This is a genomic window from Pseudomonas sp. 3A(2025), assembly GCF_054589175.1.
Genome location: NZ_BAAILM010000021.1, coordinates 1 through 53736, shown reverse-complemented (window position 1 = coordinate 53736; position 53736 = coordinate 1). Strand labels below are relative to the sequence as shown.

The 53736-nt window shown below is 60.6% G+C and carries 50 protein-coding genes; 25 read left to right on the top strand and 25 right to left on the bottom strand.

Going from position 1 to position 53736, the window contains the following annotated elements; translation table 11 throughout:
• Window positions 1–231: 231 nt before the first annotated feature.
• The 4 genes from ACYP2A_RS08340 to ACYP2A_RS08325 all read right to left on the bottom strand — a co-directional run bounded on the left by ACYP2A_RS08340 (window position 232) and on the right by ACYP2A_RS08325 (window position 4256).
• Window positions 232–1248 (bottom strand): transketolase family protein, encoded by a 1017-nt coding sequence (locus tag ACYP2A_RS08340; protein WP_459744330.1) that lies wholly within the window; start codon window positions 1246–1248, stop codon window positions 232–234.
• Window positions 1245–2093, bottom strand: a complete 849-nt coding sequence (locus tag ACYP2A_RS08335; RefSeq protein ID WP_459744329.1) for a transketolase — start codon at window positions 2091–2093, stop codon at window positions 1245–1247. Before ACYP2A_RS08335 ends, ACYP2A_RS08340 begins: the two co-directional genes overlap by 4 nt.
• Window positions 2094–2111: 18 nt before the next feature.
• Complete coding sequence (locus tag ACYP2A_RS08330; protein ID WP_459744327.1) at window positions 2112–3410, bottom strand: MFS transporter; 1299 nt, start codon at window positions 3408–3410, stop codon at window positions 2112–2114.
• Between the two features lie 96 nt (window positions 3411–3506).
• Window positions 3507–4256: an SDR family NAD(P)-dependent oxidoreductase gene (locus ACYP2A_RS08325; RefSeq protein ID WP_459744325.1), complete on the bottom strand. Its 750-nt coding sequence runs from the start codon at window positions 4254–4256 to the stop codon at window positions 3507–3509.
• A gap of 158 nt (window positions 4257–4414) precedes the next feature.
• Here ACYP2A_RS08325 and ACYP2A_RS08320 point away from each other — a divergent pair, with 158 nt between their 5' ends.
• A complete protein-coding gene (locus tag ACYP2A_RS08320; RefSeq protein ID WP_459744324.1) occupies window positions 4415–5332 on the top strand; it encodes a LysR substrate-binding domain-containing protein in 918 nt (305 codons plus the stop codon).
• Here ACYP2A_RS08320 and ACYP2A_RS08315 read toward each other — a convergent pair.
• Window positions 5322–6056: a phosphatase PAP2 family protein gene (locus ACYP2A_RS08315; RefSeq protein WP_459744323.1), complete on the bottom strand. Its 735-nt coding sequence runs from the start codon at window positions 6054–6056 to the stop codon at window positions 5322–5324. The two genes, ACYP2A_RS08320 and ACYP2A_RS08315, sit on opposite strands and share 11 nt — an antisense overlap.
• 241 nt (window positions 6057–6297) lie before the next feature.
• Between ACYP2A_RS08315 and ACYP2A_RS08310 the strand changes: the two genes are divergently transcribed.
• The gene (locus tag ACYP2A_RS08310) at window positions 6298–6972 is read left to right on the top strand and encodes a response regulator transcription factor (protein WP_459744322.1); all 675 of its coding nucleotides are present in this window, start codon (window positions 6298–6300) and stop codon (window positions 6970–6972) included.
• Between the two features lie 137 nt (window positions 6973–7109).
• Window positions 7110–8729 carry a phosphoethanolamine transferase gene (locus ACYP2A_RS08305; protein WP_459744320.1) on the top strand — a complete coding sequence of 540 codons (1620 nt, stop codon included), beginning with the start codon at window positions 7110–7112 and terminating at the stop codon, window positions 8727–8729.
• Here the strand turns inward: ACYP2A_RS08305 and ACYP2A_RS08300 are convergent.
• Together ACYP2A_RS08300 and pmrG are read right to left on the bottom strand one after the other, a co-directional pair.
• A complete protein-coding gene (locus tag ACYP2A_RS08300) occupies window positions 8674–9498 on the bottom strand; it encodes a phosphatase PAP2 family protein (protein ID WP_459744318.1) in 825 nt (274 codons plus the stop codon). The two genes, ACYP2A_RS08305 and ACYP2A_RS08300, sit on opposite strands and share 56 nt — an antisense overlap.
• Complete coding sequence (pmrG, locus tag ACYP2A_RS08295) at window positions 9498–10106, bottom strand: lipopolysaccharide core heptose(II)-phosphate phosphatase PmrG (protein ID WP_459744335.1); 609 nt, start codon at window positions 10104–10106, stop codon at window positions 9498–9500. The genes ACYP2A_RS08300 and pmrG overlap by 1 nt, the downstream gene beginning before the upstream one ends.
• Window positions 10107–10361: 255 nt before the next feature.
• Here pmrG and ACYP2A_RS08290 point away from each other — a divergent pair, with 255 nt between their 5' ends.
• Window positions 10362–11981, top strand: coding sequence for a phosphoethanolamine transferase (locus ACYP2A_RS08290; RefSeq protein WP_459744316.1), 1620 nt, complete (start codon window positions 10362–10364; stop codon window positions 11979–11981).
• On the opposite strand, the gene catA is transcribed toward ACYP2A_RS08290, so the two are convergent.
• The 3 genes from catA to ACYP2A_RS08275 are packed head-to-tail and all read right to left on the bottom strand — an operon-like array spanning window position 11978 to window position 14406.
• Window positions 11978–12907, bottom strand: coding sequence for a catechol 1,2-dioxygenase (catA, locus tag ACYP2A_RS08285; protein WP_459744315.1), 930 nt, complete (start codon window positions 12905–12907; stop codon window positions 11978–11980). The two genes, ACYP2A_RS08290 and catA, sit on opposite strands and share 4 nt — an antisense overlap.
• Window positions 12908–12964: 57 nt before the next feature.
• A complete protein-coding gene (gene catC / locus ACYP2A_RS08280) occupies window positions 12965–13255 on the bottom strand; it encodes a muconolactone Delta-isomerase (RefSeq protein ID WP_459744313.1) in 291 nt (96 codons plus the stop codon).
• A gap of 26 nt (window positions 13256–13281) precedes the next feature.
• Entirely contained in the window at window positions 13282–14406 is a 1125-nt protein-coding gene (locus ACYP2A_RS08275) for a muconate cycloisomerase family protein (protein WP_459744311.1), read from the bottom strand.
• Window positions 14407–14508: 102 nt separating this feature from the next.
• On the opposite strand from ACYP2A_RS08275, the gene ACYP2A_RS08270 reads away from it, so the two are divergent.
• The 7 genes from ACYP2A_RS08270 (at window position 14509) to ACYP2A_RS08240 (ending at window position 24400) form a co-directional block, all read left to right on the top strand.
• Complete coding sequence (locus ACYP2A_RS08270) at window positions 14509–15375, top strand: LysR family transcriptional regulator (RefSeq protein WP_459744310.1); 867 nt, start codon at window positions 14509–14511, stop codon at window positions 15373–15375.
• Window positions 15376–16253: 878 nt separating this feature from the next.
• Window positions 16254–18734, top strand: a complete 2481-nt coding sequence (locus ACYP2A_RS08265) for a TonB-dependent receptor plug domain-containing protein (protein ID WP_459744333.1) — start codon at window positions 16254–16256, stop codon at window positions 18732–18734.
• Window positions 18735–18745: 11 nt separating this feature from the next.
• Window positions 18746–20392 (top strand): ABC transporter substrate-binding protein, encoded by a 1647-nt coding sequence (locus ACYP2A_RS08260; RefSeq protein ID WP_459744309.1) that lies wholly within the window; start codon window positions 18746–18748, stop codon window positions 20390–20392.
• Window positions 20389–21339: an ABC transporter permease gene (locus ACYP2A_RS08255; protein WP_459744307.1), complete on the top strand. Its 951-nt coding sequence runs from the start codon at window positions 20389–20391 to the stop codon at window positions 21337–21339. The genes ACYP2A_RS08260 and ACYP2A_RS08255 overlap by 4 nt, the downstream gene beginning before the upstream one ends.
• A 2-nt stretch (window positions 21340–21341) precedes the next feature.
• A complete protein-coding gene (locus ACYP2A_RS08250; protein WP_459744306.1) occupies window positions 21342–22241 on the top strand; it encodes an ABC transporter permease in 900 nt (299 codons plus the stop codon).
• Window positions 22238–23869, top strand: a complete 1632-nt coding sequence (locus tag ACYP2A_RS08245) for a dipeptide ABC transporter ATP-binding protein (protein WP_459744305.1) — start codon at window positions 22238–22240, stop codon at window positions 23867–23869. The genes ACYP2A_RS08250 and ACYP2A_RS08245 overlap by 4 nt, the downstream gene beginning before the upstream one ends.
• A 75-nt stretch (window positions 23870–23944) precedes the next feature.
• Entirely contained in the window at window positions 23945–24400 is a 456-nt protein-coding gene (locus tag ACYP2A_RS08240; protein WP_459744304.1) for a GNAT family N-acetyltransferase, read from the top strand.
• A gap of 21 nt (window positions 24401–24421) precedes the next feature.
• Here ACYP2A_RS08240 and ACYP2A_RS08235 read toward each other — a convergent pair whose 3' ends face one another.
• Complete coding sequence (locus ACYP2A_RS08235; RefSeq protein WP_459744302.1) at window positions 24422–25279, bottom strand: LysR family transcriptional regulator; 858 nt, start codon at window positions 25277–25279, stop codon at window positions 24422–24424.
• 115 nt (window positions 25280–25394) lie between these two features.
• On the opposite strand from ACYP2A_RS08235, the gene ACYP2A_RS08230 reads away from it, so the two are divergent.
• From ACYP2A_RS08230 to ACYP2A_RS08205, 6 genes are all read left to right on the top strand, one after another.
• Window positions 25395–26003, top strand: coding sequence for a LysE family translocator (locus ACYP2A_RS08230; protein ID WP_459744300.1), 609 nt, complete (start codon window positions 25395–25397; stop codon window positions 26001–26003).
• An 11-nt stretch (window positions 26004–26014) separates the two neighbouring features.
• Window positions 26015–26827 carry a hypothetical protein gene (locus tag ACYP2A_RS08225; RefSeq protein ID WP_459744299.1) on the top strand — a complete coding sequence of 271 codons (813 nt, stop codon included), beginning with the start codon at window positions 26015–26017 and terminating at the stop codon, window positions 26825–26827.
• Between the two features lie 67 nt (window positions 26828–26894).
• Window positions 26895–27791, top strand: coding sequence for a LysR family transcriptional regulator (locus ACYP2A_RS08220; protein ID WP_459744297.1), 897 nt, complete (start codon window positions 26895–26897; stop codon window positions 27789–27791).
• Window positions 27792–27794: 3 nt separating this feature from the next.
• A complete protein-coding gene (locus ACYP2A_RS08215) occupies window positions 27795–28715 on the top strand; it encodes a LysR family transcriptional regulator (protein WP_459744295.1) in 921 nt (306 codons plus the stop codon).
• A 27-nt stretch (window positions 28716–28742) separates the two neighbouring features.
• Window positions 28743–29207, top strand: coding sequence for a hypothetical protein (locus ACYP2A_RS08210; RefSeq protein WP_459744294.1), 465 nt, complete (start codon window positions 28743–28745; stop codon window positions 29205–29207).
• A 28-nt stretch (window positions 29208–29235) separates the two neighbouring features.
• Window positions 29236–29778, top strand: coding sequence for a 3-demethoxyubiquinol 3-hydroxylase (locus ACYP2A_RS08205; RefSeq protein ID WP_459744293.1), 543 nt, complete (start codon window positions 29236–29238; stop codon window positions 29776–29778).
• 880 nt (window positions 29779–30658) lie between these two features.
• On the opposite strand, the gene ACYP2A_RS08200 is transcribed toward ACYP2A_RS08205, so the two are convergent.
• The 6 genes from ACYP2A_RS08200 to ACYP2A_RS08175 form a co-directional block, all read right to left on the bottom strand.
• Window positions 30659–31006 (bottom strand): hypothetical protein, encoded by a 348-nt coding sequence (locus ACYP2A_RS08200; RefSeq protein WP_459744292.1) that lies wholly within the window; start codon window positions 31004–31006, stop codon window positions 30659–30661.
• Between the two features lie 59 nt (window positions 31007–31065).
• Entirely contained in the window at window positions 31066–31470 is a 405-nt protein-coding gene (locus tag ACYP2A_RS08195) for a hypothetical protein (RefSeq protein WP_459744290.1), read from the bottom strand.
• Between the two features lie 103 nt (window positions 31471–31573).
• Window positions 31574–31909: a hypothetical protein gene (locus tag ACYP2A_RS08190; protein ID WP_459744289.1), complete on the bottom strand. Its 336-nt coding sequence runs from the start codon at window positions 31907–31909 to the stop codon at window positions 31574–31576.
• 134 nt (window positions 31910–32043) lie between these two features.
• On the bottom strand, window positions 32044–32688 hold the full coding sequence (locus tag ACYP2A_RS08185; protein ID WP_459744288.1) for a hypothetical protein: 645 nt from the start codon (window positions 32686–32688) through the stop codon (window positions 32044–32046).
• Between the two features lie 14 nt (window positions 32689–32702).
• Window positions 32703–33014 carry a hypothetical protein gene (locus tag ACYP2A_RS08180; protein WP_459744286.1) on the bottom strand — a complete coding sequence of 104 codons (312 nt, stop codon included), beginning with the start codon at window positions 33012–33014 and terminating at the stop codon, window positions 32703–32705.
• 109 nt (window positions 33015–33123) lie between these two features.
• A complete protein-coding gene (locus ACYP2A_RS08175) occupies window positions 33124–34818 on the bottom strand; it encodes an MOSC domain-containing protein (protein WP_459744285.1) in 1695 nt (564 codons plus the stop codon).
• Between the two features lie 269 nt (window positions 34819–35087).
• On the opposite strand from ACYP2A_RS08175, the gene ACYP2A_RS08170 reads away from it, so the two are divergent.
• Window positions 35088–35717 (top strand): glutathione S-transferase family protein, encoded by a 630-nt coding sequence (locus ACYP2A_RS08170; RefSeq protein WP_459744284.1) that lies wholly within the window; start codon window positions 35088–35090, stop codon window positions 35715–35717.
• A gap of 30 nt (window positions 35718–35747) precedes the next feature.
• On the top strand, window positions 35748–37799 hold the full coding sequence (locus ACYP2A_RS08165) for a pyridoxamine 5'-phosphate oxidase family protein (protein WP_459744282.1): 2052 nt from the start codon (window positions 35748–35750) through the stop codon (window positions 37797–37799).
• Window positions 37800–37808: 9 nt separating this feature from the next.
• Here the strand turns inward: ACYP2A_RS08165 and bdcA are convergent, their stop codons facing one another.
• Window positions 37809–38522: an SDR family oxidoreductase gene (bdcA, locus tag ACYP2A_RS08160; RefSeq protein ID WP_459744281.1), complete on the bottom strand. Its 714-nt coding sequence runs from the start codon at window positions 38520–38522 to the stop codon at window positions 37809–37811.
• Window positions 38523–38725: 203 nt separating this feature from the next.
• On the opposite strand from bdcA, the gene ACYP2A_RS08155 reads away from it, so the two are divergent.
• A complete protein-coding gene (locus tag ACYP2A_RS08155; RefSeq protein ID WP_459744279.1) occupies window positions 38726–38944 on the top strand; it encodes a hypothetical protein in 219 nt (72 codons plus the stop codon).
• On the opposite strand, the gene ACYP2A_RS08150 is transcribed toward ACYP2A_RS08155, so the two are convergent.
• From ACYP2A_RS08150 to ACYP2A_RS08125, 6 genes are all read right to left on the bottom strand, one after another.
• Window positions 38941–39738: an acyl-CoA thioesterase gene (locus ACYP2A_RS08150; RefSeq protein ID WP_459744278.1), complete on the bottom strand. Its 798-nt coding sequence runs from the start codon at window positions 39736–39738 to the stop codon at window positions 38941–38943. The two genes, ACYP2A_RS08155 and ACYP2A_RS08150, sit on opposite strands and share 4 nt — an antisense overlap.
• 99 nt (window positions 39739–39837) lie before the next feature.
• Window positions 39838–40596 (bottom strand): CHAD domain-containing protein, encoded by a 759-nt coding sequence (locus tag ACYP2A_RS08145; protein WP_459744332.1) that lies wholly within the window; start codon window positions 40594–40596, stop codon window positions 39838–39840.
• Between the two features lie 25 nt (window positions 40597–40621).
• The gene (locus ACYP2A_RS08140; protein WP_459744276.1) at window positions 40622–42661 is read right to left on the bottom strand and encodes a transglutaminase TgpA family protein; all 2040 of its coding nucleotides are present in this window, start codon (window positions 42659–42661) and stop codon (window positions 40622–40624) included.
• Window positions 42622–43578, bottom strand: coding sequence for a DUF58 domain-containing protein (locus tag ACYP2A_RS08135; protein ID WP_459744274.1), 957 nt, complete (start codon window positions 43576–43578; stop codon window positions 42622–42624). The genes ACYP2A_RS08140 and ACYP2A_RS08135 overlap by 40 nt, the downstream gene beginning before the upstream one ends.
• Entirely contained in the window at window positions 43575–44492 is a 918-nt protein-coding gene (locus tag ACYP2A_RS08130) for an AAA family ATPase (RefSeq protein WP_459744273.1), read from the bottom strand. The genes ACYP2A_RS08135 and ACYP2A_RS08130 overlap by 4 nt, the downstream gene beginning before the upstream one ends.
• Window positions 44493–44591: 99 nt before the next feature.
• A complete protein-coding gene (locus ACYP2A_RS08125; protein ID WP_459744271.1) occupies window positions 44592–44870 on the bottom strand; it encodes a hypothetical protein in 279 nt (92 codons plus the stop codon).
• 146 nt (window positions 44871–45016) lie between these two features.
• Here ACYP2A_RS08125 and ACYP2A_RS08120 point away from each other — a divergent pair, with 146 nt between their 5' ends.
• Window positions 45017–46027, top strand: a complete 1011-nt coding sequence (locus ACYP2A_RS08120) for a patatin-like phospholipase family protein (RefSeq protein WP_459744269.1) — start codon at window positions 45017–45019, stop codon at window positions 46025–46027.
• Between the two features lie 2 nt (window positions 46028–46029).
• On the opposite strand, the gene ACYP2A_RS08115 is transcribed toward ACYP2A_RS08120, so the two are convergent.
• Window positions 46030–46722, bottom strand: a complete 693-nt coding sequence (locus tag ACYP2A_RS08115; RefSeq protein ID WP_459744268.1) for a GntR family transcriptional regulator — start codon at window positions 46720–46722, stop codon at window positions 46030–46032.
• 228 nt (window positions 46723–46950) lie between these two features.
• Here ACYP2A_RS08115 and ACYP2A_RS08110 point away from each other — a divergent pair, with 228 nt between their 5' ends.
• Genes ACYP2A_RS08110 through ACYP2A_RS08095 form a run of 4 tightly spaced genes read left to right on the top strand, consistent with a single transcriptional unit; the run spans window position 46951 to window position 53065 of the window.
• Window positions 46951–49200, top strand: a complete 2250-nt coding sequence (locus ACYP2A_RS08110) for an ATP-binding protein (protein WP_459744266.1) — start codon at window positions 46951–46953, stop codon at window positions 49198–49200.
• 15 nt (window positions 49201–49215) lie between these two features.
• Window positions 49216–49677, top strand: a complete 462-nt coding sequence (locus ACYP2A_RS08105) for a response regulator (RefSeq protein WP_056837765.1) — start codon at window positions 49216–49218, stop codon at window positions 49675–49677.
• 13 nt (window positions 49678–49690) lie between these two features.
• Window positions 49691–52078 carry a response regulator gene (locus tag ACYP2A_RS08100; protein WP_459744263.1) on the top strand — a complete coding sequence of 796 codons (2388 nt, stop codon included), beginning with the start codon at window positions 49691–49693 and terminating at the stop codon, window positions 52076–52078.
• A gap of 42 nt (window positions 52079–52120) precedes the next feature.
• Entirely contained in the window at window positions 52121–53065 is a 945-nt protein-coding gene (locus tag ACYP2A_RS08095) for a hypothetical protein (protein WP_459744261.1), read from the top strand.
• Window positions 53066–53736 lie beyond the last annotated feature (671 nt).

The window sequence follows — 53736 nt, the reverse complement described above, 5'->3', positions numbered from 1 at the left end:
CAGGTGCGCGCCTTGCTAAGCAAGGCGCGCAAGCTGGGGATAGAGGTTGTATTGGTGGCTTGAATTGATATTGCAGTGAGGCAGTAGTGATGAATTTTTAATTCAATAAAATCAATAACTTATTTTATGTCTGATGAGAGTGAGACGGATGGCCATCCGCATCATTCCTACGTACTCCGTGCCAGACGAAGTTTCGACGAAAATCGTCTTAACTGATCGGCATCAGGGTTGTTACAACCAGGCCTTGATCTGCCGGCTCACCGCTTCGGTCGAAATCCCGTAGCGATCATGCAGGGTCGGCAGCGCACCGGCATCCAGAAACGCGTCGGGCAAGGCGATCTGGCGGAAGGTCGGGGTCACGCCGTTACGCAGCAACACGCTGGCCACCGCCTCCCCAAGGCCGCCGATGATCGAGTGGTTCTCTGCCGTGACGACAAGACGCCCCGGCTTGCGTGCTTCGGCGAGGAGGGTCTGTTCGTCCAGCGGCTTGATGGTCGGCACGTGCAGCACCGCCACATCCACGCCATCGGCACGCAAGGCCTCGGCGGCCTCAAGCGCACGCATGGTCATCAGGCCGGTGGAGATCACCAGTACGTCGTTACCGGGACGAATCACCTGGGCCTTGCCGATCTGGAATGTATAGTCGTAACGGTCCAGCACCAGCGGCACGTTGCCGCGCAGCAGACGCATGTACACCGGGCCCTGGTGGGCGGCGATGGCCGGCACGGCCTGTTCAATTTCCAGTGCATCGCACGGGTCGACGATCATCAGGTTGGGCATGGCGCGAAAGATCGCCAGGTCGTCGGTGGCCTGGTGGCTGGGGCCGTAGCCGGTGGTCAGGCCCGGCAGGCCGCAGACGATCTTGACGTTGAGGTTCTCTTCGGCAATCGCCATACAGATAAAGTCATAGGCACGGCGTGAAGCAAACACCGCGTAGGTGGTCGCGAACGGCACGAAACCTTCGCGGGCCATGCCGGCGGCGGTGCTCATCAGCAACTGCTCGGCCATGCCCATCTGGTAAAAACGCTCCGGGAAGGCCTTGGCAAAGATGTGCAGGTCGGTGTACTTGGACAAATCCGCCGACAGGCCGACGATCTCCGGGCGTTGCTCGGCCAGTGCGGTCAGCGCGTGGCCGAACGGTGCCGAACGGGTCGCCTGTCCTTCGGAGGCTATCGAGGCGATCATCGCCGAGGTGGTCAGGCGTTTTTTGCCGGGCTCAGTGGCGGCGGTGGTTTTGACAATGCTCATACGGTTCTCCCAGCCTCAAGATTCTGCAATGCGATATCCCATTCGTGCTCATCGACGCGAATGAAGTGGGTCTTTTCGCGGCTTTCCAGAAACGGCACGCCACGGCCCATGCGCGTGTCGCAAATGATCACCCGCGGTTGCGCGCCGGCGTGTTCGCGGGCGGCGTCGAAGGCCTTGACCAATGCATCGAGGTCGTTGCCGTCGACCCGCTGGGTAAACCAGCCAAAGGCCTGCCAGCGGTCGACGATCGGCTCGAAGGCCAGCACTTCGCTGGAGTGGCCGTCGGCTTGCTGGTTGTTCACATCGACGATGGCGATCAGGTTGTCGAGCTTCCAGTGCGAAGCGGACATTACCGCTTCCCAGGTCGAGCCTTCGTTCAATTCGCCGTCGGACAGCAGGTTGTAGACGAACGACTCGCTGGCCTTGCGCTTCAGGCCCAGGCAGGCACCGACCGCAATGCCCAGGCCTTGCCCCAGCGACCCGCCGGTGATTTCCATGCCCGGCGTATAGGCGGCCATGCCCGACATCGGCAGGCGGCTGTCGTCGGCGCCGTAGGTTTCGAGCTCATCCAGCGGGATGATTTGTGCTTCGATCAAGGCCGCGTACAACGCAATGGCGTAGTGACCGATGGACAGGTAGAAACGGTCGCGGCCTTCCCATTCTGGATCCTGCGGGCGCAGCTTCATGGCATGGAAGTACGCCACCGCCAGCAGGTCGGCAGCGCCCAGCGCCTGGCCGACATAGCCCTGACCTTGCACCTGGCCCATCAGCAAGGCATGACGGCGAATGTTGTGGGCGCGTTCGCCCAGGCTTACAGCGGTGTTGATTGAGATTTCAGCGCTCATTGCAATGAACTCCTTGAATTAGCGATTGACCAGGGCAGCCGGGACCCGCAGCACCAGCGTGGCGCCGAAGATCAACACCCCGGTGATCAGGTACATGCCGATGGCACTGGAGCCGGTCTGGGTGGTGATCCAGCCGATCAGGTAGGGCGAGCAGAATCCCGCCAGGTTGGCAAAGCTGTTGACGGCGGCGATACCGGCAGCGGCCGAGACACCGCCAAGCAAGGTGGTCGGCAGCATCCAGAACAGCGAGGACGCCGAGAGAATGCCGGCTGCGGCCAGGCACAGGCTCATGATCGACAGCAGCAGGTTGCCGCCCAGCACGGCCGCCAGGCTCAGGCCCGCCGCCCCGAGGATCATCGGAATCACCAGGTGCCAGCGGCGCTCTTGATGTTTGTCGCCACTGCGCCCGGCCAGCAGCATGGCGACGATGGCGCACATGTACGGCAGGCTGGTGAGCATGCCGATTTTCAGCGGGTCGGAGACCCCGGCATTGCGCACCAGCGTCGGCAGCCAGAAGGTGATGGCGTACTGGCCCATGACCACGCAGAAGTAGATGCCCGCCAGCAGCCACAGGCGCCGGTCGCGGATGAACTCACCCACCGAGGCATGCGTCACCTTCTGACGGTTGTCGTCTTCCAGTTCTTTCTGCACCAGGGCCTTTTCTTCGGCGGTCAGCCAGGTTGCCTGATGCACGCCGTCTTTGAGATACCCCAGCACTGCCAGGCCGACCACCACGGTGGGAATCGCCTCGATGACAAACATCCACTGCCAGCCAGCCCAGCCATGCACGCCGGCAAAGGCATTCATGATCCAGCCCGACAGCGGCCCGCCAACCATGCCCGACAGTGGAATGGCGACGAACCACAGCACGGTCATCTTGGCGCGGCGATAGGACGGGAACCAGTAAGTGAGGTACAGCAGCAGGCCCGGCGCGAGCCCTGCTTCGGCAACGCCGAGCAGAAAGCGCAGCACATAGAACTGCCAGGCGGTTTCGACAAAGGCGAACAGGCCGGAAATGATCCCCCAGGTGATCATGATCCGGGCGATCCAGATCCGTGCGCCGACCCGGTGCAGGATCATGTTGCTGGGCACTTCACAGAGGAAATAGCCGATGAAGAACATGCCAGCGCCCAGGCCGTAGACGGCTTCGCTCAGGGCCAGGTCGTTCATCATCTGCAACTTGGCGAAGCCGACGTTGACCCGGTCCAGGTAGGCACACAGGTAGCACAGCATCAGGAACGGCATCAGCCGCCAGGCGGTCTTGCGGTAGGCGTTGGCACGCACGGACGCCGCCGCTTCAAGGGTCAGGGTTGTCATGAGGGTCTGCTCTATTTGTTGTTATTGACCGCCCATCGTGCACAGGCTGTGTGTCATCGCGCCTGTGCCGAGGGCTGCATCTTCATGGAGCCTGGATCAGTGAATCAGCATGCCGCCGTTGACGTCCAGCGTGACACCGGTCAGGTAGGACGACAGGTCGCAGGCCAGAAACAACGCGGCGTTGGCGACATCCTGTGCCTGGCCCAGGCGGCCCAGCGGGATACCGTCGATGATCGCGTGGCGGCGCTCGTCCTGCAGCAGGCCGCCGGTGATGTCGGTCTGGATCAACCCGGGGGCGATGGAATTGACCCGCACATTGTCCGGCCCCAGTTCGCGAGCCATGGCCTTGCCCAGGCCCAGCACGCCGGCCTTCGCCGCGCTGTAATGCGGGCCGCCGAAGATACCGCCACCACGCTGGGCCGACACCGACGACATGCACACAATGCTGCCCGATTGTTGCTCGCGCATGCTCGGGATCACGGCTTGCGACATGAGCAACGTGCCACGCAGGCTGACGTCGAGCACCTTGTCATAGTCGCTGTGACCGATGTCGAGGGTTTTCAGCGGCTGGGTGATGCCGGCGTTGTTGACCAACACATCGATGCGCCCGAAGCGTTCGAGCACAGCGCTAATGGCGGTTTGTACCTGCGCCTGATCGGCGACGTTGGCGGCCAGACCCAGATGGCCTTCGCCCAGCGCAGCGGCCGCATCGCGGGCAGCGGATTCGTCCAGATCAATAACGACGACGCGGGCGCCGTGAAGAGCGAAGAGTTCGGCGGTGGCCCGACCGATACCGCGTGCCGAGGCAGCACCGGTAATGATGGCGACTTTATCTTGCAGAAGCATGGGCGTTCTCCCGATTGTTTTTATGTGTGGACACAGCTTGTGCCCCGCCCCGGAGCTGAGCAATGACGTGCCTTTCAGCAAGTGCTGAAAAAAATTCAGCACTCAACCGCACTGATTTGCGATATTCCACACACAACAATTATTCAGGACCACAACTGATGCCAACCCCCACCGACGCTGCCTTCAACCTGCCGCCGCTCAAGGCCATTCAGGCTTTCGAGCAGACGGCACGGTTCGGCAATGTGGCGCGTGCCGCCGAGCAACTGAACCTCACCCCGTCGGCCGTCAGCCATCAACTGGCCAATCTCGAAGCCCTGATTGGCCGACAGTTGTTCCTGCGTAACGCCCGTGGCGTGAGCCTGACGCCGGTGGGCGAGCAGTATCTGGCAGAGATTTCCGGCATTTTGCACAGCTTTGCCGTGGCCACCGAGCGAGCCAGCAGCGATGTCAGCCTCGACTGCCTGCGCCTGCACGCCTCGCCCAGCTTCGGCTTTCAGTGGCTGATGCCGCGCCTCGAGAGCTTTCGCCAAAGCCATCCGGACATTCAGATCAACCTGTCGTGCTCTTACGAATCGCTGCACTTCAGCCGCGACAAGATCGATGTCGACATCCGCCACGGCCAGCCCGACTGGCCGACTCTGGAAGTGCGCAGCGTGCGCAACGAGCATCTGGCGGTCATGGCCTCGCCTGCCCTGCTGGAAAAGCGCCCGGTGCGCGAGGCCGCCGATTTGCTCGGCTACCCGCTGATCCTCTCTGAAGCCACACTGATCAACTGGCCACAGTGGTTCGCCATGCACGGCCTGTCGCGCCCCGACAGCCCGTACCCGCTGAGCTTCGATCGTTCCTACATGTCGATGGAGGCGGCGCGTCTGGGCCTGGGTTTTGCCCTGGAAAGCACCTTGCTGGCGCGCAGTTTTATCGAGCGCGGCGAGCTGGTGGTGGTCGAGGCTGAGCACTTGAGCGTGCCGATCAGCGCTCACCATCTGGTGTTCCCCAAGGCGCATGCGGGGTTTCCAAGGGTCAAGCGCTTCCTGGAATGGATGAAGCAGGAGCTGGGCGGGGATTTCAGCTACTGAGCGGCTGCAAGACTTTGGCGGTAGCCGGTTGCGGGCGATACAGCAGCCAGCGGTAACAGCCCAGGCAGATCAACCAGTCCAGCAACAATGTCCAGACGTTATGCGACAAAAAGTGCGCGCCTTGCAGCATACGCCCCAGGGAAAACACCGCCCCCAACGCCAGGGCAAAGCCCAGCGCCAGGCGTGCAGCACGCGGGTAACGGTCACGCAGGGCAAAAAACAATGCCAGCAGCGAAAACCCGGTAGAGGCATGGCCACCCGGCCAGCACAGGCCGGGCTTGAGGGTCGGCGCACGCTCGCTGAGCAGCGGCGTGTGGGTCTCGATGCCGCCAAATTCGGTCAGGCTCCAAGGACATTGCACATGGGTCAGGGCCTTGAGCGGCGTGATAATCGCGGTCGACAACGCCATCGCCAGCACCACATAGCCCAGCGGCCGACGCCAGACACGCAGCGCCGCAACCTTCCAGCTCAATGCAAAGCCCAGCGCCACCAGCAGGACCAACGCAATCACCGCCTGCTTGGCGCGGTCATGCAGGATGTTTTCCAGCCAGTAACTGTGTGCGCCGATGAACCCCTGGCCCGGCACATAGAACTGCCGGGTGATGGCATAATCCAGTGCAGTCGGGTCGAACATCAACAAGAGCAGCATCAGCGCAAGCGGAATACCCACTGCCAGGCGAAAATCAAAAGGACGTGAAGCTGCAACCGGTAATGCCTCGACCATGAACGATGCTCCTTAGTACAGAAATTCACGCGAATGCTACGGACGACAGGCTGAAGCACAGGTGAACGAAACGTGAGAAAAATGTCCTGGCCGTTCGCCCGTACGACTGCTTCAACGCCGCAAATGACACTTTTCTCACATTTCATTGACGCCGTTCAGACGCTTGTTCGACTAGAGTTCATCATGACCGGCGCTTTATGCCGGCAGTACCAATTGCCGTCTGGCCAGCACAAGATCAACAATGAAAATATTAGTGATTGAAGACAACCGCGATATTCATGACAACCTGGTGGAGTTCTTTCAACTTAAAGGGCATGACGTCACCGGCGCACTGGACGGCCTGAGTGGCCTGCATCTGGCCGCCACTCTACCCTTCGACGCCATTGTGCTCGACATCATGTTGCCCGGCATCGACGGCAACAAGATCTGTCATGGCCTGCGTCAGCATTCACGGTCCGAAGTCGCGATTCTGATGCTCAGTGCCCGCGACACGCTGGAAGACCGCCTGGTGGGTTTCTCGGCCGGTGCCGACGACTACGTCACCAAGCCGTTTGCAATGACCGAAGTGCTTGCCCGGCTCGAAGCCATCGTGGCGCGGCGCTTTGGCAACCGTAATAACCGGGTATTGATGGTCGCCGACCTGAAAATGGACCTCGACACCCTTGAGGTGTCTCGCGCCGGCCTGCCGATCAAGCTCAATCCTTCGCATCTGAAACTGCTCGAGCTGCTGATGCGCCGCAGCCCGCACCTGGTCAAACGCAAGGAACTCGAAGAAGCGCTGTGGGGCAATGACATGCCCAAAAGCGCCAGCCTGCGCAGCAACATTCATATTTTAAGGCGCGCACTGGACAGCACTGCCGACAGCGAGCTGCTGCACACCGTACACGGGTTGGGCTACAAGCTGGGCGCCGCTTAGGTGTCACCTGAACCAATGCTTTCATTCACGTAAAAACTACTGCACAACCGGCACAGCGGCCTATCTTTCATTGGTACAGGCTCGACAAGAGCCTGATACTTTCCGCGCCCGCCAACCCTCTCATGCAGTATTCCGACATGCTGACTCTAAAGCCCGTTCGTCCCGAGGTTGTGACGCTGTTCGCCAGCCTTTTTCTGTTAGTGGGGTTCAACTCGACACTCTGGCAGCATGTGTTCAGCATTAACGCTGCCAATGCAAAAGGCCTGTTATTAAGCACAGCTTTTGCGGTACTGATTGCCCTTTTGTTCAATCTGCTGCTCACCCTGGTCGCGTTCCGACGCGTGTTGAAACCGGTGCTGGTGACGCTGTTCATGCTGTCGGCCGGTATTGTTTATTTCATGAACCAGTACGGCGTCATGCTCGATGCCGGCATGTTTCGCAACATGGCCGAAACCAACACCACCGAGGTGCTGGATTTACTGTCGTTCAAGCTGTTTGTCTATCTGGGCCTGCTGGGCGCACTGCCCTCCTGGCTGTTGTATAAGACCCCGGTTCACTACCGCCGCTGGCCCGCCGAATTGCTGATTAAAGGCCTGATCGGCCTGGGCTGTTCGGTACTGATCACTGCCGTGGCCTTGCTCAACTATCAGGGCCTGGCCTCGCTGTTTCGCAATCACCATGAATTGCACCTGCTGGTGGTGCCCAGCAACTTTGTCGGTGCTGCATTCAGCTATGCCCATGAACAAGTGCTGGCCGCCGAATCGACCTTCAACCCTATCGCCACCGATGCACAACGCAGCCCGGCCTGGGCGCAACACACGCGCAAATCGCTGACGGTGCTGGTGATCGGCGAAAGCGCGCGCGCCGAGAATATCGGCCTGCTCGGTTATGCGCGCGATACCACGCCGCAACTGGCGCGCGAAGGCGATGTGATTGCCTTTAGTAATGTGTATTCCTGCGGCACCGAAACGGCGGTGTCGGTACCGTGCATGTTTTCCAATATGGGCCGCAAGCACTACGACGCCGCCACCGCACGCACTCAGGAAGGTCTGCTGGATGTGCTCAAGCGCGCCGGTTTCGATGTGATCTGGCGTGACAACCAGTCCGGCTGCAAGGGCACCTGCGACCGGGTGACGGTGCAGGATGTCAGCGACGACAAGGACGCGACCTTGTGCGCCGACCATGAATGCCGCGATGCCATCCTGCTGCGCGATCTGCAGGCCGATATCGACCACCTGCAACGCGACACCGTGCTGGTGCTGCACCAGATGGGCAGCCACGGCCCGGATTACTTCAAGCGCTACCCTCAAGCATTCGAAAAATTCACCCCGGTCTGCCAGAGCAATGCGCTGAACGACTGCACACGCGAGAGCATCGTCAATGCTTACGACAACACGCTGCTGTACACCGACCACGTACTGGCCAGCCTGATCGATATCCTGCGCAACAATCAGGACAAGGTCGACACCGCCATGCTGTACCTGTCGGACCATGGCGAGTCGCTGGGCGAATACAACCTGTTTCTGCATGGCACGCCGTACATGCTGGCCCCCGAACAACAGCGCCATGTGCCGATGCTGGCGTGGTTTTCCGAGCGTTATAAACAGTCGTTCGGCGTCGACACCGATTGCCTGCGCAAGACCCGCGACGCGGCCTTGAGCCAGGACAACCTGTTTCACTCGATGCTTGGCCTGCTGAACGTTACAACCCGTGCGTATAGTCAGCCGCTGGATATGTTTGCGCAGTGCCGGTTGTAAGCGCACACGGCACTTGCAACGCCGAGCGGCCATAAAAGAACAGGGCCACCAGCAGCGTGCTGAGCCACACGAAAATACCTGCCCACAGGGTGTGCGACATATAGTGCCAGCCTTGCAGTACACGGGTGGTGCCATACACACACCCCAGCACCGTCACGACGATCAGCACGGTATTGGCCCGCGGCCAGCGATGCCGGCGGGCCACGAAGTACAGCGCAAACAGGCTGAACGCGCTGGACGCATGCCCGCCCGGCCAGCAACGGCCGGCGCCGGCTTCTGAAAACCATGTGAAGTTCTCGAACCAGGCCTTGTGCAGTTCCTGACCACCATAAAGCGTGGTTTCGACCGGGCAATACACGCTGGTGTGGCTTTTCAGGTAATGGATGACACCGGTGCTCAGGGCAAAGGCCACGACAATGAAAAAGAAGTCGCGCCGGTGCTGAAAAAACCACTGTAACGGGGCCGACACACGACCGGGCAACTTATCGCTGCGTGATTTCAGCAGCGGCCAGACAAACGATAACAGCGCGCCGATAATCGCAAACTCCCCGGTCCAGTCAGGCAGGATCCTGGCCCAGCGGTGGGTGATGTTCTCGAACAATCGGTCATGCCCGAACACGAACGCGCCTGTGGCAGGGTCATACAGCAGGTCGCTGATCTGGCGGTCCAGTGTGGTCAGGTCAAACGCTATAAAAACCAACAGTGCCAGCAACAAGGGCATGCCCACATAGTTGCGGTAAAACGCGATACGCGATGTAGAGTCTTTCATCAATTGATACTCGTGCCTGTCATACGCGCCCACTGCGAGGCCTCGAGTTCGCCAATGATGCGCGGGGCATGCACACCGTCCACCTGGACAAACAACGCCTGGGCGTACTCACTGGAGCGTTCCCCGGCGCGTACGCCCATCTTGCGCTCGAACTGATCGATGCAACCGCTGTGGGTCATCAGTACCAGGTTTTCATGCGCACTTTTATGGCTGAGCACGGCTTGCCTGAAACCATGATCGCATTCGCCGACCCACCCTTGGGTCAGCACTTGCTGGCCACGAATCAGGTCAGCGGTTTGCCGGGTGCGGGTCATGGGGCTGGCCAGCATTCGGGTATTACTCAGGCCCAACGTCTGCAAGCCCGCACCGACACCTTGCGCGGCCTGCTGGCCCTTGATCGTGATGCCATCAAGCGGGCCAAGGCATGGGTTTGTCGAGCGGTCGCAACGCTCGGCATGGCGGATCATCACCACCACACTGCCTTGCTGCCATTGTTTTTGCAGCCCTGACCAGGCCGCGCCGCCAGCGCTCAAATCGATCACGGTGGTTGAGGCCAGCCACCAGCCAAGTGTGGCCACCATCATTACAACACCGACGGCCAGCGCCATGACAAGACGGCCGGGACGCCAGGCGCGTCGCTGCAAAGGTTCAAACAAAGGACTGTAAGTAATATGCCCGGGCACGGGGTGACTCCTGTTCAAGAGCGGAATGGCCCGCACGTTAAGGCGCCCGCTGTTTCAGGTCGGTAAAGATGATGTGAAAAAAATGTCCTGCATGACGTGATATTTCGTTGGCGGACTTTTCACTTAAATTTGATAAATCCCCCCCTACAGTGCGCGGCATCGCAAACTGAGTCATTCCCCATGCTAATTATCAAACCGGTGCGCCCTGAGCGTGTGACCGCGCTCGCCAGTGTTTTCTTGCTGATCGCCTTTAACCTGCCCTTATGGCGCCATCTTTTCGAGATCACCTCATCCGATATAACCGGGCTGTTATTGCGCGCCTCGTTCGCGGTGATGGTGGCGTGCGTGTTTAATCTCGTGTTGACACTCGTGGCGTTTAAACACGTCTTCAAACCGGTGTTGATCAGCCTGTTTATGATCAGCTCGGCGATTACCTACTTCATGAACCAATACGGCATCGTGATCGATATTGGCATGTTGCGTAATACCGCAGAAACCAATCCCACTGAAGTGCTCGGCCTGGTATCGCCCTGGCTGTTTTTATACATTGTTCTGCTGGGTGTACTGCCCTCGTGGCTGCTGTGGAAAACCCCGGTCAACTATCGCCCGTGGGCCCGGGACCTGATGTTTAAATCATTGGTCGGCATGGGCTGCGCGTTGTTGCTCGGCACCGTCGCCTTGCTCAACTATCAGGGGTTGTCATCGCTGTTTCGTAACCACCATGAATTGCGTCTGCTGGTCACCCCCAGCAACTACCTGGGCGCGGCATTCAGTTACGTGCGCGAACAAGTCAGCAGCGCACAAAAGCCCTTCAGCCGCTTTGGCGAAGATGCTCAACGCAACACGCAATCGGCCGGTCATTCGCGTAAATCCCTGACGGTTCTGGTCGTGGGTGAAAGTGCCCGTGCCGAGAACATTGGCCTGCTCGGTTACTCGCGTGACACTACGCCGCAACTGGCCCGTGAAAACGATGTCATCGCGTTTGGCGATGTGCACTCGTGCGGGACCGAAACCGCCGTCTCCGTGCCGTGCATGTTTTCCGGGATGGGGCGTCAGCAGTACAACGCCGCCACGGCAAAAAACCGCGAAGGTCTGCTCGATATTCTGCAACGTGCCGGTTTCGATGTGATCTGGCGGGACAACCAGTCGGGCTGCAAAGGCACCTGCGACCGGGTTCAGTTCCAGGATGTCAGCAATATGAAAGACGCCTCGCTGTGTGCCGATAACGAGTGCCGGGACGAGATCCTGTTACGCGATGTACAGGCCGATATCGATCACCTGCAACGCGATACCGTGCTGGTGTTGCACCAGATGGGCAGCCACGGCCCTGAATACTACAAGCGCTACCCGAGCGAGTTCGAGAAATTCACCCCGGTGTGCAAGAGCAATGCGTTGAACAACTGCTCGCGTGAAAGCATCGTCAATGCCTACGACAACACGCTGCTGTACACCGACCATGTACTGGCCAGCCTGATCGATGTGTTGCGGCGCAATCAGGACAAGGTCGACACGGCCATGCTCTATCTGTCCGACCATGGCGAATCGCTGGGTGAGTACAACCTGTTCCTGCACGGCACGCCGTACATGCTGGCACCGGAGCAACAACGGCATGTACCGATGCTGGCGTGGTTTTCGGAGAATTATCAGGCGGACTTCAGGCTTGATACCCGCTGCCTGATCAAGGAACGCAACAAGCCGCTGAGCCAGGACAACCTGTTTCATTCGATGCTGGGCTTGCTGGGGGTCCAGACCCAGGTGTATGACCGGGGGCTGGACCTGTTCGCAACGTGCCGTAATTAGGCTTCCAGCGCACGAACCCGTTCGCGGCGGCTTTCTTCTTCGGTCTGTTCGGTCGGTTGCAACTCGAAGTCGAACTCGATTTCGGCGAACTGGCCTTCTACACCGCGTGCGGCGCTGCGCTCGGCATCGTTGATGAAGTCGATCCGGGCGATCAGTTCATCGCGGGTGGCGTAGGCGAAGTCGTCGTGCAGGTACGGGTCGCCGTCCAGGTTGATCTGGGTGGTCAGGTGGCGATGACCCGGTGCCGAGATGAAGAAGTGAATATGCGCCGGGCGCTGGCCGTGACGGCCCAGTTGATCCAGCAGGCCCTGGGTCGGACCGTCCGGTGGGCAGCCGTAGCCCGACGGCACGATGCTCTGGAAGCGGTAGCGACCTTGCTCATCGGTCTGGATACGACGGCGCAGGTTGAACTCCGACTGCGACGGGTCGAAGTACGAGTAGGTGCCGCCGGTATTGGCGTGCCAGACATCGACGATGGCATTGGCCAGTGGCTGACCATCGACGTCGCGCACCTGGCCTTTCATGAACAGCAAGGTACCGGCATCGGTGCCGTCGTCCAGGCGTGCTTCGTGCAGGCTAAGCGGTGCGCCGGCCACGTACAGCGGGCCTTCGATGGTGCGCGGGGTGCCGCCGACATGGCCGGCCTGTTCGTCTTCGGCATCCAGCAACAGATCCAGGTAATGCTCAAGCCCCAGGCCTGCAACCAGCAGACCGGCTTCCTGGCGAGCGCCCAGTTCGTTGAAATAGTGAACCGCTTTCCAGAACTCTTCAGGAGTGATATGCAGGTCTTCGATGATCTTGATCGAGTCGGTGAGGATGCGGTGCACCACGGTTTTCATCCGTGGGTTGCCGGCTTCCTGGTCGAAACCTGACGCGTTTTCAAAGAACTTCTGCACGTCAGCGGTGTGGGAAATACGTACGGTCATGATGGCTTTTCCTCGTCATTATTCTTGTTCAGGCGTGAAGCAGGTAGGTGACTTGAATCAACGGTCGTCGTCATGCACCGAAGACGGATGCCGACACAGCGGCGTGACTTCGATGTCCATGTACGGGTAAAGCGGCAATTGCATCAACAGATCGTGCAGCGCCTGGTTGTCAGCCACGTCGAAAACACTGAAGTTGGCATACAGACCCGCAATGCGCCACAGATGACGCCAGGTGCCTTCGCGTTGCAGACGCTGGGCCAGTTCCTTCTCATCGGCCTTGAGGCGGGCGGCCTGGTCGGCGGGCATGTCGACCGGCAGTTTGACGGTCATGCGCACATGAAAAAGCATGGTTCGGTTCCTTATCGGTCAGGTATTCAACGACGCGCAAAGCGCGCCAGGCGTTGTTCGTCGATTTCCAGGCCCAGGCCCGGTGCGGTCGGGATCAGCAACTGGAAGTCGCGGTACACCGGCGGCTCGACCAGAATGTCTTCGGTCAGCAGCAACGGCCCGAACAGTTCGGTGTGCCATTCCAGCTTGTCGAGGGTGGCAAAGGCATGCGCCGAGGCCAGGGTGCCGATGCTGCCTTCGAGCATGGTGCCGCCGTACAGGCCGATGCCCGCCGCTTCCGCAATCGCTGCGGTGCGCAACACCGCACGCGGGCCGCCGGTCTTGGCGATTTTCAGGGCAAAGATCGAGGCCACGCCCATTTGCGCCAGGGCAAAGCTGTCTTGCACCGACTCGATGGCTTCGTCGGCCATCAACGGGATCGGGCTATGTGCATTGAGGCGCGCCATGCCGGGGCGATCAAAACGTGACAGCGGCTGTTCGATGAGTTCGACACCGGCGTCGGCCAGGCGACGGCTGGCCGAAATCGCCACCGCTTCGCTCCAGGCCTGGTTGATGTCGACGCGCACACTGGCGCGGTCGCCCAAGGCTTTTTTGATCGCGGCCACGTGAGTGATGTCGCGGCTGACGTCGCCTGCACCGATCTTCAGTTTGAAATGCCGATGACGACGACGGTCGAGCATCTGTTCGGCTTCGTCGATATCGCGGCCGGTGTCGCCACTGGCCAGGGTCCAGGCCACTTCGACGCCATCACGCACACGACCGCCGAGCACTTCGGCCACCGGCAGGCCCAGGCGTTTGCCCAGCGCATCGAGCAAGGCGGTTTCGACGGCGCTGCGGGCGAAGGTATTGCCACGGATGGCACGGTCGACGCGTTGCATGGCGGCATTCAGGTTGCTGGCGTCCTGGCCGATCAGCAACGGTGCAAACCAGGTATCGAGGTTGACCTTGATGCTCTCAGGGCTTTCGCCGGCATACGCCAGGCCGCCAATGGTAGTGGCCTCACCAACACCGACGATGCCGTCGCTGCAACGAATGCGCAGGATCACCAGGGTCTGGCCGTGCATGGTGTGCATGGCCAGCTTGTGCGGGCGGATGGTCGGCAGGTCGACGATCAGGGTTTCAAAGCTTTCTATTGTTATTGCGGCGGTCATGGGTCTGTCCGGCTCGTCAGGGTGATCATGGCCTCATGATTGACGCTGCCCGCACGCACGGTCCAATATTGATTAAGTCTCGCTTCATACCCGGGAGGTATCGTGGAGCTGCGTCATTTGCGTTATTTCAGAGTCGTCGCCCAGACCCTGAACTTCACCCGCGCCGCCGAGCAGTTGAACATCGCCCAGCCGCCCCTGAGCCGGCAGATCCAGCAACTGGAAGAAGAACTGGGCGTCGAGCTGCTGGAACGCTCAAGACCGCTGCGCCTGACCGAGGCCGGGCGGTTTTTTCATGAGCATTCCGCGCAACTGCTCGAGCAGCTCAAACGCATCAGCGACGATACCCGCCGGGTTGCCAGCGGCAGCAAGCGCTGGCTGGGCATCGGCTTTGCGCCCTCGACGCTGTATGGCCAGCTACCGGAGCTGATCCGCCGCCTGCGCGGCTATGGCGATGTCGAACTGGGCCTGTCCGAGCTGATCACCCTGCAACAGATCGAAGCGCTGAAAAGCGGCCGTATCGACATCGGCTTTGGCCGCATGCTGTTCGACGACCCGGCGATCACCCAGGAAGTGCTGCGCGAAGACCCGCTGGTCGCCGCCCTGCCCGCCGGCCACCCGCTGCTGGCCGGGCCCGTCAGCCTGGAACGGCTGGCCGCCGAACCCTTCGTGCTTTATCCGGGTAATCCACGGCCCAGTTATGCCGACCATGTGCTGGGCATCTTCAACCGCCAGGGCTTGAAGATTCATGTGGTGCAAACGGTGAATGAACTGCAGACGGCGATTGGTCTGGTGGCGGCCGGGATCGGCATCACTCTGGTCCCGGCCTCGGTGCAGCGTTTGCACCGTGACGATATTGGCTACAGCGAACTGCTCGACAGCAGCGCCACGTCGCCGATCGTGATCAGTTGGCGGGCCGGGGATGGGTCGGAGTTGTTGCGCCAGTGTTTGAGGGAGGTACGGGAGATGTGACGAATTTTGTGGCCTATCGCCTGCAGATCAGGATGTGCGGGAGGCTACTTAGCCTTCGCGAGCTGGCGCTCGCCCTCATCAAACATAAAATAAGTTATTGATTTTTTTATTAAAAACATAAATCTGTAGGAGGCAGCTCTGCTGGCGATTGAGCGCGAAGCGCTCACGGAAATCGTCGAAACGCTGCAAATCTACGACTGCTGCGCAGCCGATCGCGAGCAGAGCTCCCTCCTACATCCAATGTTTGCTGCGCGACAGCGCGGCGCCAAGGCGGCGGGTGATCTACGGATTTTGGGCTGTCCTTCATAGTGAGTACGACACAAATTCTGTAGGAGTGAGCGCTAGCTCGCGAAAGAGCCAGTGAAATCAGCACATTTACGGTGAATCCTACAGAGAAGCACAGATCTGCCCTGCGGATTAGAGCCTCGAAGCTCAGAAAAACAGTTATTTTTCCCTGCTGAATCCTCTCCTTGCGAAAGCCTTTCGCCTCTTGCCTACATCATGCATAAGCCCACCTCACAGCGCTTCAACTAATCAGTTTTTTGCATAATAAAAAATCAGATAATTATTTATTTTCACTATTAGCTTATTCCTAAAAAGAATTTTCCAGAGCTTTTTTATAAATATACGATTCAAGTCATCTCTCCACCGGGCACCTCCCGGACCGTCAGCGACACCCGAGCGAACCCACCACCACCGCATCGCTCCAGAACAATCAGACACGCGCCGCACCGCTCACCGGGCAGGCGCCCAAGCCAATAAGGCCATGCCGCCGCCAACCGGCATTGCCAACGCTGTCATCTGGAAATGCATTCATGAATCAACCGTTATCGATCACTGCGCGCCCCTTCCTGAAAACCGCTCCGGCGCGTGCCGGCATGGCGTTGTCGAGCCTGACGCTCGCCTGCCTGCTGGCGCCTGCGGTGCAGGCTGAAAGCGGCGATGATGCGCGCCTTGATACTGTCACCGTCATTTCCACCGGGGTGCGTGGGGCACAACGGACCGTGGCCGACAGCCCGACGCCGATCGATATAATCAATGCCGACCAACTGCTCAAGACCGGCCGTGCCGAGTTGTCGGAAGCCATTTCCAAGCTACTGCCGTCATTCAACTTCGGTGCCAATACCTCGGGCTTTCAGTCCACCACCCGGCCTTTGACCAACCGCGGCCTGGGCCCGGCCTACACGCTGGTGCTGGTCAACGGCAAGCGCCGCCATAACGGCGCGATGCCTTCGGGCGGCAACGTCGACACCAGCGGCGCCAACGCCGTGGACCTGGACCTGATTCCGGTCAGCGCCGTAGAGCGCATCGAAGTGCTTAAAGACAGCGCTGCGGCGCAGTACGGCTCCGATGCGGTGGCCGGCGTGATCAACGTGATCCTCAAATCGGGTGCGTCCGGCGGTCATTTCGAGACCAGCTACGGCCAGTTGACCGATGGCCAGGGCGAGAACATCAAGTTCGCCGGCAATAAGGGCTTTGCGATTGGCGATAGCGGTTTTCTGCAACTGTCGGGGGACGCGCGCAAACGCAACCAGGCCTTTTTGTATGACAAGGCTGATGCCAATTACCGGGGTTATGCGCCGGGCGATGCGCGCCAAGACACCTGGGACCGCCGCGCCCTGAAAAACGGCGACCCGGACCTTGAAGCCTTCAACCTGGGTTACAACGCCGAGCTGCCGCTGACCGACAGTACCAAGGTGTATTCCTACGCCACCTACGGCGAGCGCGATGCACAGATTTACAACAACAAGCGCCTGGCCTACAGCACCGCGTCGATCCCGGAGCTGTTCCCCGATGGCTACGACCCGCTGAACAACATCAAGGACACCGACTGGCAGTTTCTGGTCGGCGGCAAGGGCGAGATCAGCGAGTGGAACTGGGATTTGTCGACCACTTACGGGCGCAACAAGAACCATCACTCCAGCGACCTGACCATCAACCCCACGTATGGCCCATTGTCGCCGACCTCGTTCGATGACCTGGCGACCCTGCAATTCGACCAGTGGGTCAATAACTTCGACATCACCCGGCATTACGACAGCCTGCCGCTGCTGCCCTTCCCCGTGCAGGTATCGGCCGGCCTCGAGCATCGCTGGGAGCGCTTCCAGACCTTCGCCGGTTCCGCCGACGCTTACACGGTCGGCAGCTACACCTACCCGCAGTTTCTCGCCGATGGCAGCCGCAACCCGCTTTACACCCTCAGCACCAACAGCGGCCTGAGCGGCGGGCCGAGCCGTGGCGCGCAATCGGCACTGGTGATTCGCCCCGAAGACGAAGCGGACCTGGACCGCAACAACTTTGCCGGCTACCTGGACTTCGGTCTGAACCCCAGCGACCGCTGGTACATCGGCCTGGCCGGGCGCGTCGAGCATTACGATGACATCAAGAAAAACACCTTTGCGCTCAAGCTCAATTCGCGTTACGAGCTGACCGACACCGTGGCCGTGCGCGGCACCATCGGCACCGGTTTCCGCGCCCCGTCGCTGACCCAGCTGGGCTACTCGGTGGCCGACAACCGCACCGGCGTCAACGCCGACGGCGTGGTGGTCCCGGCGCTACGCTACACCGCAACACCCGGCAGTGCGCTGGCCAAAGCCTTTGGCGCCAGCGAGCTGGACCCGGAAAAGACCCGCAACATCGGCCTGGGCCTGACCTGGCAACCGGCACGGCGCACCAGCGTGACCCTGGACGCCTACGTGGTCGACATCGACGACCGCATCGTGCTGTCGCAAGACATCTATGACCGTGGCAACGGCACCATCAACAACACCTTGCGCTCGCTGGGCGTGGCTGAAGGTTCATGGGTGACGTACTACACCAACGCCTTCGACACCCGTACCCGTGGCCTGGACCTGGTGTTCGACCACCTGACGCCGCTGGGCGGTTTTGGCGATGTGCGCTGGAGCGCCGCCTTCAACTGGAACAAGACCACGGTCGAAGGCCGCCGCGACACGCCGGCCGACCTGGCGGCCTCCGGCATCGCCGTGGTGGGCCATGCCGCCGAAGGCAACCTGGTCGCCGCCTCGCCGAAAACCAAATGGGTGCTGGGCGCCAACTGGAGCATCGACAGGTTCGTGGTCAACCTGCAAACCACCCGCTACGGCAAGGTCGAGACCTGGGCGCAGAACGCCACGGCTGACCGCAGCTTCGACGCCAAATGGATCACCGACCTCGACATCGCCTACTCGGTCACCGACAACCTGACCGCCAGCATCGGCGGCACCAACATCTTCAACACCTACCCGGAACGTAACGGCGTGGTCGCCCTGCCTTCCAACGGCGGCCAGGGCGTGTACGGCAACCCACCGTTCAGCCCGAACGGCGGCTTCTGGTACACCAAACTGGCTTACGACTTTTAAGGGACGAAACCATGACCAACGCTGTTTTCCCCGGCCGCCTGCTGGCCTCCTTCGCACTGACCCTGGCCCTTGCGGGTTGCTCGCCATCGGGTGATGAAGCGGCCAGCAAGACCCTGAACATCGCCTTCTGGGGCGACAACACCACGCTGGTCAGTGTCGACCCCTTCCAGGTCTACTGGCTGGAACACCGCGTGCTGCTGCGCAACGTCGCAGAATCCCTGACCGACCAGGACCCGGAAACCGGCAAGATCATTCCCTGGCTGGCCAAAAGCTGGGAAGTCAGCAGCGACGCGCTGAGCTACACCTTCACCCTGCGTGACGACGTGACCTTCAGCAATGGCGAGCGCTTTGATGCCAAGGCCGTGAAAGCCGCCTTCGACAGCAACAAGGCCTTTGCCACCGAACTGCCGGCCACCTTTGGCGCGACCTATCTGGCGGGCTTCGACCATGCCGAGGTGGTCGACGACTTCACGGTCAAACTGGTGCTGTCCAAACCCAACGCCGGTTTCTTGCAAGCCACCTCCACCACCAACCTGTCGATCCTCGCGCCTGCCTCTTACAAGCTGAGCGCCAAAGAGCGTTCGCTGGGCAAGATCATCGGCACCGGCCCGTTCACCCTGGAACACTACACGCCGGAAACCGGCGCCAAACTGGTCAAGCGCAAGGGTTACCACTGGGCCTCGGCCAACAACAAGAATCAGGGCGAAGCACACCTGGACACGGTGGAAATCAGCTACATCCCCGAAGAAAGCGTGCGCAACGGCCTGTTCCTGCAAGGCAAGGCCGACATCCTCTGGCCGCGCAACCCGTTCTCGGAAGTCGACCTCAAGCTATTCCAGTCCAAGGGCGCGACCATTCAGAGCCGCTCGCTGCCTGGCCCATCACTCAACCTGTTTCCCAACACCCGTGGCGAGCGTCTGCTGAGCGACAAGCAGATTCGCCTGGCGCTGCAAAAGGCCATCGACCGCAAGACCTACGCCAGCACCGTGTACAACGCGCAATTTCCGGTGGTGACCGGGATCTTCGATGTCACCACCCCGTACTTCAAGGACCAGAGCGCCAAGCTGGCCTACGACCCGGCCGGCGCCGAGAAACTGCTCGACACTGCCGGCTGGGCCAAGGGCACCGACGGCTACCGCTACAAGGATGGCAAGCGCCTGAGCCTGAGCTACAACATCAGCCCGGCCGAAACCGCCGGCGACGTGTTGATTCAGGACCAACTGCGCAAGGTCGGCGTCGAGCTCAAACTCAGTGTGGTCACCCGCGCCGAATGGGTGGCCAACAACTCCTCGGGCAACTACGACCTGAGCATCAACTACATGACCCGCGCCGACCCGATCATCCTGCAAACCATCCTCGACCCACGCGCCGCCAACAGCGCCGCCCTGGCAACCAATATCTACGAGCCGCAAGTCCTGGAAAAAGCCAAGGCCCTGTTCGACGCCGGCATCACCGCCACGCAAAGCGCACAACGCGCCCAGGCCTACGGCGAGCTGCAAGACCTGCTGGTCGACGAGGGCTCGGCGCTGCCGGTCTACGAGCGCGTCTGGCAAGCCGCAACGTCGGCCAAGGTGAAAAACTTCCGCTGGACCGCTGAAGGCTTCGCCCTGCTGGGTGATATCGAACTGGGTGGTAAAAACGAGGCCGGCAAACCATGAACCGCTATCTGATCGGCCGCGTCGGCCAGGCATTACTGGTGCTGTGGGGTGCCTACACCATCACCTACTTCATCCTCTACATGCTGCCGGGCGACACGTTGTCGATCATGCTCAGCGCTTCGGGTCTGGAGGCCGACGCGCTGTCGCCCGAAGACCTGGCCAAGGCCCGCGCCTACTACGGGCTGGATAAAGGCATTTTCGAGCAGTACTTCGACCTGGTGTGGCATGCGCTACAGGGCGACTTCGGTCAGTCGCTGTCGCTCAATCGCCCGGTCGCCGAACTGCTCGGCGAGCGTTTGCCGCAAACCCTGGCGCTGGCCGGCATGGCCATCGTGCTGTCGCTGATCGGCGGCGTGGGCCTGGCTTACCTGACGTCCTACGTGCGCTTTGCGCCGCTGAAAGTTGCCCTGGCGCGCCTGCCGTCGCTGGGCTTTTCGGTGCCGGTGTTCTGGATGGGCCTGCTGCTGATCCAGGTCTTCGCCTTCAGCCTGGGCTGGTTTCCGGCCACCGGCAGCAAGGGCTTTGAAAGCCTGATCCTGCCCGCCGTAACGCTGGCGATTCCGAGTGCCGCGGTGTACGCGCAAGTGCTGCAACGCGGTTTTCAAGGCGTGTGGAAAGAGCCCTACATCACCACCGCCTACGCCAAAGGCCTGAGCCGTGGCCAGGTGCAATTGCGCCACGGCTTCAAGAACGCCGCCTTGCCGATCCTCACCCTGATCGGCTTGCAGGTCGGCAATACGGTGTCGGGTGCGGTGCTGGTCGAGACCATCTTCGCCCGCTCCGGTGTCGGTCGTCTGGCCCAGGAAGCGGTGCTGCGCCAGGACATTCCGGTGGTGCTCGGCATCGTCGCCGTGTCGGCCGCGGCCTTTGTCGTGATCAACCTGATCGTCGATTTGCTCTACCCCTACCTCGACCCCCGAATCACTCACGCGCCAAAGGTGTCGTAACCATGATCCCCACCGATACCCGCCTGTTGCCTGAAAGCACCCTCACCTCCAGCGCTCCGTGGCGCCGGCGCAGCCGCCTGCAACGCATCAGCACCGCGCTGCTGCCGCTGCTGCGCCGCCCGGGCTTCACGGCGGCGGTGCTGATCGTCGCCTTTGCCCTGATCGCCGCCCTGGTGCCGTCGTGGCTGACCAGCTTCGATCCGTACGCGACCTCGCCGGTCGACAAACTCACCGCGCCGAACCTGACCCACTGGTTCGGCACCGACGAGCTGGGCCGCGACCTGTTCACCCGCGTGGTGTACGGCTCCAGTCTGTCGGTGCAAGCCGCCTTGCTGGCGGTAGGCATCGCGCTGGTTGGCGGCCTGGGCCTGGGCGTGTTGTCGGGCTTTGCCGGCGGGCGGGTCGATGCGGTGATCATGCGTTTCGTCGACGTGCTGCTCGCCCTGCCCGGCCTGCTGCTGGCACTGGCGATCGTCACCGCCATCGGCTTTGGCACCGTGCCGGTGGCCATTGCCGTGGGCGTCGGCATTATTCCGGGCTTTGCCCGTACCACCCGCGCCGAAGTGCTACGGGTCAAGACCCTGCCCTACGTCGAGGCCGCGCGCCTGGGTGGTGCCAGTTGGGGCCGCACCTTGTTCCGGCACATCCTGCCCAATGCCTGGGGCCCGGTGGCGGTGCTCGCCACCCTGGATTTCGGCGCCGCGATTCTCGCCACCGCAGGCCTGAGCTTTCTCGGCTTTGGCGCTGCACCACCGGCCGCCGAGTGGGGCACGCTGATCGCCAACGGCCGGCACTTTCTGATCACCGCACCGTGGGTCTCGCTGCTGCCGGGCCTGTTTGTTGTCGCCGTGGTGTTCAGCCTCAACCATATCGCCCGCACCCTTGAGGAGAACCCGCGATGAGCCTTGTGCCAGCCCTGATCGACGTCCGCCAACTGGCCGTGGCCTACGCCTCTGCCGGACAGATTACCCAAGCGGTGCGCGCCGTCTCGTTCAGCGTGGCCCAGGGCGAAACCGTCGCCATCGTCGGCGAGTCCGGCTCGGGCAAATCGACCCTGGCCAACGCCATTCTCGGCCTGCTGCCCGACAGCGCGAGCATCACCGACGGTCAATTGTGGGTCGACGGCACCGACCTGAGCCACGCCAGCGAACGCCAGAAGCGCCAGTTGCGCGGCCGTACCATTGGTCTTGTGCCACAAGATCCGATGGTCAGCCTCAACCCGACCCTGCGCATCGGCCAACAGATCGGCGAAGCGCTGATCCTCGCCCACGGCCGCCGCTATCCGGCGGTCGACGCCGACATCATCGAGCTGCTGCAACAGGTCGGCCTCGATAAACCCGAGCTGCGCGCCCGCCAGTACCCGCACGAACTGTCGGGCGGCATGCGCCAGCGCGTGCTGATCGCCATCGCGCTGGCTGGCAACCCCCGGCTGATCATCGCCGACGAGCCGACCAGCGCGCTGGACGTCACCGTACAACGCAAGATCCTCGACCACCTGCAAGCGCTGGTCAGCGAGCGCGGCATCTCGCTGCTGATCATCACCCACGACCTCGGCGTCGCCACCGACCGCGCCGACCGCATTCTGGTGATGAAACAAGGCCAACTGGTCGAACAAGGCCCGCCCAGGCAGATCGTCGCCAACCCGCAACACGACTACACCCGCGCCCTGCTCGCCGCCGCGCCCGCCTTCGGCCATCGCCGCCAGGCACCGCTGCGTGCATCGACGGGCGTGAACCCGATTCTGAGTTTGCAAGGCGTCGGCAAAGTGTTCGAGCTACCCAAGGTCAAAGGCGAAGACAACCAGTTTGTCGCGCTGCACGACCTCAACCTTGAGGTCTATCCGGGGCAGACGCTGGCCATCGTCGGCGAGTCCGGCTCAGGCAAAAGCACCGCATTGCGCATAGCCCTGGGCCTGGAAAAACCGACCCACGGCCGCGTGCTGTTCGAACAGCAAGACGTCACCGATTTGAGCTGGCGCGAGTTTCGTCCGCTGCGCCGGCGTATTCAGCTGGTGCAGCAAAACCCCTTCGCCGCACTGGACCCGCGCTTCACGATTTTCGACAGCATCGTCGAACCGCTGGTGTCGTTCGGCTTGCTCAAGGGCGAAGCGCTGGAACAGGCGGCGCGCGAATTGATCAGCCGCGTGCACCTGCCGGTGAGTTATCTGGACCGCTTGCCCCGCGAGTTGTCGGGCGGGCAACGGCAAAGGGTCGCGATTGCTAGGGCATTGGCGTTGAAGCCGGACTTGCTGTTGCTGGATGAGCCGGTGAGCGCGCTGGACGTGTCTGTGCAGGCGCAGATTCTGGATTTGCTCGAAGAACTGCAAAGGGAGCTGGGGATTGCGTATGTGCTGGTGTCGCATGACCTAGCGGTGGTGGCCAGCGTGGCGCATCAGGTACTGGTGCTGCGCAATGGCAAAGTGGTGGAGCATGGCGGGGTTGATCGCGTGTTCAACGAGCCGCAGAGTGACTACACCAAAGAGCTGATTGCCGCGATTCCGGGGCGGGGGGTGGAGAGTCTGGTGGCGTGAACATAGATGTAAAGATCACCCCCACTCGTAGGAGCGAGCGTAGAGCTCGCGAAGAGGCCTCAAGAAGGCGTAGAAATGTCTCGATATGCGCTTGTCAACGTATCGACCAAGGCTGACTGGCACGCCTATCACAGGATTCGCCGCCAGGTACTTTGGGAGCAAAGGGGCAGGAATGATTACAACACCGATCTGCCGGATGAACAGGCTACCGCCAACCATCCGTTACTTTTGAAACTGGATGGACACCCTATCGGCACTACTCGGCTGGATAACGACGGTTCAGGCAGAGGGATCGTGCGGTTAGTGGCTATTTCGCTTGCTGCTCAGCGCCAGGGACACGGCCGCGCCTTGTCGACGCTTGTCGAAGGGTATGCGCGCAGCCTTGGCCTGGAAGTCCTGTTGGTCAACGCAGCGCTTGATGCGGTTGGTTTTTACGAAAAAATGGGCTGGAAAATTCAGGTATGGGATAAGGCCGAGCACATGAGCGGCGTACAGGATTGCGTGCAGATGATCAAGTCACTTATCGGCTAGATAAAGCTAAGCTGGCTATCCCTACCCCCTCAACGCCGCAATAATAAAAGCATGCAAACTATTAACCGCCTTCGCCCCACGAGAAGCCCGACTGCGTAACACCGAAACCTCCATCGGCTCAATAGTCCCCACACCATGCTCGCTACCCAACACCTGCAGCGATGCCTGCACCGTGCACTGTGTAATCGCCGCAATCGCCAGCCCGCCCTCCACCGCCGCCACTTGCCCGGCAAGGCTGGAACTGTTGTAGACCACTTTGAACTGGCGCCCCATCTGCGTCAGCGAGTTCACCGCATAACGCCGGGCCAGACTTTCGCTTTCATAGACGGCGATAGGCACCGGGTCTCTGCGCCACAGTTCGAACTGCGGCGAACCGACCCAGACCATGGGCTCTTTAAACAGTAATGTTCCGGTTTGCGGCGAGTCTCTGGACACCAGCGCCAGATCAAGATCGCCACTGCGCACACGTGGAATAAGCGTGGTCGACTGTTCACAGGTAAGTTCTATTTCCACACCGGCATAGCGCGGCGAAAAACGCTTCAGCACCGGCGTCAGATACCGGGCCGCGTAGTCTTCCGCCACACCCAGGCGGATTCGGCCGGTCAGTTCTTCACCATGAAAAGCCGCCTGGGTCTCGGCATGCAGGGCAAGCATGCGCCGGGCGTAGCTCAGCAGGGTCTGGCCGTCATCGGTCAGTTGCAAGTGCCTCGGGCCGCGGTTCAATACCTGCCGTCCAAGCGCAGCCTCCAGTTTCTTCAACTGCATGCTGACCGCAGACTGCGAGCGGTTGACCTCGTGAGCGGCGCCAGAGAGTGAACCGGCATCCACCACCGCCACGAAACACTTGAGCCAATCGATCTGTAAATCGCCGGCGGACATAGCGGCTTCCTCTATTCGTTAATCGAATGATTAAGACGTGAATTATGCGCTTTTCATGACAATGGTTCACTCGCAAGATGCTGGCCTGAATCAACCGACATCTGGATCTGATCCCATGCCATTCGAGACCTGGTTGCTCTATCTGATTACCTGCTGCGGCATCTCGGTCGTGCCAGGGCCCAATGCGTTACTGGTGCTGACTCACGGCGCGATTCATGGCAGCCGCAAAGCGCTGTTCACCATCAGCGGCGGCGTGCTCGGATTTGCTATCGTGCTTGCGCTATGTGCCTTGGGACTGGGAACACTGATCCAGGCTTCGGTCACCTGGTTCACGGTGTTGAAAGTGGTTGGCGGGCTGTATCTGATCTGGCTGGGCCTCGGGCTATGGCGATCGGCACCGGTCAGTCTTGAAGCAAGCGCTACTGCACACTTTCGAGGTTGGTCGTTGTTTCGCCAGGGGCTGGTATCGGCCATTTCAAATCCCAAGGCATTGCTGTTATTTGTCGCACTGATTCCGCCGTTTCTGGACCCTCATAGAAATATCATTGCGCAGACGGCGGCCATCGCCCTGACTTATGCGGTGGTGGAGTTTATCGTTGAGTATTCAGTGGCCAGCGCCGCGCATAAAGTCAGGCCGTGGCTGGCGCGAACCGGGCGGCGGTTCAATAAGGTGTGCGGTGGGTTTTTTGTGTTGTTTGGGGTCGTGTTGCCAATTCATGGTTGAGGGCTGGAGTCATGGCGAACAGAGACGGAATGATTTTAATCGGCTGGGATGTTGGCGGCTGGAACTGCGACAACAATCCGAAAAGTCGTGATGCCTTGGTCGTTCTCAACGCCGAGCGCCAAATAATGGGTAAGCCTTGGCGCGGAAATCTGCGGTCGACCATTAACGCATCCAGCACGACGAAAGCGTTCGTTCACAGCCTGCTGGCCCTATGTCGTATCGACATCCATGACCTGGAAGTCTGTAAGGTCACCTTAGCGATCGACACTCCTTTAGGATTTTCCAGGCCACTGATTGATCTGCTTACCTTGGGTAAGACCGCACCCGCCATCGGAGTAGCCTCTGAAAATCCGTATTTGCATCGCCAGACTGAGCACTTTCTATTCAGGAAGGGCCTGTCACCACTCTCTCCCATCAAAGATATGATCGGCAGTCAGGCTACCAAAGGGATGCATGTGCTGGGACGCTTTGCGTCTATTCGCGAGCACTGTGGCGTATGGACGGACGGCCAGTTACTTCGAGCTATCGAGGCCTATCCCTCAGCGACCAGGACCTCTGCCGCCATGGCAGAACTGCAGGCTTCGTTTTATAGAGAGGCTGTCATCGATGGCGAAACCATCAGGCAGTTTACTGACGGCCTTGAACATATTGACCATCAAGATGCTTTGACTTGCGCCTTGCTGGCATGGATGTTTGTGTTCCAGCCAGAAGCACTTGCACACCCTCTACCCGATGTCGATCCTCTGGAGGGCTGGATATTTGTGCCAGCAGATGGTCTGAAAGAGCGCGTATCTGTCACATCAGAAACGCTTTGCCACGAGTGATCCGCAGACCGCTAAACTGCAGCCCACCTCTCGACACCGGGCACTGAGCGTGGACCGTTTTCAGGAAATGAAAGTCCTTCTGGCCGTCGCCGAGGCGCAAAGCTTTGCCGCCGGCGCCCGGCAGGTGGGCATGTCGCCGCCCAGCGTGACCCGCGTCATTGCGGGTCTTGAGAAACGCCTGGGCACCCTGCTGCTGGCGCGCAGCACGCGCAGCCTGCGCCTGACGGATGCAGGCCGGCGCTATGTCGAGGACTGCAAACGGATTCTTCTCGATCTGGAAGAAGCCGAGGAATTGGCCACCGGTAGCAGCCTGCGCGTGCGCGGCAACCTGAACGTGACAGCGCCGGTGATGTTCGGCGAGCTGTTTCTGATTCCGCTGATCACCGACTATTTAGCGGCGCACCCCGAGGTCAGCATCAACGCACTGTTGGTGGACCGTGTGGTGGACATTCTGGATGAAGGCCAGGACGTCGCCATCCGCATTGGCCGCTTGCCGGACACTGGCCTGCAGGCCGTCAAGGTCGGGGATATTTGCCCGGTCGTGTGCGCCGCGCCGGACTTTCTTGATCGTTTTGGCCGGCTGACAGACCCCAACCAGGTGCTGGCCGCACCCATCGTGATGTCGTCGGCCAGCAGCCTGCTTACCGACTGGCACTTCAACGTCGACGGCAACACCCTCGCCTTGCGCCCCACGCCGCGCCTGATGGTCAGCTCCAATCAGGCGGCGATCAATGCCGCGTGCCTGGGCTGGGGGCTGACGCGGGTGTTGTCTTATCAGGTCGCCGGGCAAGTCGCCAAAGGCGAGCTGGAAATCGTCCTGGGCGAATTTCAAACCGAGGCTTTGCCGGTGCATGTGGTGTATCAGGGCGGCAGGCGGGTGCCAGCCAAGGTGCGCACCTTTGTCGACTTTTGCGCGAGCAGCCTGCTGGCAAATCCGGCCCTGCATCTGAATACGATGGCGTAACCCGTGAGCCGCTATCAGCAAATGCAGACCTTCGAGGCCGTGGTGCAAGCAGGCAGCCTGGCAGCGGCGGCGCGGCAATTGAACCTGTCGCCCGCCACGGTCATACGCAGCATGGCTTCACTCGAAGCGCGCCTGCACAGCACCCTGCTGCACCGCAGCCCGCGCGGCATCAGCCTGAGCCCGGCGGGCGAGCAGTTTGCCGTGAGCTGCCGGTACATTCTTGAGCAAATCGAAATGGCCGAGCGCTCGGCCGCCGGTGTGCAGGCGTGCCCCACAGGATTACTGACCGTGTCGTTGCCGCCGTTGCTCGACCCGCATGTGTTCATGCCCACCGCCCTCGCCTGGCTGACGGCCTTTCCCGATGTGAATTTGATCACCAGAGCCTGCGAAGGCGTGCCGAAACTGCTTGAGGAAGGAATCGATGTGGCTCTGGTGATTGGCCATCTGCCGGACTCGTCCGGGTTCGCCGTGCCGCTGGGGCGGGTCAGGCCGGTGGTTTGTGCGGCTCCCGATTACTTCGCCAAATGGGGCCGGCCACACACGCCCGATGACCTCAAGGCGCATCGCACGGTATTGACCACAGCGACGGGGCTGGAGACTGAATGGCGCTTTCGTAGCGGACGCACGACGCGAGTGGTGAAAACTGTGCCGGTGCTGACCTGCACCACCCAACGTGCGGCTATTCAGGCGGCTACGTTGGGGCTGGGACTGATTCGCTGCATGAGTCATGAGGTGCATCATGAGTTGCACACCGGGTTGCTTCAAGCGGTGCTTGGGGAGTTTGCGGATCAGGATTTGCCGGTCAATTTGATCTACCGCGATGGGCGCAGGGCCGAGGCGCGAGTGCGCAGTTTTATTGGTTTTGCTGTGCCGAGGCTGCGGGGGCATTTGGCGTTTGGCAATAGAACGAAGTCTCTTGATTGACCCCATTCGATACCATCGAGGATTTTCATGGCCCAACGTCGAATCATTCTGATCATGCCTTCCAGCGCCGCTGACGCATTTGAAGCTTTTCATAATCATTCTGTGCGTAAGCAATGGGACACATTGCTGTCCCATGCCAGCGTGGAAGGTGGTGGCAGTTACCCTTACATCGGTGCGATCAGCATGAATGAGGGACGAGGCTGGAAACGGCTTTTTGCCATGCGCACCCGCTTCATCAACTACCGACCCGCGCAGGTTGCCGCAGCGGTGCTGGTGGAGCCGTCGGGTTGCTTCCACGGGTGGGCCGCTTCCATGCGACATCGTGATATTGATGCTGCTTCTTCAGAACTGATTTACACGTTTAGTGTGCAGTTGCGGCCGGTGTGGCTGGGACGCATCCTTGATCCGGTGGTCAATAGAGTATTTGAATGGGAGACGCGGAAGCGCTTTGCCGCGATGGCGGCTTACTTGCGAACCCGATCCGAACAATGACCAAGCCCCTCGAACAAGAAGACTCAATATGAATTCAACAGACGCCACGGCCAAGGGCGAAGACCTCGGCAACCGCATGATGAAGGTTGATCATGCGGGCGAGCATGGTGCGATCTGTATCTATAGCGGGCAATTGTTCATGGCCCGGCTTTTCGTCCCCGCCATGGTGAATGAACTTGAGGAGTTCCTCTCCCACGAGCGCCGTCATCGGGCGGTTTTTCAGCAGGAGCTACAACGCCGCAATTATCCCCGCTGCCGTAGTTATTGGTTGTGTGGCATCGGCGGTTTGGCGCTGGGCCTGGTGACAGGCCTTTGTGGCCGTAAAGCCATTGTCGCGACGACGGTCGCGGTTGAAAGTGTGGTGCTCAAACACCTGGCTCATCAACTTGATGTGCTGGGCGATATCGATCTGCATGCGGTCGCGGCCATCACTTCGATTGTGGCGGAAGAGCAGCACCATCATGACCACTCAGCCGCGCAGATTGATGTGCGCGATCCGTGGTTCAGGGTACTGACACCGATGGTGACTGCATGGACTGAGGCGGTTATCTGGATGGGGATGCGTTCTTGAAACGTCACATCTGAGGCCAGTCATGGTTGAAAAGCGGCTGAACGTGCGCGCTCAGTACTTCGAGTGGATCAGGACGCTGGGAGTATCGCCTCGGATACCGAACCTTGAGTTTTTAGAGGTGCCCATTAGTTTCGCTCTGGGCAATGCCACACGAGCCAGTGCCACATGCTTCCCGATACCGTGAATTGCACCATAAGCATTCGAGACTCTTCATAATCGGGTGCTTCAATGTAGCTAAAAACGAGCTTCGAATAGATATCAGGCCCGAAAGCCAAGAACTCATCAGACGGTACCTTGGATTTAGCCAAGCATTCGATAAGCCGGTGCCAACGGCCTTGGGAGAAGGATTTCAGCCCTCTCCTCCAGCCCAGATATTCTCGCCTCAGAAATAGGTCATTAATGCAGTTTTCTAATTCTTCTTCGGTTTGCTCTTCGGGTTGGTCACACATCGTCAAGCCTTCTGAAAAAGAAAAATGAGATTGAGCCTGCTTCAAGGCTCGCGATAAGCGCTCATCTTGCCCCCAGACAGCGTCTGGTAACATTAAACGCTTCGAACGAGCGGCCAGAGTTCAGGACCTGCTCTCTGGAAAGCATATGCCAGAGGACGCTGCTGCTTGCCCAAGACCTACCACACAGCCGCCCTTGCGGCCCAACTCCACCCCAGAAAACCGGCTGTAAACTCAAGCAGTTCCCGGTTAATCTGCTCGATTGTTCCAAATATCCCGCTTTCAGCCAGACTGTAGGCATCGTCAAAGTACCCGCACAGGCTCAGAGCATCGGAAAAATTACAATTTGCCTTGATCCAGGGCCTCGTTCAAGTACGCGGCCTCAGCGCTCATGGGGTTCGATAACGATTCTGTCACGCGGCCCTCCGGCTACTTCACACGATCTGAGGCGGCTTATTCAGTTTTTGCCAACGTCGAGCAACACTGAAAGCGCTGTGTCGAATGGACTGCGAAAGCACTTTGCGGGATGAGCAGTGAAGCAACAGTTCGGCCAGGTCGTCGTCAACTGGAAATCCCTCATCCAGCCATTTGATCGCACGCTGAAACCAGTAGTCCGAGTCAGACTCCAGTGCTGTTACAAGCACCTGTCGCAGCGACACCTTCGCGGGTAACGCGCTTTTGATTTTCAGAGCCGACAAGGCGACAGGAAGGTCGAGCTTTACGGCGTCGTAGGGTTTTTCAAGCAGTGGCAGCAGCCAGACGTAGCTAAAATGCAGCGTCATTAGGGCCGCTCAACGACGGGACGAAAGACGGGACGAAAGATGGCAAGAGCGATCGCTCATCAACCATGGTTGTCGTCCTCTGCAGATGCGATCGACAAGATAGCGTGATACTTATCGCCTTCAGGTACATATGAAATGAAACCGCCGCCTGCATACTTTTCCAACCAAAGGCGTCCACAAGACTCGCACTCGTAAACAGTTGATAGTTCGCGGGCCTGGATACCGCCTAGCCGATCAACCAAATCGTCAACAGCTTGAGTACCGGGCGCCGGTTCTCCACCAACGCTAGCGACGAGTGCTGAGATGTCTCTCGGCTTGGCAGCCACGACGAAATCTTTGATCTCGCCAAGAAATCCATCCCAGAATGCCTGTTCTGTCTTGTCGCGAAGTAAACCGGCCTTGTAGGGCAAGTCGTCGGTTTGATCGACAATCACATGCCCACAGATGCAACCCAGCTTACTCATATGATCTTCGATCCTGTGCTTTGGACCACTTGACTGACGCTAGGCAGGGTTGGCGCAGAGGGTGCAAATCACGCATCACCCTCTGCCTCAGCAACCCCTCGGTTTATTGAGCCGTTTTCAGCTTGATTACATCACCGGATACAGTCGTGGTGTAGCCGTTCAGGACATAAGCCCAGAACCACTTTTCCTGCACTTGCGTATTGATCAGCGCATCGCCGCCTTTGGCCTGGATGGCAGACGTCTGTGCACGGACAAACCGATCGTTTTGACGAATAGGGATGAAACCGAGCAGCATCAAGCCGGTCGCACTGGCTTCGCTGTGACCCAGGACGGTGTACTGGCTGCTGTCGTATTGCTGAGTCTTCATCGGCGTGCCGGTGCAACCTGCCAAAACCAGACCACAGGCTGCAGACGCCATAATTTTGCTAAAAGACTTCATGTGTAGCTCCATCGAATAACGCCCGGATCCAATTCTCGGGCGGCGAAACTGTACCGGCCGAGCTTGCGTTTATAACCTTCAAGCCCTGCCGTGCTGTTGGCGAAGCGGCAACCCACGCTGCCTGCTCCACACACTTATCTGCCGTGGGTGATAAGGCCACCTTTGAGGGCGTGAATGCCTAAAAGTTCATAATCGAAAATCTTGTTTTTGATGATTTTCTTGTTGGACCTGAGCGTTTCCTTCACCTCATCGTTCACTATCGAAGGATTGCACGCCATGGCGCAGTGAATAAAGGCAGCCGGGTAGGAATAGTCTCTCGGCGAGTAAATAACATCATCGATCGTCCGCTCTCCAGGCAGTATGCAGCCGATAACCAGAGGAACGTAGTACTCCTCAAGTGCACGCCGGATATGTTTACAGACATCGCTTGCATGCTCGGGGCGAGGAACAGCTATATCGCCATAGATACTGGGACTGAATTTTTTATCCTGCCTGCCCGAGGTAATAAACGAAAAGCATGCATCGCTGCCCAGGTTACTCTTATAGGGCATCTCCAGTTTGGACATGGCATCAAAAACGGGACCACCAAAGACATGCCCAAGCAAAATGAAGGCGTGCGATTTTGCCAAATACTGAAAATAGAGCTCAGCGACCAGCTTCTTTTCGAAGCGAAATTTCAGGCTTCTTTTAACGGCGGTGACGGCCAACGCCTTGCGCTCGATATGCTTGAGTTCCTGTTGCAGCGCTTGTTCAAAATAAATCCGGTTTTCTTTGTTCATGGATTTCCACTGCATCAAGCCGATTCGAATAACGCGTAGGCCTTTTGCTGAAGCGCGATCCCGATATCCTCGTATCGCTGAACCTGGTCTTCATCATAAAACGCATCCGCAGAGTTCAACCCGACATAGATATCTACAAAGGCCAATGCGAGTTCTTTAGGAACCGCCTCCTGCCCCCTGTAATAAACAATCAAAAAATCAATAGCGAAAAAAAGCTCATTGACCTCTTCTTCGGACACGTGTTCTCGCGTGCGTATCTTCACCGGAATAGAGTTTTCTCCGAGCAGCCTTGCACACACTAATTTGACAGCGCTTTCTGCGTCCATATTCACCTCTCGACACACGTTAGCCTGATTGCCTGCGTCCGTAGAAGCCCCCCCGTTTCAAGTGAAACACCGACCTTACATGAACCTGAACGTGCTCGCCTGCAACCCTTCAGCAATCCAGCACCGCATCCCCTACCGGCACCGCCGCACACAACAATGCGTGGCCATTCCTGCTTCGGGAAGGTCCGGTCAGAGAAAACACTTTACCTTCAATCAACGCGCACTCGCACGTCTGGCATATCCCCGCACGACAATGCGCAGGCACCACCAGCCCTCTGGATTCGGCGAAGTTAAGCAACGGCCCATCCTGAGGCTGCCATTGGGCAACGATACCGGAGCGCTTGAACGTCACTGTGAACGGACCGCCGTCGGGAATCGGGCGCATTTCGACAGCGGTGTCGGGGGTGGCGAAGCTGTCCATGTGCAGGCGCTGGGCGACGCCGGCCTCGGTAGCAATCGCCAGTACGTGCGCCTGGAACCCTTCGGAGCCACAAACGTGAATGGCCGCGTTGGTGCGCGCCGCCTCGGTGATCAGTGCGGTGATATCCGGGCGGCCGGCCACGGCGTTTTCGACGCCGTCTGCGTCCTGAGTGATGTGCAACATGGTTTCTGCCTTGCCCAGCCGCTGCGCGATGGCGCCGACCTCGCCCCACAGCGCCAGCTCATGGCTGAAACGCACGCTGTGCACGACGCGCACTGGCCTGGTGTAGCGAGCGTCGGCGAGTGCCTGGAGTTTGGTGGTCGTGGGGGTGATGCCGATCCCTGCGCTGAGGATCAGGATGGCGGGGCTGTCGAGGTCGAGGGTGTCCGGACCGAATGGCCCGCTCAGAACCACCGACTGCCCGGCCTTGAGGGCGTGAATCGCCTGGGAGCCCTCGCCCGCTTCGCGCTTTACGGTGATGCGCAAGCGATCACCCTCGCGCCCGGAGACGGTATAGCGACGCCAGACGCCGGTGTCGGTCAGGCCATGCAGCGCGATGTGCTGGCCGGCCTTGATGTCATTCAGCGAGCCCAGCACGGCGAGAGGATCTTGCAGCCATAACGAGCGGATGCCGGTGGCCTCTTCGATCACGTCGACAACTTTGGCCGGTCGCGGCCACAAGACCAGCGCAGGCGCTTTGGGCACCGTTGCCGCAATCGCCAGCTTTGCGGGGAAGCGCTCTGCGCTGGCCCGTACGGTGTCGCCTGGCATCAGCGTGCCGCCGTGCTCGACTTGCGCATAGACCCCGCAATACAGATGCCCGAAGTGCCGGTTCAGTTGCGCGGGGGTGTTCATGTCCACCTCGCCCGTTTGCGGATGTACCGAGGTGGCCCGGCAGCGCTTGATCGGGCGGATGATCGACAGGCAGGTCTCGCCAAACTGCACGCCCTGGCCCAGCCAGCCGAACTCCGAGAACGGTGCGGCTTCGATGTAAATGTTGCCGCGAAAGCGCATGGGGTCCACAGGGACGCCCATTTTCGCGGCGAGGGCCTTGACCGTGTTGACGTTGATGATCGACAGCATCGAGTCATCGAAATCCCAATGCCCCAGGCCATCCTCACGCTTGATCACATCGGCCTGCTCGCCGAAAACCTCGCGCAGGCGCGCCGGATCACTGAGCAAGTCGCTGCTGCGGTAATGCACCAGGTTCTCGTGGGTCGTGAGTTGATAAAACGGTGCGGCATTTTTGGCCACCGGCCCCCGTGAGATACCCGCAACGCGGTCGCCCGGTACCCCTTGCCCGCAGGTCAATGAGACGCTGTCCAGCGCTTCGCCGTGGAATCCCTTTACGGGATAGCGATAAAGCGAAACGACGTGACCCATTTACGTACTCCTCAAAAGACCTTTTTGCCCCTTGGCACGGGGGTGCCAAGGGCATCAGCCGCCTGATCCTGACACGCTTGTGATCAAGGGGAATGTCTGTTGTCGCCGCAAGGCCGCCGGGATGCGACATGGAATGCATGGCCGCCACACACTCTTCCACAAAACGAAATTATCCATTGCCCTGCATGGTGATTCTTCTGCGCCGCGAGTGGGCGCAGCATTGACCCCATCAACGCAGCCCTTCCCCAACCCGCTTCGGAGCCATGACCATGTCGCAACCCGCCATCAAACTCTATCGCCACCCCCTTTCCGGCCACTCGCATCGCGTAGAACTGTTGCTCTCGCTGTTGCAGCTCCCCACCGAACTGGTCTTCGTCGATCTGGCCAAGGGCGAGCACAAACAACCGGCTTTTCTGGCCATCAATGCCTTCGGCCAGGTGCCGGTGATCGATGACAACGGCCTGATCCTCAGCGACTCCAACGCCATTCTGGTGTACCTGGCGAAAAAGTACGGTGATGCACAATGGCAGGCGGATGAGCCCGAAGCGGCGGCGCGTGTTCAGCGCTGGCTCTCGGTGGCGGCAGGCCAGACGGCTTACGGGCCGGCTGCAGCACGGCTGATCACGGTGTTTGGTGCCGCCTTGAATGCCGAGGATGTGATTGCACGTTCGCACGCCCTGCTCAAGGTGCTGGACAGCGAACTGGCCGCCAGCCCCTTTCTGGCGGGCGATACCGTCAGCATCGCCGATGTCGCCAATTACACCTATATCGCCCACGCCCCGGAAGGCAATGTCTCGTTGCAGGACTACCCTAACGTACGCGCCTGGCTGCAACGCATTGAAGCCCTCCCCGGCTTTGTACCAATGCCGCGCACAGCCGTAGGCCTGCAAGCAGATTGATACCTGCCACCTCTCAAGGAGCGCCTTGCCATGGAAACCTTGCCCAAGCACCGTCGTTCGCCCTGGCATGCAGGGGAAAAAATGCTTCAGGAGCTCTACAGCGTCTCCGAGCGCATGGAGGTGGTCGGGCAAAAGGCGATCCGCGACTACATGCCTGATCAGCACCGTGAGTTCTATCAGCAGTTGCCGTTTATGGTGGTCGGCGCGGTGGATGCAGACAATCGGCCCTGGGCGACCTTCCTTGAGGGTGCAGAAGGTTTTGTCACCTCGCCCGATCCGCAGCGGCTGCTGATTGCGGCGCAACCCGATAGCCAGGACCCGGCAGCGTCCGGCCTGCACGCGGGTCAGGCTATAGGCCTGCTGGGCATTGAGTTGCACACCCGCCGGCGTAATCGCATTAATGGTGTGATCGAGCAGGTGTCTGCCGCTGGCCTGGCGGTGTCGGTCGAGCATTCCTATGGCAACTGCCCGAAGTACATTCAAGAGCGCTCTTACACGCGTTTTACCGAGGATGCGCAGGACTGCCCGCCGCGTCAGGACTTCATCGAACTGAATGCGCACACCCGCGAGCTGATTCGTGCCGCTGATACGTTCTTTATCGCCAGCTACTTCGACCATGACGCGCAGAACCGCTCGATTGACGTGTCGCATCGCGGTGGCCGGGCCGGGTTCGTCAAGGTCGAAGGCAATCGCCTGACCATTCCGGATTACGCGGGCAATCTGTTTTTCAACACGCTGGGCAACCTCAAGGTCAATGCCCGCGCCGGGCTGTTGTTTGTCGATTTCACGAACGGCGACATGCTGCAACTCAGCGGGCGCACCGAATTGATTCTGGACAGCCCGATGATTCATGCCTTCGAAGGCGCCGAGCGGCTGTGGGTCTTCGATGTCGAGCAGGTGGTTTTGCGCCCGGCGGCCGTGTCGCTGCGCTGGACGTTTCATGATTACGCACCGACCAGCCTGGGCACCGGCACCTGGGCGCAGGCCGACGAGCACCTGCGCCAGAGCGCGCAGCGCAAGCAGTGGCATCCCTGGCAGGTGGTGAGCATTGCGCAAGAGAGCAAGGACATTCGCTCGTTTGTCATTCAGCCAACCGACAAGACGGCGGTGGTGTTCAGCCCTGGGCAGCACCTTCCGCTGCGCCTTCAGGCTAGCATCGGTGAGGCAGCGTTGATCAGGACCTACAGCGTGTCCAGCGCGCCTTCCGATGGCCATATCCGTATCAGCGTCAAGGCCCAGGGACCGGCCTCCCATCATTTGCACACTGCGGTGCAGGTGGGCGACCTGCTGGAGGTGCGGCCGCCACTGGGCAGTTTTACTCTGGTGCAGGACACCCAGCGCCCAGTGGTGCTGATCGGCGCGGGGGTTGGCATCACGCCGCTGATATCGATGTTCAGAGAACTGGCCGCACAGCATGATCCGTCCCGGCACATCCACCTGTTTCAAAGCGCCAGAAGCCCGGACGACCTGCCCTTTCAGGCGGAACTCAAGGCACTGCAGCAACGCGATAGCGAGCGGCTGCACATTCATCGCGCCTTGAGCCGTCCCGAAGCCCACGCCGTGGCGGGTCGTGATTTCGAGATCGTCGGCCGGCTGGACGTTGCCCATGTCAAGGCACGGCTGCCGCTGGACGATTATGACTTCTACCTGTGCGGGCCGGCGGGCTTGCTGCAAACCCTGTATGACGGGCTGCGCGCCTTGAACATTGCCGATGAGCGCATTCACGCCGAGGCTTTCGGCCCCTCGGCGTTGCAACGCCTGACGGCAGAGCCGCCGGCCAGGCGGATTCAGTTGCCGGCTGCCACGGCGCCTGTGCCGGTGTTTTTCTCATCGTCGGGCAAGCAGGCGCGCTGGACGCCGGGCAGTGGCAGCCTGCTGGAGCTGGCCGAAAACCATGGCCTGAATCCCGACTTCAGTTGCCGGGGCGGTTCATGCGGCACGTGCAAGACGCGACTGATCAGCGGCAGCGTACATTATGCCAATCCGCCAGCGCAGATGCCGCCAGACGATACGGTGCTGATCTGCTGTGCGGTGCCGGCGCAACATGAAGACGGCAACCCGCCGTTGGTGCTGGATCTTTAGAGGTCAACACTACGCCGCAAAACCACCATCGATGGTCAACGCCGCGCCGGTGATCATTGCGGCATCGGGGCCGGCGAGCCAGGCGACCAGAGCGGCGACTTCGCCGCCAGTGGCGTGGCGCTTGATGGCCATGAAGCTGTGCATCATGTCTTTCATCGGGTCGTCGGCGGGGTTCATGTCGGTGTCGGTCGGGCCGGGTTGTACGACATTGACGGTGATGCCCAGCGGCCCGAAATCGCGGGCCAGCCCCTTGGTCATCCCGACCAGCGCTGCCTTGCTGGCGCTGTAGGCCGACAGGCCCTCGACGGGCACGCGGTCGGCATTGGTCGAGCCGATAAAGATGATGCGCCCACCGGCCGGCATGCTGCGTGCGGCCGCGACGGCGGCGTGGTACGGCGCGTGCACATTGATGTAGAACAGACGGTCTATATCGTCGGGGTCGAGGGTCAACGGATCGCCCGCAACCAGAATGCCGGCGTTGATCACCAGCACATCCAGCGGGCCATTGGCGTCCAGGGTGTCGAACAATGCGTCTCGGTCAAGGCTGTCGAGTTGCAGGGCACGGCTGCCGGTTTCCTCTGCCAGTTGCAGGGCGGCGGCTTCAGAGCTGGAGTAAGTAAAACTCAAGGAGGCGGCGCTGGGCGCCATGTAGCGGACGATGGCGGCGCCGATTCCGCGGCTGCCGCCCACTACCATTACGCGTTGTTCGCTGTGCTTGCTCATGGTGATTCCTCAGGTCGTGTCATGGGTGAGGCCAAAGCGGATTGCAGCAGCGTAGCGGCCCCACCGGCGCCCGGCGGGCTAATAGGGGTACCGCTCAGCGGTTAAAACCTCTATCACGCCCATAGTCAGGCTCGATTCGCAGACTGGCGGGCCCGGGCCTAGACTTCAGGCATTGCAGCGCAACCTGAGTCGAGGACCGTCGTATGGCCAAGCGCATTTCCAACTTGCTTATGTGGCATGAAAGCAATCCCAACCAACCGCATGCCACCCTGCAACTGATCGCCGTGCCGATTTTCATTCTGGCGGCGCTGTTGCTGGTCGATAGCGTGATGTCGGCGAGCCTGACCTCGCTGGGTGTGGGTGTTATCGGCATGGTGGCGGCCGTCGCTCTTCAGCGCCACGGCCAGCCTGCCAAGCGTTAACCAAATACCGTAACAGTCTGCCGGCTGATCGCGATCAATGCGCCATCCGGGGCGCGCAGGGTGGCGGCGGTGTGGCCATAACCGTCGCGGGCGTGTTCGATCTCAGCGCGATAGCTGCACCAGTCGTGGGTGGTCAGCGACGGTTGCGGATGAATGAACTCGATGGTCCAGGTCAGGGAGCTGGCCGGAGTCGGTTTGTTCATCCAGGTCAAGAGTCCGGTCGGCCAGGCGTCGACCAGTGCCAACACATGGGCTTCGCTCAATGGTTGCTGTTCGGCATCGCGTAGACGCACATAACCGCCGATCACCGGCGATGGGGTGTTGCTGAATGGCAAGCCGCCCAGACCCCAGTTCACTTGCATGTGCTGAAGAAAGTCAGGCATCGCGCCCTTCACGAATGGCAGGGTGAAGCTCTGCTCCACGGGTTTCAGGTCGCTGTGGGGAATCGGCTGTTCAAAGCTGGCCACCGACTCACGCGGCGCACCGAAACTGCCTTGCACCAACGCGGCCGTTTGACCGTTCTGGGTGGCGCGGCCCAATACCTGGGTCACCGCCGAGCCTTCGCGCAGGATTTCGACCTCGAACGACACCGGCACATCCGGCGCCACCGGCCCGACAAAGGTAATCGCCAGTGAACGCACCGGGCGATCCGGCGCTACCTGCGCGCGCATGGCCAGGTATTGCAAAGCTGCCACCAGCCCGCCAAAGCTTGCGCGGCCCTGCGCCCAATGCGCCGGGATCACAACTGAACGGGGATTATCGTTGACCGCAGCGACCAGTTCGGCAAAGTTCATGATGGCTCCATGGAATGTCGGTGTGTTAGTAACGCGATGTTACCCAGCATGACCGACCCACCATGAAGCCATACACGCCATAAATGCGGCCAAAATGTCTTATTTGCCGAAACAGGCCTTGCCCAGTTGCTGTAAAGCGACCTCGCCCCTCTCCTGGGCATCGACGATACCCAGTTGCCAACCGGCAATGCATGGCGCCAGATCGGCGTATCGGCCAGCGAGCGCCAGCCATTGCAAGTGGTCATGCCAGTCACCCAGCGCACCTTGCGCGGCCTTGAGCCGGGCGCGCATGCCTTTGGGCTGGTGGCTGAGTTCGGGGTAGGCTTCGGCGGCATAGCGCACCCGCTTGATCAGCAGACGCAAGCGGTGCCGGTCGTGCGAAGGGTCGGCCATACCCTCGCGCAGTTGTTTCCACTGTTTGTCCATCTGCTTCTCGATACGCTTGCGCAACCCGCGCAATTGCCCGCCACGCTGCTGTTCGCGCAGGCCTGCTGGCAGTTGTTCGAGCAGCTTGAGCAGTTGCCTGACTTCGGCACTGCCCGCCACTGGAGGACACGCCTGCTCAAGGTACTCGTCACGCGGCAGAGCCAGATCATGCCGGCCTTGCTCGTGCAAGAACGCACTCAGCACCTGCAGGTCGCGCAGCGGTGTGGTCAGTTGCCCGACCTCACGCGCCGCCTGCTCCAGCGCGTCGACGCCGCTCAGCCCGCGCAGTGGCCGCAGCAGGCTGCGCAACCGGCGTACCGTGGTGCGCAGGTCGTGCAGCGCTTCGCTGTCGGTCGACACGGCAAGGCGTGCCTGGCAGGCCAACAGTTTGACCTCCAGCGCCAGCAATTCGGCAATCAGATGCCCTACCATCGATGACATGTGTTCCCCCATCGGCTTATGAATGTTTGTCTCTGACTGGCGCCAGACGCCACGGCAAGTCGCGGCGCAAGCGTTTCAAGGCACGGCGCAGGCCTTGCAGCGCGGTGGTGTCGGCGCCATAGCGCAGCCTCATGAACTGCGCAATGAACGCCTCGATGGCCTCGGCCTGTTGCGGCAACGCCAGCCGCGCACGGTCGCCAAAGGCCTGGGCGCCCTCGCCCGGCTGGCGGCGCAACCCCTGCCGTGCCAGCAAACGTTCGAACGCATTGAACAGACGAAGTTGCGCATCGCTTTCACGCTGCCAGGGCTTGAAGATCCCTAGCGCGATCAGGCCCAGCGCCACGGCCAGCCCGGCGACGAACGCCGGCACCTGCCAGCCGGAGAACCAGCGGTCCAATACCTGCAATTGTTGCTGGCCCTGATAGCCCAGTACCCAGCGCTGCCAGCCATAGTTGAGATTGTCCCAGCTCAGGCGCACGGCATTGATCCACGGCACATGGCGATAACGCAGCGCCGACATCGGCGAGTCGGCCAGAAACGCCTCATCGGCAGACAGCGCTTGCTCCAGGCCTTGCTCGATGCGCTGCGGGGCCACCGCTGCCGTCGGGTCGACACTGCGCCAGCCGGTTTGCGGCTGCCAGTATTCGACCCAGGCGTGCGCATCGAACTGGCGCACGGTCAGGTACTGGCCGTCTGGATTGAACTCGCCGCCCTGATAACCGGCCACGACCCGCGCTGGAATGCCGGCAGCGCGCAGCACAAAGACCATGGCGCCTGCGTAATGCGCACAGAAGCCCTGGCGGCTGGTAAACAGAAAGTCGTCGATGCTGTCAGGCCCCAACGTCGGCGGCTTGAGGGTGTAATGAAACGGCTGCTCGGCGAACCAGCCCAGCAGCGCGTCGACCAGACGGTCCGGTTGCGGGTAGCGGCGCTTCAGGTCCGCCGCCCATTGCCGCGCCTCCGGGTTGCCACGCGCCGGGATTTGCAACGCCTGGTGCTGGATGTTCTCGGTGATCTGCGGGTCGCGCAGCGCTTCAGGCCAGGATTGTGCAGCGTACAGCAGCGCCTGGCTGACCGGGCGGCGGCGTTGCAAGCGAAAATCGCTCATCAGGCGCACGTCTTCGGCGCGGGTTTCGGCTACGTCCAGGCTTGGCAACCACGGCCGGCCACTGGGTTCCAGCACAATGCTGTAGGCCAGCGGCTCGCCGCGCGGGCTCCATTGCGGCAGTTGTACCGACTGGTTGCGCCCCGATTGCGACCAGCGCCGGCCGTCGAACTGATCCAGGGTCAGGCTGCGCCAGTACAGCTGGTTGCGCGCCGGTGCCGGGCCTTCGAAGCTGGCACGAAAAACCAGGGCCGCCGAACGGCTCAACTCGGCTATATCGCCCGGCGCCATGCTGTCGGACAGACCGGTCACGCCCTTGTTGCTCGGTTGCGGCAGTGACCACAGCGGGTCCAGACGTGGAAAAAACAGGAACAGAATGAGCATCAGCGGCAGCGCTTGCAGCATCAGTTTGAGCGACAGGCGCAGGCTCGCGTCGGGTTTGCTGGCCACATCGACCTGCTGCAAGCCGATGAGGGCTGCGAGCAAGGTGCCGATCGGCAACAGGGTAAACAGCGCCCACACCAGGCTGTCTTCGAACAGATAACCCACCACCACGCAAAAGAAGCCGAGAAAGATCAGCACCAGCGCATCGCGGCGGGTGTGCATTTCGAGCATCTTCAGAATAAAGGCGGCGATCAACAGCGCAGCCCCGGCCTCCAGCCCCACCAGGCTGCCGCGCGCCAGGTACACACCGCCGGCGGTGCCCACCAGCAGCCCGGCCTTGACCCAGGTACCGGGCAGGCGCGCGCGCATGCGAAAAATCTGGATGCGCCACAAGGTGCACACCAGCCACAGCATGATCAGTGGCGGCGGAATGTGCAGCGCAAAGGGCACGATGACCAGCGCCTGAGCCAGCAGCAGCCAGGTCAGGCAGATACGTGGAATCGGCAGGGCCTGGCGTGCCTGTTCATTCATGGGCGGCTGCCATACAGCGCCAGCGCGCGCAAGCACACTTCGCGATGCCCGTCGCCGCTGTCCATCGCCACTTCGAAGCCGGGCAAACGCATGGCAAACGCCTGCTGGCGCTGCGACAGCTCCAGCACCCAGTAGCACAGCCGCGACAGGCGCTCTTCGATGTCGCCATCCAGCACCATGAAATCCAGGCACAGGTCATGCCCGCTCAAGTCAGTGAAGTCCTTGACCAACAGGCCCTGGCCCCGCGACCAGGCTTTCCAGTGCACACGGCGGCGGTTATCGCCGGGCTGGTAGTGACGCAGGCCCTGATAGTCGTCGACGCCCTGCCCGCGGGTGGCCTGGCCGTCGTCTTCGGCATGCGGTTGCACGCCGGCCAGCAACGGCATGTTGCCCGGCAACGGCCGCGGGTAAATCAACACGGTCTGTTCCAGATCGAGCCAGGTCCAGGCGCGCAGGATACCCAGCGGAAACACGCTTTCGATGCGCAGGCGCGGTGCATGCAGCCAGCCGCGTACCTCGGCGGGACGGCTCAGTTCGACCTCGCTGTTGCCGGCTGCGGCGACATCGTACTGGTGCATGTGCTGCGCACTCCAGCCCACACCAATGGCCTGATGGGCCGCGCCGATGCTTTCCAGACGCAGGCGCAGTTGCACGGATTCGCCGACAAACACTGCCCGCGTGGTGCCGGCACTGATCACCATGCCGCTGAGGTTGCGATACGTGTGCAGGATGCCCAGCAACCCCACCGAGCCGAGCAAAAACGTCAGGCCATAGGCCAGGCTGTTCTGGTAATTGATCGCCACCAGCAGCATGAGCACCAGCACCAGCAAAAACACCGCGCCGCTGCGGGTCGGCAGAATGAAAATGCGCCGATGGTCCAGGGCAATACTTGCCGCAGGCGGAATACGCCGCACCAGCCAGCGCTGCCAGTGCGGCTTGAACCGGCCGATCACAATACCGCCACGTCGCGTAGCAGGCCCTGCACCAGCGCGCTGCCGCCATGCCCGGTGGGGTCGTTGCGGTCACGCAGGCGATGGCCGATGACCGCAGGCAATACCGCCTGCACGTCTTCGGGAATCACATAATCGCGGCCCAGCAGCATCGCCCAGGCGCGGGCGGCGGCCAGAATCGCCAGGCTGGCCCGTGGCGACAGGCCATAGGCAAACTGCGCCTGGCTGCGCGTGGCATCGACCAGGCGTAGCACGTAGTCGACCAGCGCATCGCTGACCCGAACCTGCCGCGCCTGGGCCTGCAACAGGCCCAATTGCGCATGGTCGAGAACCGGCTTGATCTGCGGCAGCAACTGGCGCCGCGACTGGCCGAGCAGCAGCGCCTTTTCGGCGGCTCGCGCCGGGTAGCCCATGGAAATACGCATCAGAAAGCGGTCAAGCTGCGATTCGGGTAGCGCAAAGGTGCCGCCGGAGCTGAACGGGTTTTGCGTGGCAATCACAAAGAACGGATCGGGCAGCAGCCGCGTCGCGCCCTCGATCGACACCTGCCCTTCTTCCATGGCCTCCAGCAAGGCACTCTGGCTTTTCGGCGTGGCACGGTTGATCTCGTCGGCCAGCACCAGTTCGGCGAAGATCGGCCCCGGATGAAAGGTGAACTGCCCGGTGTCGCGGTCGAACACCGAGGTGCCGAGTATGTCCCCCGGCAACAGGTCAGAGGTGAATTGAATACGCTGGTAGCTCAGGCCCAGCACCCGCGCCAGGGTGTGGCTGAGGGTGGTCTTGCCCATCCCCGGCAAATCTTCGATCAGCAAATGACCGCCCGCCAGCAGGCAGGTCATGGCTTGACGAACCTGTGTCTCCTTGCCCAGTACCACCTCGTTGACCGCACTCAGGCATGCATCCAGCTTTGTGCCCATATCCAAGCCCCTCAGACGACTGCTTCAGGCCACTATCGGGCCACACGTATGAACACTGTAGTTTCAGCGTAGGCTTTTTCGTCAGAGAGATGTCTGTAATTAACGACCCGCGCGCGATTCGCGAATATAGAAGCGTGCCTTTTCGGCTTTTTCGGTGCAGCCTTCAAAGGCTTCGAACTGCTGTTGGGTCTTGGCCCCGGTCAGCAACGACAGCGCCTTGGAGTAGCTGACCGTGCCGGCAAAGCCTTCGGCCTTGGCCAGATCGAGTTCTTTCCAGGCGCTGTCGAGCTGGTTGCCGCAACTGGCGCGATAGCTGGTCTTGCCAGCGCAGCCTGCAAGAACCACGATGATCAATGGCAGACAGATCCAGGCTTTCATGGGTGTTTCCTCAGAAGTAACGGGGGGTATGCGCGTTTGACGACCCAGTGCATTGAAAGTGCCATGATCGCCTGCGGCAAGCGTAACTGTTTTTGTCATCTGTTTTTTGCTTTGCACGCTCAATCAATTGGCACAAGGACTCGCAGATGAGCAAACGAATAGCACTGGTGCTGGGTTCCGGTGGCGCTCGCGGTTATGCGCACATCGGGGTGATCGAAGAGCTGGAGCGGCGCGGCTACGAGATTGCCTGCATCGCCGGCTGTTCCATGGGCGCGGTGGTCGGTGGTGTGTATGCAGCCGGCAAGCTGGATCGCTACCGGGAATGGATCGAAAGCCTGGACTATCTGGATGTGCTGCGTCTGGTTGACGTCAGTTTTCGCCTGGGGGCGATTCGGGGCGAAAAAGTGTTTGGCAAGATTCGCGAAATCGTCGGCGAGATCAATATCGAAGACCTGGCCATTCCTTACACAGCAGTGGCCACCGACCTGACCAACCAGCAGGAAATCTGGTTTCAGGAAGGCTGTTTGCATCAGGCCATGCGCGCCTCGGCGGCGATTCCCAGCCTGTTCACCCCGGTGCTGCAAGGCGGGCGCATGCTGGTCGACGGCGGCCTGCTCAATCCTCTGCCCATTGTGCCGGTGGTGTCCAGCCACTGCGACCTGATCGTGGCGGTCAATCTCAACGCCACCCAGGCACAAAACTACAGCTTGCCCGTGATCGAACGGCCGCCAGCGGTGAAGAAACGTTTTGACCTGCTGATCGATTCGCTCGGGTCGCGCCTGCCGTTCCGGCGCAAGCTTGAGATGGGGGAAGTCAGGCCAGCCAGCGCACCATCCGGTACAGCCCATCTCGATAATCCGTGGCTCAGCGAGCAAGCCGCCGCCAGCCCGCAAAGCCCCGGCGCACCGAAATCGGCCACCGGTGCGGTGATCGTCGATAACGTCGGGCCGGCTTCGTTGCTGGATTTGATCAACCAGAGTTTCGAGGTGATGCAGACCTCACTGGCGCAATACAAGATCGCCGGCTACCCGCCCGACATTCTGATCAATGTGCCCAAGCGGGTGTGCCGGTTTTTCGAATTCTATAAAGCCCCGGAACTGATCGCCCTGGGCCGCGAAATCGCCCGCGACACACTGGACCGCTATGAGAACAGATAGCGTTACAGACCGGAACCGTCGACCAGTGAATCGGCCTCGATGCCTTCAGGGGTGATGAACAACTGCATGTTGGTGCGCGACAACTCCCAGTGTTCAAACACCAGATCGACCACACGGGCCTCATCGTGCCGGCTGATGGCATCGATGAATTGATCGTGATGCTCCACCGCCAGCTCCAGGCGCTGACGCATGTCGCCGTCACGAGGCCGGAAGAAGGTGTGGCCAATACGGGCATGATCGATCAGCAAACGGCCCAGGCTGGGCTCCAGATAAGGGTTGCCCGCCATTTCACCCATGATCTCGTGAAACCGGTTGTTCTCAAGCACCATGGCCATTGGGTCGACACTGAGGCTGGCCTTGCGAAAGCGCTCCTGAGTCTTTTTCAGGTCATTGAGTTGCGCCGTGGTGAAATTCTGTACCGCCAGCCGGCCGATGGCCGCGTAAACCATAGGTGCAACAAGAAAGAAATTGCGCAGTGTGGAGTAATCCATGGGAATCACCCGGGCGCCGCGATTCTCGCGGATGTCCAGATAGCCCTCACCGGCCAGGCGCCTGAAGATTTCGCGCACTGGCGTACGGGACAGCCCGTAGCGCTCGCTGAGCGACGCCTCGTCCAATACCTGGTCGGGGCGCAGCTCCATGGTCAGGATCTGCCGCTTCAAATCTTCGTAAAGCCCGCTTTTGCCGCTTTTCACCAGGGACCTCCGCTGTATTCATGAAGTACATAAAAAGAATTTCGCGATTTTCATCGACGATTCACAGATGCACCATCATGCCTTTGTACATCGTTAATTTCTTCGCTGAATTTGCTTGTCTCATTGGCCTGACACAGCGTTATTGGTAACTTTCTGATACCGTGCGTAACACAAATCCTGCGCCAGAGCTTACAGCCTCGATAGCAGGGCCCCTTCAGGAGCACTCTCTTGTCTATTGCCGACATCACATTGACGCAAGCCATCGAGCGCTGCAGCCAGGAACCGATCCAGATTCCGGGCAGCATTCAGCCGCATGGTTTTCTGTTGGTGGTCGACGAAGCCAGCCTGCGTATCCTGCAGGCCAGCGAAAATGCCGAACAGTGGCTGGGGGTTCCTGCGGTCGAGTTGCCGGGGCGTGATTTCGCACGGCTGGTGGATGAAGACTTCGACCTGAGCCAACACCTGCACCACCTGCCCGATCAGGAGATCTTTCCTTTTCATATAGGTGACGTGCACCTGCGCCAGGGACCGCATACCGAACAGCGCATGACCGTGCTGGTGCACCGTCACGATCAGGTACTGATCGTCGAATTCGAACCGATACGTGCCGATCACGGTGCCAGGCGTAGCGATTTCTATCCGCTGATAAGGGCCTTTGTCAGCGGCCTGCAACAGATCGACAGCATCGATGAACTGCTGCAGCGCTCGGTTCAGCAGATCAAGAACATCACCGGGTTTGGCCGGGTCAAGGCTTACCGTTTTGACGCTGAAGGCAACGGTCTGGTGCTGGCCGAAGAGGCCGACCCCGGTTACCCGCACTATCTGGGCCTGAGTTTTCCGGCCTCGGACATTCCGAGCCAGGCGCGCGAGCTGTACCGCATCAACCGTATCCGGCTGATTCAGGACGCCGACTATCAGCCTTCGCCGCTGGTGCCGACCCTCAATCCGCACACCGGCAAGCCGCTGGACATGACCTTTACCTCGCTGCGCAGCGTCTCGCCGGTGCACCTGCAATACATGCGCAACATGGGCACGCAGGCGTCGATGTCACTGTCGATCGTGGTCGGCGGCAAGCTGTGGGGCCTGATTTCCTGCCACCACGAACAGCCGCGCCCGGTCGATTTCCAGACCCGCACCGCCTGTGAGTTGCTCAGCAGCGTGTTGTCGTTGCAGATCGAGTCGCATGAAGCGCACGCCAGCACCCGCCAGTTGCTCGATCAGCGCCGGCGCATCGTGCAAATGCTGTCTTCGATGGCCGACCATGACAGTGTCAGCGACGGTCTGCTGCAACTGCCCGAGGTGCTGCTGGCCTTTGCCGGTGCCCAGGGCGCGGCGATCATTTCTGCCGAGCGCTGCGAATTGATCGGCAGCACACCGCCAGAGTCGATGGTCAATGCCCTGGTGCACTGGCTGGCGCATCGCGGCGACGAGACGGTCTTTCACACCGATAACGTGCAGCGCGATATCGACGAACTGCCGGAGCTGGCTCGACATTCGGCCGGCGTACTGGCGGTGGCCATTTCGCAGATTCACTCGCACTACCTGGTGTGGTTTCGCCCCGAGCAAACGCGTACGGTCAACTGGGCCGGGCGCCCCGAGAAAGATATCGATGCCCAGGGCAGCCTCAGCCCACGGCACAGTTTCGAAAGCTGGCAGCAGGAAGTAAGCGGTTTTGCAGCGCCCTGGAATCCGTGGGTCATCGAAGGCGTGAGCGAACTGCGCAGCGCCGTACTGGGCATCGTGTTGCGCAAGGCCGAAGAGCTGGCGCAACTGACGGGTGAGCTGCAACGCTCCAATAAAGAGCTGGAGGCGTTCTCTTACAGTGTGTCCCACGACTTGCGCGCCCCGCTGCGGCATATCGCCGGCTACACCGAGTTGCTCGGCGAAATCGAAGGCGCGGTGTTGTCCGAGCGCGGCTTGCGCTTTCTCAAGCACATCGAAGAAGCGGCGCGCTTTGCCGGCTCCCTGGTCGACAACCTGCTGAATTTCTCGCAGATGGGCCGCTCGGCGCTGCGCATGTCCGATGTCGACCTCAACGCCCTGGTCGAAACCCTGCGCACCCATCTCGAACCTGACTATGAAGGCCGCGAGATTATCTGGAACATCGCCCCCCTGCCCAAGGTGATCGGCGACCCGGCCTTTATCAATCTGGCGCTGAACAACCTGATCGCCAACGCCATCAAGTACACCCGTGGTCGCACGCCAGCGCGCATCGAAATCGGCGCGCAACAGAGCAACGACGAAACCGTGGTGTACATTCGCGACAACGGTGTGGGGTTCGACATGACTTACGCCAACAAACTGTTCGGTGTGTTCCAGCGCCTGCACCGGATGGAAGATTTCGAAGGCACCGGTATTGGTCTTGCCAGCGTGCGGCGTATTATCGAGCGGCATGACGGCCGGGTTTGGGCCGAAGGCCAGGTCGATCAAGGCGCCACGTTTTACTTTGCCCTGCCCCGCCACATTTCACTTCGTTGATGGAAGTTGTTGAATATGCTCAAACCCATTCTGTTGGTCGAAGACAACCCCAGGGACCTGGAGTTGACGCTTGTCGCGCTGGAGCGCAGCCAGTTGGCCAACGAAGTCATCGTGCTGCGCGACGGTGCCGATGCTCTGGATTACCTGTTGCGCCGCAATGCCTTCGCCGCCCGCGACGACGGCAATCCGGCGGTCTTGCTGCTTGACCTCAAGCTGCCCAAGGTCGATGGCCTGGAAGTTCTGAAAGTGGTCCGCGACACGCCCGAGCTGCGCAGTATTCCGACGGTGATGCTGACCTCTTCACGCGAAGAGCCCGACCTGCTGCGCGCCTATGAACTGGGCGTCAACGCTTATGTGGTCAAACCGGTCGAGTTCAAGGAATTCGTTGCGGCGATTTCCGATCTCGGGATTTTTTGGGCCGTGCTGAATGAACCTCCACCGGGGTCGTTGCGTCTGAATCGTCGACGCAATAACTGACGGAGCCTGGAAGTTGTCCAAGCCGATAAAACTACTGATAGTCGAAGACAGCTCGATGGACGCCGAGCTGACTCTGTTACGCCTGGAACGCAGCGACCTGCTGATTCAGGCGCGGCAGGTCTACGACCATGTCGGCGCACAGCAGGCCCTGCAGGAACACCACTTCGATGTAATCCTCTGCGATTGCGTATTGCCCGGCTCTTCCGGCAGCGATGTGCTGGCGATTGCGCAATGCCTCGCTCCGGACACGCCGTTTATCTTTCTGTCGGGCGTGTATGGCGAAGAACACGCGGTCGAAATGATCCGCCTGGGCGCCACCGACTACATCCTGAAAAAGAACCTGTCGTTGCTGCCCAAGGCCGTCAAGCGTGCCCTGACCGAAGTTCAGGAGCGCCAGCGTCGACGCCGCGCCGAAGAAGCCCTGGCCGATGTCGAAGCCCGTGCCCGCATCGCCATCGATGCCGCCGGCATGGGCACCTGGGATTTCAGGCCCCAGGAAGACCTGCTTCTGTGGGACGACCGTGCCAAGGCCCTGTTCGGCTTGCCGCCGGACACCGAAATGAGCCTTGAGCTGTTCTATGCCGGCATTCATCCCGACGATCTGCCACAGGTGCGCCAAGGTGTCGAGCAGGCCATGGCGCCCGACAGCGACGGCCGCTACCGCATCGAGTTTCGTTGTGTGAGCGCAGGCGAAGAGCCGCGCTGGCTGCTTAGCAGCGGTCAGGCGCGGATCGTTGACGGCAAGTGCATGCGTTTTTCCGGGGTGCTGCAGGATATTCACCAGCAGCGCCAGACGACTTTAGCGCTCAAGCAACTCAATGAAATGCTCGGCGAGCGGGTCGAGCGACGCACCCGCGAGCGCGACCGCGCCTGGGAGCTGTCTCATGATTTGCTCGGTGTCCTGAACAAGGACCTGACCCCGGTGGCCCTTAACCCGGCCTGGGAGCAGGCGCTGGGTTTCAGCCGCCGCGAGCTGGCACAGATTTCGTTGCTGCAATTGCTGCCCGACGAAGACCGCCAGGCTTTGCTCGCCGAGCTGGCGGCACTGGCGCAACACCACGGCAGCGTGCGCTTTACCGGGCGCATTCGCCACGCCAGCGGCCGCCAGCGCTGGTTATCGTGGGTGGTGGTGCCCGAAGATACGCTGCTGTATGTCGTCGCCCGCGACATCACCAGCGAGCGTGAGGCCACACAAGAGCTTGCGCAGGCCAACACCCGTCTGCGCGACCAGATCGCCGAACGCGAACGTATCGAGGCAGCGCTGCAGCAGATGCAGCGCCTGGAAGCGGTCGGTCAACTCACGGCCGGCGTCGCCCACGACTTCAACAATTTGCTGACGGTGATCATCACCGGCGCCAGCTTTCTCGAACGCGACCTGAACAAACAGGACCTGGAAAAAGCCACCCGCCGTCTCAAACACATCCGCGAAGCCGGCGAGCGCGGCGCCAAGCTGACCTCGCAGTTGCTGGCCTTCTCGCGGCGCCAGCGTCTGGAACCGGTCGCGTTGCACCTCAACGAGACCTTGCGCGGCCTTGAAGAACTGCTGCGGCGTACCTTGGGTGGCAGTATTCGCGTACGCCTGGACCTTGACGAACAGCTCTGGCAAGCGCTGACCGACCCGACCCAGACCGAGATGATCATTCTCAACCTGGCGATCAACGCCCGCGACGCCATGCCCGATGGCGGGCAGTTGACCCTGAGCACACGCAATATCCACGTCAGCGAAGCGCCCAGACGGCCAGAAGATCCCGAACGTGGCGACTACGTGGTGCTGTCGATCCGCGACACGGGTTCGGGTATGAGCGACGAGGTGCTGGCCAAGGTTTTCGAACCCTTCTTCACCACCAAAGACATCGGCAAGGGCTCAGGCCTTGGTCTGGCGCAAGTATTCGGTTTTGCCAAACAATCGGGCGGTGGCGTAAGCATCGACACCGCGCCCGGGCGTGGCACTGAAGTCAGTGTTTATCTGCCGGCAGTGCAGCGCACGCCTGAGGTGCAACTCCAGCAACAACAGCACGCCGGCCGCCCTGCCCTGGCGCTTGCCAGCGGGGATGACCGTCTGATCCTGCTGGTCGACGACGACGAACCGGTTCGCGAACTGGTCGGCGAAATGCTCCGCGCCCAAGGCTTTCAGGTGCGCGAGGCCAGCAATGGCGAAGAAGCACTGGACCGACTCGACGAGCAGATCGACCTGCTGTTCACCGACTTCGCCATGCCCGGCTTCAACGGTGCGCAAATGGCCCACGCCGCCCGTGAACGGTTTCCCGCTCTGCCGGTGATCTTCCTGACCGGCTACGCCGAACTGCAAGGCCTCGACCTGCCCGGCAGCCTGGTGCTGCAGAAGCCGGTCAACCCGCAGGATTTGTTCCAGGCGCTGAATCAGTTGCTGAAGTTGCCGTAAGCCTGCCGTACCTGCATCAATGACCCACAAAAGGAAGCTTCAATGAGTCTCTGGGACGACCTGAAAAAGAAAGCCGTGGACGCCAATCCCGAACTGGCCGCCAAGGCCACACAGGCGTTGAACAAGGCCAGGGACATGGCCATTGAGGCCGGGCAAAAGGCTGCACCGCTGATCAAGGAAGCCAGCGACAAGGCCTCGGCCTATGCTCAGGAAAAGACCCCGATCCTCAAGGCCCAGGCGCTCAAGGCCATCGATGATGCCAAGGTGCGCCGCGCCGCACTGCAAGAACGCGCCCGCCACGACAAGGCGGCGCGCGAAGAGATGGTACGTACCATGTACGACATCAGCCTGAGTCCGGATGACGCCAACTTCATCGAAGAGCCCTTCAACCACTATGACCGTCAACTGCGCTTTTTCGTGGTCAGCGGCGAAGTGCTCGACACCCAGAAGCGTAACCAGACGCACTTGCACGCCAGCCACTCGCACAGCTCGGGCGGCGGTTATCTGTATGAAGGCACCGGCTCCGTGCGCGGCAGTTCGTCCTCGATGCACGTCAGCAGCCACACGACTCAGGAACACGAGTTCTGGGTCAGGCTGCGCGATGGCACCGAAGCCTGCTTCCAACTGGCCAACAGCACCGTACGCATCCGCGAAGGGCAGCAGGTCAGCCTGCTGTTCCTGCGCCCGGCCGACAACCAGAACGGCAAGCTGGTGGCGCTGTACAACCACAGCTCACGGCAGAACCACGTCATCATGAATCCGGCCACGATCAACCAGACATTCGATATCTATACGAACGAGCCTGGTTTTTTCAACGGCAAGGAAGTGACCAACACCCGCAACCGGCTGTTGCTGGAACTGGAGCGCCGGTTGGAGCAATTGGCCAACTGGTCGGCGGTGCATGAAGCACCGCGTGGTGATGCGCGGGTGATCGAAGGCGAAGGCGCCACACACCGCGCTGTCGCGCAGCAAACATTGGACTTGTAGGAGGGGCCGGTCGGCGTCCCGATCTGCCGGAATGCCGGACCATCGCGATCGGCTGCACAGCAGTCGTAGATTTGCAGCGTTTCGACGATTTCTGTGAGCGCTTCGCGCTCAGTCGCCAGCAGAGCTGCCTCCTACAAGTGATATTTTCAAGTTCAATAAAATCAATAAGTTATTTTATGTTTGATGAGAGATTACCCGTCGCCACGGCGCCGCGCTGTCGCGCAGCAAACATGGACCTGTAGGAGGGAGCTCTGCTCGCGATCGGCTGCGCAGCAGTCGTAGATTTGTAGCGTTTCGACGATTTCTGTGAGCGCTTTGCGCTCAATCGCCAGCAGAGCTGCCTCCTACATCAGTTTTTTAAATTTAATAAAATCAATAAGTTATTTTATGTTTGATGAGAGATTACCCGCCGCCTTGGCGCCGCGCTGTCGCGCAGCAAACATGGGATCGTAGGAGGGGCCGGTCGGCGTCCCGATCTGCCGGAATGCCGGACCATCGCGATCGGCTGCGCAGCAGTCGTAGATTTGCAGCGTTTCGACGATTTCTATGAGCGCTTTGCGCTCAATCGCCAGCAGAGCTGCCTCCTACAAATTTGTGTTTTTAATTCATTAAAATCAATAAGTTATTTTATGTTTGATGAGAGATCGCCCGTCGCCATGGCGCCGCGCTGT

Excerpts from the sequence above, each read along its gene's own strand:
- ACYP2A_RS08340 (WP_459744330.1), bottom strand. The coding sequence starts at position 1,248 with ATGAGCATTGTCAAAACCACCGCCGCCACTGAGCCCGGCAAAAAACGC.
- ACYP2A_RS08335 (WP_459744329.1), bottom strand. The coding sequence starts at position 2,093 with ATGAGCGCTGAAATCTCAATCAACACCGCTGTAAGCCTGGGCGAACGC.
- ACYP2A_RS08330 (WP_459744327.1), bottom strand. The coding sequence starts at position 3,410 with ATGACAACCCTGACCCTTGAAGCGGCGGCGTCCGTGCGTGCCAACGCC.
- ACYP2A_RS08325 (WP_459744325.1), bottom strand. The coding sequence starts at position 4,256 with ATGCTTCTGCAAGATAAAGTCGCCATCATTACCGGTGCTGCCTCGGCA.
- ACYP2A_RS08320 (WP_459744324.1), top strand. The coding sequence starts at position 4,415 with ATGCCAACCCCCACCGACGCTGCCTTCAACCTGCCGCCGCTCAAGGCC.
- ACYP2A_RS08315 (WP_459744323.1), bottom strand. The coding sequence starts at position 6,056 with ATGGTCGAGGCATTACCGGTTGCAGCTTCACGTCCTTTTGATTTTCGC.
- ACYP2A_RS08310 (WP_459744322.1), top strand. The coding sequence starts at position 6,298 with ATGAAAATATTAGTGATTGAAGACAACCGCGATATTCATGACAACCTG.
- ACYP2A_RS08305 (WP_459744320.1), top strand. The coding sequence starts at position 7,110 with ATGCTGACTCTAAAGCCCGTTCGTCCCGAGGTTGTGACGCTGTTCGCC.
- ACYP2A_RS08300 (WP_459744318.1), bottom strand. The coding sequence starts at position 9,498 with ATGAAAGACTCTACATCGCGTATCGCGTTTTACCGCAACTATGTGGGC.
- pmrG (WP_459744335.1), bottom strand. The coding sequence starts at position 10,106 with ATGGCGCTGGCCGTCGGTGTTGTAATGATGGTGGCCACACTTGGCTGG.
- ACYP2A_RS08290 (WP_459744316.1), top strand. The coding sequence starts at position 10,362 with ATGCTAATTATCAAACCGGTGCGCCCTGAGCGTGTGACCGCGCTCGCC.
- catA (WP_459744315.1), bottom strand. The coding sequence starts at position 12,907 with ATGACCGTACGTATTTCCCACACCGCTGACGTGCAGAAGTTCTTTGAA.
- catC (WP_459744313.1), bottom strand. The coding sequence starts at position 13,255 with ATGCTTTTTCATGTGCGCATGACCGTCAAACTGCCGGTCGACATGCCC.
- ACYP2A_RS08275 (WP_459744311.1), bottom strand. The coding sequence starts at position 14,406 with ATGACCGCCGCAATAACAATAGAAAGCTTTGAAACCCTGATCGTCGAC.
- ACYP2A_RS08265 (WP_459744333.1), top strand. The coding sequence starts at position 16,254 with ATGGCGTTGTCGAGCCTGACGCTCGCCTGCCTGCTGGCGCCTGCGGTG.
- ACYP2A_RS08260 (WP_459744309.1), top strand. The coding sequence starts at position 18,746 with ATGACCAACGCTGTTTTCCCCGGCCGCCTGCTGGCCTCCTTCGCACTG.
- ACYP2A_RS08255 (WP_459744307.1), top strand. The coding sequence starts at position 20,389 with ATGAACCGCTATCTGATCGGCCGCGTCGGCCAGGCATTACTGGTGCTG.
- ACYP2A_RS08250 (WP_459744306.1), top strand. The coding sequence starts at position 21,342 with ATGATCCCCACCGATACCCGCCTGTTGCCTGAAAGCACCCTCACCTCC.
- ACYP2A_RS08245 (WP_459744305.1), top strand. The coding sequence starts at position 22,238 with ATGAGCCTTGTGCCAGCCCTGATCGACGTCCGCCAACTGGCCGTGGCC.
- ACYP2A_RS08240 (WP_459744304.1), top strand. The coding sequence starts at position 23,945 with ATGTCTCGATATGCGCTTGTCAACGTATCGACCAAGGCTGACTGGCAC.
- ACYP2A_RS08235 (WP_459744302.1), bottom strand. The coding sequence starts at position 25,279 with ATGTCCGCCGGCGATTTACAGATCGATTGGCTCAAGTGTTTCGTGGCG.
- ACYP2A_RS08230 (WP_459744300.1), top strand. The coding sequence starts at position 25,395 with ATGCCATTCGAGACCTGGTTGCTCTATCTGATTACCTGCTGCGGCATC.
- ACYP2A_RS08225 (WP_459744299.1), top strand. The coding sequence starts at position 26,015 with ATGGCGAACAGAGACGGAATGATTTTAATCGGCTGGGATGTTGGCGGC.
- ACYP2A_RS08220 (WP_459744297.1), top strand. The coding sequence starts at position 26,895 with ATGAAAGTCCTTCTGGCCGTCGCCGAGGCGCAAAGCTTTGCCGCCGGC.
- ACYP2A_RS08210 (WP_459744294.1), top strand. The coding sequence starts at position 28,743 with ATGGCCCAACGTCGAATCATTCTGATCATGCCTTCCAGCGCCGCTGAC.
- ACYP2A_RS08205 (WP_459744293.1), top strand. The coding sequence starts at position 29,236 with ATGAATTCAACAGACGCCACGGCCAAGGGCGAAGACCTCGGCAACCGC.
- ACYP2A_RS08200 (WP_459744292.1), bottom strand. The coding sequence starts at position 31,006 with ATGACGCTGCATTTTAGCTACGTCTGGCTGCTGCCACTGCTTGAAAAA.
- ACYP2A_RS08195 (WP_459744290.1), bottom strand. The coding sequence starts at position 31,470 with ATGAGTAAGCTGGGTTGCATCTGTGGGCATGTGATTGTCGATCAAACC.
- ACYP2A_RS08190 (WP_459744289.1), bottom strand. The coding sequence starts at position 31,909 with ATGAAGTCTTTTAGCAAAATTATGGCGTCTGCAGCCTGTGGTCTGGTT.
- ACYP2A_RS08185 (WP_459744288.1), bottom strand. The coding sequence starts at position 32,688 with ATGAACAAAGAAAACCGGATTTATTTTGAACAAGCGCTGCAACAGGAA.
- ACYP2A_RS08180 (WP_459744286.1), bottom strand. The coding sequence starts at position 33,014 with ATGGACGCAGAAAGCGCTGTCAAATTAGTGTGTGCAAGGCTGCTCGGA.
- ACYP2A_RS08175 (WP_459744285.1), bottom strand. The coding sequence starts at position 34,818 with ATGGGTCACGTCGTTTCGCTTTATCGCTATCCCGTAAAGGGATTCCAC.
- ACYP2A_RS08170 (WP_459744284.1), top strand. The coding sequence starts at position 35,088 with ATGTCGCAACCCGCCATCAAACTCTATCGCCACCCCCTTTCCGGCCAC.
- ACYP2A_RS08165 (WP_459744282.1), top strand. The coding sequence starts at position 35,748 with ATGGAAACCTTGCCCAAGCACCGTCGTTCGCCCTGGCATGCAGGGGAA.
- bdcA (WP_459744281.1), bottom strand. The coding sequence starts at position 38,522 with ATGAGCAAGCACAGCGAACAACGCGTAATGGTAGTGGGCGGCAGCCGC.
- ACYP2A_RS08155 (WP_459744279.1), top strand. The coding sequence starts at position 38,726 with ATGGCCAAGCGCATTTCCAACTTGCTTATGTGGCATGAAAGCAATCCC.
- ACYP2A_RS08150 (WP_459744278.1), bottom strand. The coding sequence starts at position 39,738 with ATGAACTTTGCCGAACTGGTCGCTGCGGTCAACGATAATCCCCGTTCA.
- ACYP2A_RS08145 (WP_459744332.1), bottom strand. The coding sequence starts at position 40,596 with ATGGTAGGGCATCTGATTGCCGAATTGCTGGCGCTGGAGGTCAAACTG.
- ACYP2A_RS08130 (WP_459744273.1), bottom strand. The coding sequence starts at position 44,492 with ATGGGCACAAAGCTGGATGCATGCCTGAGTGCGGTCAACGAGGTGGTA.
- ACYP2A_RS08125 (WP_459744271.1), bottom strand. The coding sequence starts at position 44,870 with ATGAAAGCCTGGATCTGTCTGCCATTGATCATCGTGGTTCTTGCAGGC.
- ACYP2A_RS08120 (WP_459744269.1), top strand. The coding sequence starts at position 45,017 with ATGAGCAAACGAATAGCACTGGTGCTGGGTTCCGGTGGCGCTCGCGGT.
- ACYP2A_RS08105 (WP_056837765.1), top strand. The coding sequence starts at position 49,216 with ATGCTCAAACCCATTCTGTTGGTCGAAGACAACCCCAGGGACCTGGAG.
- ACYP2A_RS08095 (WP_459744261.1), top strand. The coding sequence starts at position 52,121 with ATGAGTCTCTGGGACGACCTGAAAAAGAAAGCCGTGGACGCCAATCCC.